Raw genomic sequence first — 55785 nt, forward strand, 5'->3', positions numbered from 1 at the left:
ACCGGATCGGCCGACCCCGCCGCCGCCTCCGCCGGGTCGGCCGGCCCCGCCGCCGCTCCCGGGACCGGCTCCGGCGGCTTCGGGACGGGTGCCGCCGCGCTGGTGGCCGCCGGGGTCCTGGTGGCCGTCCTCGGCGGGGCCACGCTGCTGCTGCGTCGGCGTCGCGAGACCCACTGACCGGCAGCACCCCGGCCCCGACACCCCGGCAGCGGCGACGCCGACGACGGTGAACCGGTACGAGCCCTGCACGGGATGCCCGTCGGCGGAGACGATCCGGTAGGCGACGGTGTAGGTGCCCTCGCCCAGCGTCTCGTCGACCGTCACCGTGCCCTTCGTCCCGTCGACGGTGGGCGCACCGGTGGGGACCTTCCGCCGGTCGGCGTCGGTCAGCGCGATGGTGGTGAAGGCCGGGTCGAGCCGCTGTGCGAACTCCAGCGTGACCCGCGTCGGCGGCGTCGTCAGGCGCTCGCCGTCGGCGGGGCTGGCGGCCCGCAGCGTGTTGTGCGCGGCGGCGGGGGCGGCCGGTACGAGCAGCAGCGCGGCGGTGGTCAGCGCGGCGGCGACGAGGGCCGCGGCGGTCGGGCGGCGGAACCTGGTGTGCATGTCTGGTGCTTCTCCTGATCGGTGGTGGTCGGCCGGGCAACTGAGGGCCGAGGCGGTGCCGAGCCGGACGGATGGGTTCCGGTCAGGCCGCACGGCGGTCGGAGGCGTGCGCGGAGCCGGGGTACGGCGACGGGAGCAGCCGCAGGCCCGGCGACTCCGTGGGCTCGTCGACGGGCAGGCTCCAGCGGGGTTCGTCCGGACGGCTGCGCCGGGTCGGGCCGTCGGGGCGCAGCCCTCGGCGGGACAGGGCGACGACGATGACGTAGCCCGCGAGCAGGAAGCCGTGGCTGACCAGCCGGGCGGTGTCCACCCGCCCGGTCAGCAGGTCGTTGACCGACAGCAGCGCGAGCATGCCGACGAAGGCGCTCAACGTCGGCACCAGCCCGGTCGGTCGTGTGCGGCGGGCCGCGACGAACAGGAAACCCGCGCCCACGGCGACGTTCCACGCCGCCGACTCGTGCCACAGGTGCCCCGCCATCAGCCCGCCGGCCGCCGCGTGCGCGTGTGCGCTCGCCGCGCCGCGTCCGACCTGCGCCAGGCCCAGCACGAGTTGCAGCGCCCCGACCAGACCCAGGACCGCCCGCAGGGTGAGCACGACCCGCTCCCGCCGGCGGCGCGGGGCCGGCGTGGGCAACGTGCCGAGGATGACGTCGGTGAGGTCGGCACCGGAGACGGCCACCGAGAGCCGGGCCCGGCGGGTCACCGCCGTGGCCTGGTCGTACCACGCCCGGCAGCCGCCGCAGCCGGTCAGGTGGGCCGCCACCGCCGTCCGCTCGGCGGCGGTCTCCTCCCCGTCCAACTGCGCCGACAGCACCTCGCGCCACTGCTCGCACCCCATGTACCGGTAGTCGCCCCGGACGCGTCGTTGGTTCCCGCGCAGTGTGGTGGATCGTCGCCTTCCCGCAGGTCAGCGCGGGGAGTGCCGCTCAGCCGGTGACGTTGCCGCCCCGGCGCGCGTCCGGCCCGGACCAGCTGCGCACGGCGGCGACCAGATCCTCCCGGGCCCGGGCCACCCGGGAACGGATGGTGCCCACCGGACAGCCGCACACCTGCGCCGCCTCGGCGTAGGACAGGCCGAGGACCTGGGTGGCGACGAACGCCTCCCGCCGGTCCCTGGGCAGCGCCGCGATGAGGCGTTCGAGCACGACCCGCCGGTCGAAGCCGCTGTGCGTCGGGTCGGGGACGTCGTACCCGTCCGGCATCGGCACCGTGCGCGGCCGTGACGTCACGGTGCGGACGTGGTCCGCCGCGACCCGGCGGGCGATGGTGAGCAGCCACGTCCGCGTCGAGGAGCGTCCGGCGTACGACGGCAACGACCGCATCGCCCGCAGGAAGGTCTCCTGGGTCAGGTCGTCGGCCTCGCGGGGTGCCACCATCGCGGCGAGGAAGCGCCGGACCTGCTGCTGCGTCGCCCGGACGAAGCAGGCGGCGGCGGTCGGGTCACCCCGGCCGGCGGCCAGCGCCCACGCGGTCAGCTCCGCGTCGTCGGCCATCCGGCACCTCCGTGTCGGGCGGCCGGAGGGCGGGTGCCCGGCGACAAGCACGACAGGTCGTAGTAGTGACTGGCCGGTAGCGTACCGCAGGCGGCCGGGTGCCGGCCGACCCTCGGCGCCGCCCCGCCCGGGTGCCCGGTGCCCGGCACCGGCGGCTGTCTAGCATGGTTGGCCCCCACCCCGACCGTCGAAGCAGGCAACCCATGACCGCTACGGTTTTCGAGAACGCCCTGATCCACACGCTCGACCCCGCCCGTCCACACGCCGAGGCCATGCTGGTGCGCGGCGAGCGGATCGTCGCCGTCGGAAGCCTCGACGAGTGCCGCGACCGGGCCGGCGGCGGGGCGCGCCGGGTCGACCTCGGCGGGATGACGGTGCTGCCCGGGCTGATCGACAGCCACCTCCACTCGGCGCTCTACGTACGCGGCCTGGAGCAGGTGGACCTGCGTGGCACGACCAGCCTCGACGAGGCGTTGACGCGGATCGGGCGGCACGCCGCCACCCTGGCGCCCGACGCCTGGCTCTTCGGCGGGCGCTGGGACAGCCACAAGTGGGACCGGCCGGTGCAGCCGACCCGGGCCGACCTGGACCGCGTCTGCCCGGACCGGCCCGCCGTGCTGCCCAGCATCGACGGGCACACCACCTGGGTCAACACCGCCGCCCTCCGGCGGCTCGGCATCGACGCCGACACCCCCGACCCGGTCGGCGGGCAGATCGCCCGCGACGAACGCGGCGAGCCGACCGGCATCCTGCGGGAGGCGGCGGGGGACGCGGCCTACGACGTCCTGCGCTCCTCGCTCGCCGGTGATCTGGTCGCGCAGTTGCGCACCCACCTGCCCCGGCTGCTCTCCGTCGGCCTGACCAGCATCCACGACCTTGACGGGCAGGACTGCCGGGCCGCCTACGAGACCCTGTACGCCCGGGGCGAGCTGCCGTTGCGGGTGCACAAGTCGATCCCGTCGACCGCGTTGGACGAGGTGATCGACCTCGGCTGGGCGACCGGCGACGGGAACCGCTGGCTGAGCACCGGCCCGGTCAAGATCTTCACCGACGGGGCGCTCGGCTCGCACACCTGCCTGATGACCGAGCCGTACGACGGGGAGCCGCACAACCACGGCATCGCGGTCACCCCGGCGGAGGAGTTCGAGCGGCTGGTGGCGAAGGCGGCCGGGGCGGGCATCGCCGTCGCGGCGCACGCCATCGGCGACGCCGCGAACCAGATGGTGCTGCGGGCGTACGCCAACTGGCAGGAGTCGGCGCGGACCGACCCGACCGTCGCCAAGGCGGTACGGCGGCTGCGGCACCGGATCGAACACACCCAGCACCTGCGGCCGGCGGACGTGCCGCTGCTCGCCCGGCTGGGCGTGACCGCCTCGATGCAGCCCACCCACTGCACCAGCGACATCCCCCTGACCAGCAGGATGCTCGCCGGCCGGGACCTCGCCTCGTACGCCTGGCGGAGCCTGCTGGACGCCGGGGCGACGGTGGCGTTCGGCTCGGACGCCCCGGTGGAGGACCCGGACCCGTTCTTCGGCATCCACGCCGCGGTGACCCGGCAGCAGCCCGACGGCACCCCGCCCGGCGGCGTGGACCCGCACGAGCGGGTCAGTCTCGACACGGCGCTGCGCTGCTTCACCGAGGCCGGCGCGTACGCCTCCTACGAGGAGCACCTGAAGGGGCGGCTGACCCCCGGCATGCTCGCGGACTTCATCGCGCTGCCCACCGACCCGTACCAGGTCGAGCCGGCGGACCTGCGCGACCTCACGGTGGCGCTCACCGTGGTCGGCGGAGTCGTGCGCTGGCAGCGCTGACCGCCGCCCGCTGAGCGCAGCGTCGGCCCTGCTCACCAGGGTGGCAAGGGTGTCCGGGGGGTGGGCGATCGCCTCCTGATCATGATAGGGAGGAGGTACGCGAGGAACAGGGGGCGGCCATGCGGTTCGAACGTACGGTGATGGCCGGGATCGGTGTCTGCCAGCGCTTCACGACCGCGAAGGGCCAGCGGGCCGCCGTCATCTCGCACGTCAACGGCCAGCGTGACCTGGTCGTCTACCACCCGAAGGACCCGGACACCGCGCTGCACACCCTGGTGCTGACCAGGAGCGAGGCGCAGGCCGTGGCGACCGTGCTGGACGAGGCGGTGACGGTGGACCACGTCGCCGAGCTGGAGCGACGGCTGCCCGGGGTCTCCGTCGTGCGGATACCCGTCAGCGCGGGCTCGCCGGCCGACGGGCGGCCCCTCGCCGACACCGGCCTGGCCGGGCAGCCGCTGGCGCTGCTCGCGGTCGTCCGTGACGGCGCGGTCGTGCCGACCCCCGGCGACGGGTACGTCCTGCACGTCGGTGACGAGGTCGTGGTCGCGGGCGCCGAGGCCGCCACGTCGGCCGCCGCCGACCTCCTCGCGGGGGGCTGACGAGCGGGGCGCCGCGGCGTCCGGGCCCGCCCCACCGCCCGGCCGGTATCGGCCGAGATGCGGATTCGCTCCTTACCGGTTAGGGTTGGCTGACCGGCTGTCGAGCTCTGGGGAGGGTATGTGCTGGTTCTGGTGGCGGTCCACGCACTCGCAGCCGTGATCGCCCCGGGACTGATACGTATCTGGGGGCGACGGGCCCTCTACCTGGTGGCCCTGGCCCCCGCGGCGACCCTGGTCTGGGCGCTGACCCGGACCGGAACGGTCCGCTCCGGCAGCCCGGTCGTCGAGACGGTGACTTGGGTTCCCCAGCTCGGCCTGGAGGTCGCCCTGCGCATGGGCACCCTGGCCTGGCTGATGGCGGTGCTCGTCGGCGGGGTCGGGGCGCTCGTGCTCGCGTACAGCGCCCGCTACTTCCGCTCCGACGACCCGGGCCTGGGCCGCTTCGCGGCGGTCTTCGTCGCCTTCGCCGGGGCGATGCTCGGCCTCGTGGTCTCCGACGACCTGCTGCTGCTGTACGTCTTCTGGGAGCTGACGACCGTCCTCTCCTACCTGCTGATCGGCAGCGACCCGACCCGGCGGGCCAGCCGGCGGGCCGCCATGCAGGCACTGCTGGTGACCACCCTGGGCGGCCTGGCGATGCTCGCCGGGTTCGTCATGCTCGGCCAGCACGCCGGCACCTACCGCTGGTCGGAGATCGCCACCGACCTGCCCGGCGGCGGCTACCTGGCCGGGGCCCTGGTGCTGATCCTGCTCGGCGCGCTGAGCAAGTCGGCCATCTTCCCCTTCAGCTTCTGGCTGCCCGGCGCGATGGCCGCGCCCACCCCGGTCAGCGCCTACCTGCACGCCGCGGCGATGGTCAAGGCCGGCGTCTTCCTCGTCGCGCTGATGGGACCGGCCGTGGCCGGGGTCACGCCGTGGCGGCCGGTGCTGCTCGTCGGCGGGCTGATCACCATGTTCCTCGGCGGCTGGGCGGCGCTGCGGCAGGACGACCTGAAGCTGCTGCTCGCCTACGGCACGGTCAGCCAGCTCGGCCTGCTGATGGTGGTCCTCGGCGCCGGCACCCGCGACACCGCGCTGGCCGGCGTGGCGATGGTGCTGGCCCACGCGCTGTTCAAGTCCACCCTGTTCCTCGTCGTCGGCGTCGTCGACCACGTCGCCGGCACCCGCGACCTGCGCGAACTCAGCGGCCTCGGGCGGCGGGCGCCCGCGCTCGCGGCGGTGGCCGTCCTCGCGGCGGCCTCCATGGCCGGCCTCCCGCCGCTGGCCGGATTCGTCGCCAAGGAGGCGGCGGTCGAGGCGTTCCTGCACGGCGGCACCGCCGACCTGGCGGTGCTCGCCGGCGTGGTGCTCGGCTCGGCGCTGACCGTGGCGTACACGCTGCGCTTCGTCTGGGGCGCCTTCGCCACCAAAGGCGACGTCCCCACCACCGAGGCCCGGCCCGTCCGGTGGCCCTTCCTCGCACCGGCCGTCGTGCTCGCCGTCGCCGGTCTGGCGGCGGGCCTCTTCGCGCCCGCCGTCGACGAGGTCCTCGCCCCGTACGCCGACCTGTACCCGAGCGCCGAGCCCGGCTACCACCTCGCGCTGTGGCACGGGCCGACCCCGGCGCTGGGCCTGTCGGCGCTGGCGGTCGCCGCCGGCGTCGGGCTGTTCCTCCTGCGGCACCGGGGGCGGCTGGGCCCGGCGGCCCGGCTGCCCTTCGACGGGGCCGCGGTCTACGACCGGCTCATCGGCGGGGTGGACCGGCTGGCGGTGGAGCTGACCGGCGCCACCCAGCGCGGCTCCCTGCCGTTCTACCTCGGCGTCATCCTGCTGGTGATGATCACCTTGCCGGGTGGGGCGCTGCTGGCCGGGCTGCCCTGGCCGCAGCGGTTCCAACTGTGGGACACCCCGTTGCAGGCCGTCGCCGCCGCGGTGGTGATCGTGGCCGCCGTGGCCGCCGCCCGCGCCCGGCGCCGACTGACCGCGATGATCCTCGTCGGCGTCGCCGGCTACGGCACCGCGCTGCTGTTCATCCTGCACGGCGCCCCGGACCTGGCCCTGACCCAGTTCCTGGTGGAGACCGTCACGATCGTCATGTTCGTGCTGGTCCTGCGCCATCTCCCGGCCAGGTTCTCCGAGCGGCCCATCCGGGCCAGCCGGCGCGGTCGCGTCGCGCTCGGCGTCGCCGTGGGCGTGGTCACCGCCGGCATGGCGTACGTCGCGGCGGGAGCGCGGGTGGCCACCCCGATCTCCGTCGACTTCCCCGACGAGGCCGTCTCCTACGGCGGCGGCAAGAACATCGTCAACGTGACCCTGGTGGACATCCGGGCCTGGGACACCATGGGCGAGATCGCCGTCCTGGTGGTGGCCGCCACGGGCGTGGCCAGCCTCATCTTCCGCCACTCCCGGGACCTCGACCTGCGCCGGGGCATCCCCGGCGCCGGCCCCCCCCCCCCCCCCCCCCCCCGGCCGCACCGAGTCGGCGCGGCCGCGCTGGCTCACCACCGGCGCCACCACCCGACAGCAGTCGGTCATCCTCCAGGTCGTCACCCGGCTGCTGTTCCACGCCATCGTGCTCTTCTCGATCTACCTGCTCTTCTCCGGGCACAACGCCCCCGGCGGCGGCTTCGCCGCCGGACTGGTCGCCGGGCTCGCGCTGGCCGTGCGCTACCTGGCCGGCGGGCGTACCGAGCTCAACGGGGCCGCCCCGGTCGACGCCGGCGCGGTGCTCGGCGCCGGGCTGTTCGTCGCGGTCGGCACGGGCGTCGCCGCGATGCTGCTGGGCGGCGAGTTCCTCCAGAGCGCCCTGCTGGACCTGCACGTGCCGGTCCTCGGTCACGTCCACTTCGTCACGTCGGTCTTCTTCGACGTCGGCGTCTACCTCATCGTGGTCGGCCTGGTCCTGGACATCCTGCGCAGCCTGGGCGCGGAGATGGACCGCCAGCAGGAGACCGACCAATCCGAGACCGAACAGGCCCACGACCGGACGAAGGAGCTGGTGTGAACCCGAACCTGACCTACGTCCTCGTGGTCGGCGTCCTCTTCGCCGCCGGGGTGACGCTGCTGCTGGAACGCAGCCTCACCCGGGTGCTGATGGGCGTCATCCTGCTCGGCAACGGCGCCAACCTGCTGCTGCTCACCGGCGGCAGGGCCGGCGGGCCGCCGATCGTCGGCACCACCGCCGAGGGGGACATGAGCGACCCGCTGCCCCAGGCCATGGTGCTGACGGCGATCGTCATCACCCTCGGCATGACCGCGTTCCTGCTCGCCCTGGCGTACCGCAGCTGGCACCTCAACGGGCACGACGAGGTGCAGGACGACGTCGAGGACCGCCGCATCATGGAGCTGGCCGACCGGGACGAGGGACCGGGCACCGACGACCCCGACACCGGTGACGGCGAGAGCGAACCGGCCACCGCGCCCGACGACGACCGGGCGGCGAGCCCGGCCGGGAACGCGGGGAGGGGCCGATGACCTGGCTCGTACCCCTGCCGGTGGTGATGCCGCTGCTCGGCGCGGCCCTGACGCTGCTGCTCGTCGGCCGGCCCCGCGCCCAGCGGTGGGTCAGCCTCACCGTCCTCACCGCCACCGTCGTCGTGGCGGCCGCGCTGCTGCTCCGCTCCTCCGTCGACGGCCCGCTGGTCATCGAGGTCGGCGGCTGGGTCGCGCCGCTGGGCATCGTCCTGGTCGCCGACCAGCTCGCCGCGCTGATGCTCGTCGTCTCCGCCGCCGTCACCCTCTGCGTGCTGGTCTACTCGATCGGGCAGGGCACGGCCGACGGCAACGAGGAGACCCCGCTGTCGGTCTACCACCCGACCTACCTCGTGCTGACCGCCGGCGTGTGCAACGCGTTCCTCTCCGGCGACCTGTTCAACCTGTACGTCGGCTTCGAGATCCTGCTGGTGGCCAGCTACGTGCTGCTGACCCTGGGCAGCACGGAGACCCGGATCCGGGCCGGCACCACGTACGTCGTGGTCAGCCTGCTGTCGTCGCTGATCTTCCTGGTCGCGATCGGCCTGGTCTACGCGGCGACCGGCACGCTCAACCTGGCCCAGCTCGTCGACCGGCTCGACGCGCTGCCGGACGACCTGCGGCTGGTCCTGCAGGGGATGCTGCTGCTCGCCTTCGGCATCAAGGCGGCCGTGTTCCCGCTGTCGGCCTGGCTGCCGGACAGCTACCCGACCGCCCCGGCCCCGGTCACCGCGGTCTTCGCCGGCCTGCTCACCAAGGTCGGCGTGTACGCGGTCATCCGCACCGAGACGCTGCTGTTCCCCGGCGGCCGCACCGCGGACCTGCTGCTGGTGGTGGCGGCCCTGACCATGGTGGTGGGCATCCTCGGCGCGGTCGCCCAGTCCGACGTCAAACGGCTGCTGTCGTTCACCCTCATCAGCCACATCGGTTACATGCTCTTCGGCGTCGGGCTGAGCAGCTCCCTCGGGCTCTCCGCGGCGATCTTCTACGTGGTGCACCACATCACCATCCAGACGACCCTGTTCCTCGCCGCCGGCCTGGTCGAACGCCGTGGCGGGAGCACCGCCCTGGACCGGCTCGGCGGGCTGGCCCGACTGTCGCCGCTGCTGGCCGTGCTGTTCTTCGTACCCGCGCTCAACCTCGCCGGCATCCCACCGTTCTCCGGCTTCCTCGGCAAGCTCGGCCTCGTCCAGGCGGGCGTGGACGACGGCGGCCCGCTGGCCTGGACGCTCGTCGCCGGCGGGCTGCTCACCAGCCTGCTCACCCTCTACGCCATCGCCCGCGTGTGGAACCTGGCCTTCTGGCGTGCCCCGCACCCGGACATGCCCGACGTCGGCGACACCGCCCACGCCGGCCGCACCGGGCAACCGCACCGGGAACGGGACCCCGAGGCGTCGGGCGCCGTGCTGCCCCGGCTGATGATCGGCTCGACCGCCGCGCTGGTGGCGCTCGGCCTGGCGCTGGCGGTGGTGGCCGGGCCGCTGTTCGACATCAGCACCGACGCGGCCGACGACCTGCTGCGCCGGACCCCGTACGTCGAGGCCGTGTTTCCGGACGGTGCCCCGTGACCAGTGACCCGACCACCCCCAACCCACCGGCGAACCCGCCGCTGACCCGTACGGCCCGCCGACGCAACCGGATCGTCGCCGTGACCGGGCTGACCGGCGTCTGGGTGCTGCTGTGGGGCACCCTCTCCTGGGCCAACCTGATAAGTGGGCTGGTGCTCTCCGTCGTGCTGCTGGCCGTCTTCCCGCTGCCGCCGGTGACCTTCGCCGGGCGGATCCGGCCGGTGCCGCTCGCGCGGTTCTGGGTGCGTTTCCTGCGGGACCTCGTGGTCGCCTCCGCCCAGATCGCCTGGCTGGCGGTGCGGTTCGGGCACCCCCCGCTCAGCGCGATCATCGCCGTACCGCTGCGGGTCAACACCGACCTCAACCTCACGCTGACCGCCGAGGCGCTGTCCCTGGTGCCCGGCAGCCTCATCATCGAGGCCGACCGGACGACCGGCACCCTCTACGTGCACGTCATCGGCGTCCGCAGCCGAGAGGAGGTCGAGCGGTTCCGGCAGGGCGTGCTGGATCTCGAAGCGCGGATCGTCGCCGCCATCGGTTCGCCGGACGAGCTGCGCCGCGTGACGCAACCCCACCCCGCCGGCCCACCGGAGCCGGCCCACCCGGAAGGGGCACCCAGATGACCGTCGTCGCCGTGACCGTCGCCGTGCTGCTCGCCGTGGCCGTCGGCCTGACCCTCGTCCGCATCATCCGCGGACCGTCCATCCTCGACCGCGCCGTCGCCACCGACGTCCTGCTCGCCGTCGTCGTCGCCGCCATCGCCACCGAGGCCGCCTACAGCCGCGACGCCACCGCGCTGCCCGTGCTGGTCGTCCTCGCCATCCTCGGGTTCGTCGGCTCGGTCAGCGTCGCCCGCTTCGCCGCCCGGAGGAACGACAGGTGACGCTCGACGCGGTACTCGACGTCACCGCCGCGGTCTGCCTGATCTCCGGCGCACTGCTCTGCGTCGCCGCCGGGGCGGCACTGCTGCGCTTCCCCGACCTGCTCGCCCGGATGCACGCGGCGGCCAAGCCCCAGGTGCTCGGCCTGCTGCTCGTGCTGCTCGGCTGCGCGCTGCGCCTGCGCACCGGCGTGGACATCACCACCCTCGTCCTCGTCGGCGCCTTCCAGCTCGCCACCGCGCCCGTCGCGGCGCACATGGTGGGCCGGGCCGGCTACCCGCACGACGAGATCCGCCGCGACCTGCTGATCACCGACGAACTCGCGCCCCACCTGGACCGGATCAGCTCCGGCCGGTCCTGACCGGCGCCCGCGGGGGCGGGTCGGACGGACGTACGGTCGCCTGCGCGCGGCGGGCCGCACCGGGCGGCGGCCCTCTGGCAACCTGCTGGGGGGCCGTCGACCAGAACGACGGTGCCGTTACCGAAGCCGGCAGCGACGTGGACCACTGGAGGCTGGACGATGGACGGAGCACCGGCGCAGTACGCCGACGCGTGGGGCACGGACCGCACGCGCCAGAACGCCGCCTACACGGCCCTGATGGAGGCGACGAGCGAGCCGGTGCCCTGGGCCGACGACGTCTGGGACGACCTCGTGGGCCACCTGGGCGACGCCGACAACCACAACCGGGCCATCGCCGCGCAGCTCCTCTGCAACCTCGCCGCACGCCACCCGTCGGAGCGGATCCTGCGCGATCTGGACGCGCTGGTGGCGGTCAGCAGGGACGAGCGGTTCGTCACCGCCCGCCACGCCCTCCGGTCGCTGTGGAAGATCGGCCTGGCCGGGGAGAGCCAGCGCCACGCCGTCGTGGCGGCCCTGGCCCGGCGGTACCGGGAAGCCGCCGACGAGAAGAACGGCACCCTGGTGCGCAGCGACATCGTCGAAGGGCTGCGGCACCTCCACGACGCCGTCGGCGATCCGGCCGTCGAGCGGACGGCACGGGAGTTGATCGACGCGGAGGCCGACCCGAAGTACCAGCGAAAGTACCGCGGGCACTGGCGGTGACGCGGCGTCCACGCGCGCAGACCGTCGAGGCGGGGGCGCGGAACCCAGCTCCGTGACCGGGGGGGCGCGCCCGGCCGCGAGGACGCCGGCCCGCGTCGCGACGCCCTGGCTCAGCTCGTCGCGAGCGCGCCGCCGAGGGCTCGGCGACCCGACCCGACCCGCTCCTACCGGGTGGACCACCTCGAACGTGCCCGTACGGCGACGTGCCAGCCGCGAGCATGGGCGGCATGGGGCTTCGGGACGGTCAGGGGCGGAACCTGCTGGAACGGCGCGAGGACGTGCGGCAGGCGAACTTCCTGGAGCTGTTCGTCGACCTGGTGCTGGTGTTCGCCCTGTCCGGCGTGGTGAACCGGGTCGAGCGGGACATCACCAGCGACGATCCACTCGTCCGGTGGCGTTCCCTGGTGTACCTGCTGGTGCTGGCGCTGCCGCTGATCTGGGTGTGGATCACCACCGCGCACATCACCAGCTGGTTCGACCCACGCCGTGGCAAGATCCAGTTGGTGGTGCTGGCCAGCGCGTTCGGTCTGCTGGTCATGGCCTCGTCGCTGCCCTACGCGTTCGGGGGCCGCGGCCTGGCCTTCGTGCTGCCGTACGTGATCCTGCACTGCGCCCGGCCGCTGATCCTCCTGCCCCTGCTGCGCGGGCACGTCCTGCGCGGACTCTACGTCCGGTCGGTGCTGTGGTGCGCGGTCGGCGCGATGCTCTGGTTCGCGGGCGCGGCGGTCAGCGGCTGGCTCCGCGCCGCCCTGTGGGGCGTCGCCGTGACCGTGGACATCGTCGCCGCCCAGCTGCGCTGGCCGGTGCCCGGCATGGCCCGGCCCCCCGTCAGCGCCTGGGCGGTGCACAGCGGCCACCACCTGCCGCACCGCTACCAGCAGCTCCTCATGATCGCGCTCGGCGAGACCGTGCTCGTCGTGGGCATCACCCTCACCGACCTGCCGGTCACCCCGGCGACGTCGGCGGCGCTCGTGGTGGCGTACCTCTCCACGGTGCTGCTGTGGCGGATCTACTTCTACCGCTCCGGGCAGGTCCTCGCCGACGCCGTCGCGGGCGCCGGTGACCGCCCGGCCGCCGGCCGGGCCACCGGCATCGCCCACGTCGTCATGGTGATCGGGATCGTCGCCACCGCCGTCGGCTACGAGCTCGTGCTCGAACACCCGGGTGGCCGGCCGGAACCGGCGTGGCTCGCGGTGATCCTCGGCGGGCCGGCGCTGTTCCTCTACGGCCGCATCCGCCTGGAACGCCTCGTGTTCGACCGGCTGTCGATCCGGCGGGTCGTGGCCATCGCGATCCTGGCCGCCACAGCCGTACCTCTCTTCTTCGCCCCACCGCTGGCCGCCTCGGCCGTGGCGGCGCTGACGCTGCTGGGCGTCGCCCTCGCCGACGCCAGCCACGCCGCCGGTCGCCCGCCGGAGGCGCCGTCACCGGCGCACTGACCGGAGCCTGTTGCCCGGCACCCCACCGGAGCCTGTCTGCGGCGCCCTCGCCGCCGAACGGGGCTGCGGTCGACGCCTCCGTAAGCATCGATAAATTTGCATGTCTTGGTTGGTCTCGTGTATGAAGTCTGCAAGCACGTCTGGGTGCTGGTTCCTGGGGAGGAGCGACGATGAAACATGCCCTACGCCGCCTGCGAACGACGGCGGTCGCACTCGGCGCCTGCACGCTCGGGCTGAGTCTGATGTCGATACCCGCCGCCGAGGCGTCCGCGGTCCAACCTCTCGCACCGCAGTCCCAGCGGGCACCCGAGGCGGACCAGTTCCAGGCGGAGGGTGTCACCACCGTCGGTGAGCTCCGCACCGTCGAGGGCGCGCTCTCCGCCGCCGGTGACGGCCGGACGCAGATCATCCGGCACCCCGGCGCGTCGTACGTCAAGGTGCACTTCAGCTCGCTGCGACTGGCCCACGGCGACTACGTCACGGTGTCGAGCCCCGACGGCCGGGAGAGCTACCGGTACGACCGCTACCTGAACCGGGCGACCGGCTCGGACTACACCACCGACGGGCAGCCGGGCTTCTGGGCGATGTCGGTTGACGGCGACACGGCGGTGGTGACGCTGCACAGCAGCCGTGCCTCCCGCGGCAACGTCGCGACCATCGACCGGTTCTGGCGCGGCTACGACCGCACCGAGATCGCGCAGCACAACCTCTCCACGCAGTCCGTCTGCAGCACCGACGCCCGCCGCGACGTGGTCTGCTACCAGAACAGCCACCCCACGGAGTACGCGCGCGGCAGGGCGGTGGCGCGGCTGCTGATCAGCGGCGGTGGCATGTGCACCACCTGGCGGGTCGGCAACACCAACCGCATGCTGACCAACAAGCACTGCTTCTCCACGCAGTCCGCCGTGAGCGGCAGCGAGATGCAGTTCAACTACCAGTGCGCCACCTGCGGCGGCAACAACCCCGGCGCCGGCACCAAGGTGAGCGGCGCGACCCTCTACAAGGTGAGCAGCGGCGGGTCCGGCGAGCTGGACTACACCCTGTACTCGGTGAACAACTTCACCACCATCCAGAGCTTCGGCACGCTGTACCTGGCGACGACCGCCACCAGCACCGGCACGCGGATGTACATCCCGGGCCACGGCGACGGCAGCCCGAAGCGACTGTCGATCTTCGAGGACACCCAGAACGGCGCGACGTGCACCGTCAGGAACGCGAACTACAACAGCTGGAACATCAGCTACAGCTGTGACACCTCCGGCGGCAACTCGGGCTCGCCCGTGCTGAACGCCAGCCACCGGGTGATCGCCCTGCACCACCTCGGCGGTTGCCCGTCGAACCAGGGCGCGAAGGCGCACCTGATCTACAACGAGATCGCCAGCCTGATCGACAACAACGGCTGACGACGGCGGACAACGGCGGGCCGCCGGGGCGCGATCACGCGCTCCGGCGCCCCTTCGGCATCCTGCACCTGTGCAACCACAGGCAACGCTGGTGTGGGTGGTCGTGCGTTGATGTGCTGAGCTCGTGCCGTGGGTGGCGACATGGAGAGCATCGCTCTGCCATTGAGCGCCGCTCCGGTACGGGCCATTCGCGCCGACCCCGTGCTGCGGGAGTTGGCGGGCGAGCAGCCGCCGTTCTGCGGGCCGGGGGCCGGCGAGACCCTGCCGGCCATCAGCCGGGAGCTTCTCGCCGTGCTGCCGGCCGGAGCCGGCTGGGTCCACAGCTTCGGTGACCGCTCGTTCGAGCAGGCCGAGTACCTGCTCGACCCGACGGGCTACCGCGCGACTCGCACGTGGGGGAGCGCGAGCGCTCGATGGCCCACCGCATCGTCCACGGCGACGAGGCCTTCGCCGGGCACGCCACCGGTGGGCAGGCCGCCTGCCGGATCATCATCCTCGAGGACCAACTCGAGGAAGCTCTGCGGCAGAACCAGAACCGGCCACACGGGGCAGGGCAACGCGACTGTTTGGACCACCGACAGGTGAGGTCGCCGGCCGGCGGCGAGCCGGCTGGCCGGCCCGCCAGTGCGAACCACCTCGTGGCAGTCCGTACTCCTGCTCGTCGGACCTCTTCCCGTCCCGGCCGCCAGCCGGGTTGCGGTGCGAGACCGGGGTCCGAGGCGCGGCTCATCGGTCGGCCGCCGTGCTCGGGCGCCGCGGATGGCGGGCGGCGCCCTGCGGGCAGCGGCCGGTCATCGGCTCGCTGACGGTCGTGTGTCGGTGAGGCGCTTGGTGATGCGGAGCAGCACGTGGTCCGGTGGCCCGGCGACGAAGGCGGCCGTGTCGGCGAGCGCGGCGATCAAGGGCAGTCCACGGCCGCCGACCGTGAGCGGGGCGGGGAGTCCGACGTCGAGTCCCGCGCCGTCGGGGGTGCTGCCGCGATTGGCGACCTCGAGCAGGCAGGCATCGTCGTCGATGACGATGGTGATGTCGACGACGCTGTCGGGACGGCCGTGCAGCACCGCGTTGGCGCAGGACTCGGTGATCAGTACGGCGAGGTGGCCACGGGCGTCCTCGGTGGCGTCGGTGAGGCTCAGCAGAGTGGTGAGCACGTGGCGGGCTCGGGTCACCGACGACGGTTGACGGGGGAGTGAGAGGGCCATGCTCACCCGCACTGCGTAGCTCCTCCCGGCCGGCACCTGACCCGTCGGACCACTGCGTCACCCTGCGGCGCGATGCTCCGGTGGTGTCAGCCCTACCCGGGGTTGCTGAGGTGAAACGGCCAGGATGTCGGCTCCACGGACGTCGGCCGACGGCGGTCCGCCCGTCGGCAGCATATGGTAAGCGGGGATCATCCGTGTGGGGAGGTTGTCGTGGATCTGCTCTTGTCGGCCCGGCCGGGCCGCGGTTGCACCGTGCTCGAGGTGCGCGGCGAGCTCGACATGGCGACAACCCCCCAGCTGCGCGAGGGCCTGCAACAGTTGGTCGACGCCGGTGACCGTCAGGTGGTGGTGGACCTGGCCGAGGTGGGATTCATGGACTCCAGCGGACTGGGCGCGCTGGTGGTGATGTTCAAGGCGTTGCGTGACGTCGGCGGTCGGCTGAGCCTCGCCGCGGTGCAGCCGGCCGTGCGCAGCGTCCTGACGGTCACGTCGGTGAGCCGAGTGATCCATGTCTATGACAGCGTGCAGGCGGCTGAAGCCGATGTGCCGTCCACGGACCACGCGACAGGCCAGTAGCCAGTCGGGCAGGCGGTCCTGGCGCGCTTCTCGGTGACCTCCACCAGTCGGTCGCATGGCCGCAGCGCGATCTTGCCGGCGCAGTCACCGGCACCGGGCAGCGGCCGGCGCCGGATCTCCCCGGACAGGGCGACCGGAGTCCTGCCGCGTCACCGTCGGCGCCGCACGCGTCCTTACCGTGGGTAACCACTGGCGCGGGCGACGTCGGCGCCGGCGGTGCTGCTCCGGAGGCCATTGGTGCCGAACCAGTCGACGATGAGCAGGGTGGCGTCGTCGGCCAGGGCCGGCCCGGCGGTCGCCAGCACCGCGTCGGACAGCGCGCGGACCGCCTCGCGGGGGTGGAGATCGGCGATGGCGAGCAGGGCGGCGGGCAGGTCGAGGTCGGCGGCGTTGCGTTCGCGCATGCCGTCGGTGACGATGACCAGCCGGTCGCCGGGTCGCAGAGGAATCTCGCCGCTGCGGTAGCGCTGGTCGGGGAACATGCCCAGCGGGAAGTTGGCGGGCAGGTCGAGCGGCGTTGCCCGGCCGTCGCGGACCAGTAGCGGCGGGACGTGTCCGGCGTTGAGCAGCTCGCAGCGCCCGGTGGCGAGGTGGATGCGGCCCAGCACGGCGGTCACGTACGCGCCGCGTACGTTGGCGTGTTCGTCGACGGCCCGGTTGGCCTCCTCGGCCTGCGCGGTCAGGCTCGCGCCCCGGCGGCGGCTGTTGCGCAGGCTGCCCACACCGAGGGTGGCGGTCAGCGCACTGGCCACGCCGTGGCCCATCGCGTCGGTGACGCTGAGGTGCAACAGGTCTCGGGCCAGGCTGTAGTCGAAGGTGTCCCCGCCGACGCTGGCGGCCGGCTCCAGCCAGCCGGAGAGGGCGAACGCGCCGGCTTCGCAGGTGAACGCGGCGGGCAACAGGCGGCGTTGGATCTCGGCGGAGAGGGCGAACGGAGTGGTGCGCTGCCCCCACTCGAACAGGTCGGTGTGCCGGCGGTTGGCGATGACCACGAACGCCAGCGCGTGCCCGGTGCGGCCGAGCTGGGCGAGAACGTCGCTGTCCGGCTCGTCGGGCAGGTCGATCTCGAGCAGCCCGATGGCTTCGCCGCGTTCGGTGACGGGCGCCAGTACCGTCCACCGGCCATGGCGGGAAAGTACCTGGGTGGTCTGCCGGCGCAGTGTCTGCTCGTAGGGTCCGCCGTCGAAGGGGAGGACTTCCGCGACCTCCTCACCCTGACGCCGGCCGGGACCGTCGCCGCCTGGTTCGTGGGTCAGCCGGACCAACGCCCGGCCGCTGAGGTCGGCGATCAGCAGCGAGACGCTGAGCGCGTTCAATGCGGCGGCGATGGCGCCGGTGACGGCCTGGACCGCCTCGACCGGGGCGGCGTCCTCGGCCGACTGCAGCATCCCGGCCAGCACGGCCTGCTCGCTGTCCTTCACCCGACGAGCATAGGCATCCCGCCTACCCGGACGCCTGCTGAGTCCGTCGGGGCGGCCACGGCCAGGGCGTCGCCGGCCGTGCCGCACCGCTACGTCAGGCCGCCCGGCACCGAGTGCCACCACCCGTGCGCCGCTCTCGTAGCGGCTGCCACCCTGCCACCGAGGCCGCAGCCAGATCCAGTGCCCGCTTTCTCGCATCAGCGGACACCTGGTGGGGACCGCAGCCGTAGGCATCAGGGGTGGATCACCGTCTCCACAGGCCGACGCAGCAACCCCGCGGACCAAGCGCCCCACCGGCGTGCTCGGCAGACCTCGCCGTGGTCGCCATGTGGGGGACGGGCGGCCGCATCGACCACCTCGGCGACGAACAGCAAAGCTTCGGCGTACCTTGGCGGCGCCGACACATCCACCTGCGTCACCCCCCGCTTGCGGTGACACGATGCCACAACCACGCGACTCACCGTGTCCGCTCCAGACGGCATTCGAGCTCTACGGGCGGGAGACGGCCCTACTCTCCCTACGTGATGGAACTACCCCTGGACTCCGCGTTCGCGGGGGAGGGAACCTCATGATCTCCGATGATGTGCGCGGTGTGCTCTCCAGCGGATGCCAACCCGGGTGAACCGGTGTCAGCGTGGGTCACTGCGGCCGACCGTCGGTCGCAACCTGGGGTTCGTGCGCTCGGAGTGGGGTCCTGGGCTGGGCGAACGGGGGTGCGGCGAACGTGGGTGAACGTGGGCCACTCCCTGCCACCCAGGTGAACCCGCAGGTCGCTAGACTAGGCCCTCGCGCCCTCGTAGCTCAGGGGATAGAGCATCGGTTTCCTAAACCGTGTGTCGCAGGTTCGAATCCTGCCGGGGGCACCTCGAAGATCAGCAAAAACGCCATCTGACCTGCGGATACGCTCCTGCGTCGATCGGTCGACCTGTGCAGCCGGATGCCACCCGGAGCCGCCGTTTGCAGCCCTCCGTGCAAAATACGTGCAATGATCTTGGACGCTTGAACGCGGCTGTTCGTGCAGGTCAGCACCCTGCCAGGGGTAAGCGGTCGCAGGACCGGCAGAGATGGTTCACTCGCCCTTTTGATCATCAGCGACCCACCAGAAGCCGGAGTTGCGGTACCTCCCGGCTCACCATGACCGGCGCCGAGCAGTGCCGACAGGATCCGGACGAAGGCCGGACGAGGTTGGTCTGGGTGTGGAACTCGCCCGGCTTCTCTGTCTCAGGGCAGTAGTAGCCCAAGTGGAGCCGAACCCAAGGTGCTCGGGTGAGGGCAACGCCAGGCTCATTTCGCTTGGCGTCGTGGAACGGCGCCCACCAGTAGTCGACCACCGCACGCAGGCTGGTCTGGTCACGTTCTTCGCTGTGGTCGAAGGCCGCGATGCGGCCGGCGGAGTAATGCTCACCGAACTCGTCATCACCTGAGCAGACTGCTCGATCCGCTCCCACCTCAAAGAGCGTGGTGCGGCCGGTGCGTTGGCAGACGAAGCAGTCCAGGCTCAGTTCAAGTCGGCGGCGCCAGTGGAGGTTATGGGAGGACGAGGGAAGGACGAGGGCGGTCGTGACTTCAACGGATCGGAGCACGGCGCGATCCTGGCACGGGCTGTGGACGTACATCAGCTCAGCGCCGCGTCAATGCGCTCGTTCATCCGGCTGCGGTCCCCGTCGAGGCACTTCGCGTACACCTTGAGTAGCACGTCGACCGAGTGCCCGGCCCGCTGAGCGACCTCGGGCGCCGGCAGCCCGGCGTTGAGCCAGAGCGACACCCCGGCGTGCCGCAGGTCGTAGGGTCGCCCGGCCAAGGGTGAGGCGGCCCGGTCCGGGGTCAGGCTCAGCTTTCGCGCCTCTTCCCAGACCCGGGAGTACGTCGATGAGGCAATCACGTTGCCCCGGTCGCTGCGGAACAGCCGCCCGTCGGCGCCGACGCCGAACCGGTCGATGTGCGCCCGAAGGATCGCCACCAGCTCCGGCGGGATCGGCACCTCCCGCGCTTCCGTGTCGCCCCGGTGCTTGAGTCCCCGGTCGTCGTGCACCTCTCCACTGTCGGTGTAGCGCTTCCCGGCCGCAGGCCGTGACTTCTCCACCGTCAGCAGACCCCAGCCGGTTGCCGGAAGATGGCAGTCCCGCTCCCGCAGGCCCAGCGCCTCACTCGGCCGCAGCGCCGCGAAGTAGAGGCAGGCGTAGAAGGCGACCAGGCGCTCACCGCGCCGGCCGTTCTTCCCGCGCTGGCCGACGTACGTCACCCCGGTCAGCAGCTCGCGCGCCTGGCGGATGTTGACCACAACGCGGCGGTCCACCTCCCCAGCCACCTTCCGCCGCGACGACCGGACCCGCAGCTTGTCGACCGGGTTGAAGTCCAACAGCTCCAACTCCACGGCGTACTGAAGGACGTTGTAGAAGACCGAGCGCCGCCGCCTGGTCGTCGACGCCGCCGCCGGCCGCCCGTCCAACGTCAGCCCCAGGGTGTCCAGCGCCGGACGCACCACCGCGGCTTCCGCCAGCGCCGACAACGGCACGGACGCCTTGCCGAGCCACCGCAGTGCCGCAGCGATCTCCGCCGGCCGGTCAAGTTGCCGAGACGCGGGCGGAAACTCCCACTCCCGCAACGCCCGCCGCAGCAACGCCGGATCCGGCCGCCCGGCCAGGTCCCGCACCAGCACAGCCGTCACGGTCGCCAGCGCGTCCGTCGTACTCTCCCGCGACTTGGCCGCCGCGCCCGGCCACTTCATGTCGACGTACCGGCGGACGAAGCCAAGCCAGCTCACCGACTCCACCGGCACCATCAACGACTCAGGCAACCCGGAGTCAGCGTCGAACGCCTCACCCCGGTTCGCCGCCTGCATCAGGTCCGACCGGAAGTTGTCCGCCAGCGCCCGGGTGCCGAACGTCCGGGACTTCGGCCCCCTGCCCACCACCCAGCGGACGGTGTACGACTTCTTGCGACCCCCCAGGGCGTTGACCTGAATGCCGCGTATCCGCACCTCGCGGGACTTCACGCCGCCTCCCGGTGCTGCTCCAGCCACGACCGCAGGTCGCGCCGCTCGATGCGCAGCTCACCATTGGGCAGCTTGATGCACTCCGGGGCGATGCCCAGCTCACGCCAGCGGTAGAAGGTACGCCGCGACACGCCATTGAGCACGGCGAGGACCTCCGGAACGGTCAACAGCTCACTTTCCATGAGGGGTTCTTTCCTTCGGATCAACAGCAGGGGAGAGGGGAGCAGCGGTTGCCGAAACGGCGGCGGCTGTTCGTATCCGGGCGGTGTCGAGGTCTGCGCGCCAGCGGATGCGGGCGGATATCGCGCGCAGAAGCCGGTGTTCCAGGGGCGGCATGTCGGGGTCTTCGGGTCGGGCGAGTTCGAACCGGTACCGCTTCGAGCCGTCCGCGTCGTCGGTCGCCTGGTCGTGCTCTTCGATGTCGGCCATGCCGCCGGCGAGGATGGCGCGCACCCAGGACCGGTTGTCGGCGCGGTGGTCGGCGAGGGTCTTGCCGGACCATTGCCGGGAGACGAGGACGCGCCGGCCGGTGAAGCCGAGGGTGGAGCGTTGGTGGACCTTCCCGGTGCAGCGGCCGGGGGTCAAGCCCGCCTTGACCCCGTCGGGCTGGACGCCGTACAGCAGCCAGTTTGCGCAGGTCGGCGAGCACGGCAGGACAGCGAGTTCCGCGTGGAGCCGGTCGAAGTGCGCCTTCTGCGCGTCGGAGCGCGGCTTGGCCTGGTCGGTCAGGTCCTTGGTGACGTATTTCGTCACGTACCGGATCGACCGCTCCGCATCCTTGGTGCCCTGCTCGATACCCCGGGCATCGATACGCCCAAGCCGGGCGACGTAGGCGGGGCGGCTGTCGGGTTCTTCCAGGGCGTCGAGGGCTTCACCCCAGGTGGGCAACGGCTCCCGGGTCTTAGGGTCGACGTACGCCTGCTGGTCGACGTCCCAGACCGGCGGCTTGTCGACCGGGTAGGCCAGCTCGTCGAAGGGCGGCCACCACACCTGGTGGTAGGTGGCCGCCGCGATCTGCTTGAGCAGCCGCCGGGGAAGGGTGCCGCGGATGGCGAAGTGCGCGTGTGGAGCGAGGCGGCGTTGCAGCTCGACCGCCCCCGCGTACTGGACGTTCCAGCCGGCGGCGCGGCGGACGTTCTGCCACCACCGGTCGAGGACCCGCGCGAAGTGGATCGCATCGAGGGCCGCGCGCCGGTAGTCATAGCTGGCGGGGTCGACGGGGGTGCCGAGCACGTCGTCATACGGGCCGTGCCGTTGGCCGCACTCGCAGGGGGCGACGTAGGCGCCGCGCCGTAGGTGGGAGTGCACCGGCCCGTGTGAGCCAAGCGTCAAAGTGATGAGCATCGACGGCCGGTGCGTCTTCCCGGCCTTCCCGGAGTAGGCGCGGCCGACCGTACGCGGGTCGACGGGCAGGCGGGGCAGATCCGGAGAGTCCTGCCGCCGCCTGGTCGACCGCTTCCGCCGGGGCCGCTCGTCGCGCTCCTTGGGGGTGAGGTGTCCGCGCAGGCTGGTTTCGGCGAGCGCTTCGTCCAGCTCCGCGATCGCGGCGTCAATCTCGGCCAGTTGGGCAACCCGCTCGTCAGGGGTCATCGGCTGGTACTGCACGGCTTCGCGCTCGAACTCCAGGTGTGCCCGGACCCGTACCAGGGCGAGCACGTCTTCACCCGGTTGATCGGGGCGGATGGCGGGTTCGTCGGCGAGGTGCCAGCCCTCGCGGATCTGTTGGATGCGCAGCCGCCGGCCCCGCTCCGCGCATGGCTTGCACTTGACCGCCAGGGTCGCCCCGCAGGGCACCTCCACCACCTCGGTCAGGCCGGTGGCAGTGTCGGTGCGCCGCATGGCGAGGGGGCGAACACAGACGCCGTTCTGTTCGGCGAGTTGCTTGAGCGCGTCCTTGGCCAGGGGCTTACGCATCCGGTCCGCCCGCGACCCCGGCCGGGGCTGCTCGACGGGAGTCGTGGGGATGAGTTCGAGTTGGCTCACCGGTCACGCTCCCCACCGAAGACGCTGCCGTTGCGGGGCGCGAATGCCGCCGCTGGCACGGGCACCAGTCCCGGCCGCCGCTCCACCGGCACCACGGGAACCGAGCGGAGATCCCCGGGGCGGGGCTGCTCGTTGGTGGCCTCCACGGCGACGGTCACCGCTTGGTCCTCGTCGACGAGGACAACGGACGGCCGTTCCTCAGTCGGGTCGTAGCCGGGCGGCACGTCGCCCCAGCCGTCGGTGTCTACCGGCTTGTCGACGGGCACCACCGCCGGGGCGGGGGTGGTGGAGAAGACGAGCTTGGACAGACCGAGGAACGCCAGCGCCGGCACGGCCGACAGCAGCCACCCGGACACCCCCGGCTTGGCCACGGCAAGCTGCGCCGACAGCGACAGAGCGACGGCGCAGACGAGCAGGAACATCGGGTACCCGACCGACCCGCCGGTGCGGCGGCGCCGCCGGATCGTCAGCAACGCCGCCAGGGGCAGCAGTTCGGAGATGGCGGCGTTGGCCCAACCGAACCAGTCCCCCGTACCGGCGGGCGAGTTGGCCATGGTCCAGTCGTGCACGTGGGTGAATGACGCCGCCCCCGCCAGCCCGCCCACGGTCAGGACGATGAGGACCAGGACGACGCCTTCCACCCGGTCTGCGTTCGCGTTGGCCTTCACTTGGTCACCTCCTGCTCGTCGGTGGTGTCGTCGCAGAGCCGCCGGTAGTCACGGCCCAGCTCGCGGATGTCGTGGTCAGTGAGGTAGGAGAAGCGGACCCGGACGGGTTCGCGAACGCCGTCGAGGACGACGAACCCGACGCCGGGAGCCGATTCGGGGATGCGGTCGCACAGCGCTCCCCGGTCGCGGGCGCCGTCGCCGAGAACCATGTCCACCTGCTCCGGCTCGGTCAGCCGCAGCCCGATGCGAGTCGGGAACAGATCCCGAAATGGCAGCACGTCCTTACGGGGATCTTGAAGTGCGGCGACCACGTGCACGCCGACCGCGCGCCCCTGGCTGAGGAGGAGGCCGAGGGCTTCCTTGATCCGGTCGCGGACCTTCCGATCGGTGATGTACGCCGTCAGCGCCGCCAGCTCGTCGACGAGCAACACGATGAGCGGCTCATCCGGCGTCGGCGTGTGCTGGCGGGCGATCCCGCGCAGGCGGGCCGCCCGCAGGCGCATCCGCTTGACGGCTTCTTCGAGGACGCCGGCCATGCTGTCGGGGTCGTCGTAGGAGAAGCGGGCGAACAGCGGCACCCCGGCCGCCAACTCCATCCCGCCCTTCGGGTCGAACGCCCACAGCTCCACCAACCCCGACCGCACACCGCCGGTCAGGGCGCGGATCAGCGACCACAGCACCGAGCCCTTGCCCGAGCCCGTCGCCCCCGCGATCAGCACGTGCGAGCCGGCCAAGCGCAGCCCATAGAGCTGCCCGTCCTCACGCATACCGAGCGCCAGCCCGCCCAGCTCCGGCACCACCGGTACCGGCAGCGGACCGACGACGGCCGCGAGCGGGTCACGACGCAGGAACCGCAGCACGACCTGATCCGGCCGCTCCGTCGACTGGGCCTGCCCCTGACGAAGGCGAAAGGCGTAGGCGAGGCGTTCCGCGGCCTGCCCCCAGTCGTCCGGGATCTGCCCCGGCAGCATCCGGACGGTCAACTCGTCGCTGTACCGGTCGCAGCGCACCCGCAGCAGTTGCGGCACGTACCGGTCACCGGCGAACGCCGTCGCCAGCCCACACGTCGCCATCACCGACGCCCACCGCCGCCGGTAGACCACCAGAGCGCGGACCCGGCTCACGTTCGGATACCAGCCGAAGCGCAGCCACGACGACGGGTGCCACCGCCACCAGGCCGCACAGCCGACGGCGACCGCCAGGACGACGCCGGCCAGTACCCGCCCGCCGTATTCGGCCCGCACCCACAGAGCGGCGACGGTGGGGGTGGTGAGCCACCAGTACCGCACCGCCAGCGCGGTGAGGCGGAACAGGCCGCGGGCCAGCCACCAGAACACCAGCAGCCAACCCGGGACCTGCCACGCCGGCAGGCGCACGTTCATCGGCGCCACCGGGATCTTGTCGCCCGGAATGATGTTGATCAGAGGCACAGGTCACCACCCCTGCCAGGATGGGCCAGGGTCGAAATGCACGAGCGGCAGGACATGCGACGCAGGTCGAAGCGGCGCGGCTTAACCCACTGCTCGCAGCGGGGGCAGCGGATCGCGCACGCCCGCGCCGAAGCCGGCGGCAACCGCAGCACGGACCGGAGGGCCGCCTCCGCCTCCCGGTAGGCGTGCCGCAGGCCGACCAGGCGGGTACGGGACATCAGGACCACCACCCCGACGAGCAGCGGCCCTCAGGGCAGTTCAGGGCAGGGGGAACTACGGTGGGCATCACGCCCTCCTTCACACGTGAGGGATGGGGAGAGCGCGGGACGGGCCGGGACTCTTGGCGGGGAAACGACCCGCCCCGCGCGCCAAACAACGACCGCTCAGGCCGCCACCGAACCCGGCATGCTCGACGCCGGACGGATCGCGGTGGCCCGCAGCGAGTACGCCATGCGGGAGCGGCAGTCACCCGACGAGCGGCCCGGCTTGCACCGCTGCGAATCCACGTACGGGGTGAGGGTCAGGCCCTCGAACTCCACCGCCGGCGGGTAACCCGGAACCGTTGACGGCGGCGGCACCGGCTGCTGCGGCGCGACCACCTTCACCTTCACCTCGGTCGACCGACCGAACTTCCCGGCCTCCGGGTCCAGGTCCATCACCCGCACCACCCAGACCCGCTCCCCGGTCTCCTTGTCCCGCGCCTGGTTGTCCGCCTCACCCCGCCGCTCAAAATCGATCTGCGGCGACACACCAAGGCAGAGCGCCCCGGCAGGGAACACGTACTCGGACGGGACGGGCACCTTCAACGTCATCGGAACCACGTAGACAGCCTCCTAGCCTCACTAGTCGTCTACCTGACAACAGGTTGAGCTAACAAGCTACGCCAGCTTGTAAGTACAAGCAAGGGCGGGGTCCAACATGGACGGCCGAGTCCCAGCAGCCATCCGTTGCCGGCAGTATTGTTCGAGCGACGAGCAGAGACGATGGTGGCCCAGCCGTGCGCCAGGAGCCCTCGCCGACAGAAGGGGCGCCCTTGTTAGCGACTTCAACTCAAGAAGCCCTTCGTGATTATTGGGAGCGGAGCCGGGGGGTTGATCGTTACGGGGAGCGATCCTTAGCAAGAGACCTCTCTCGGGCGATCAATCAGGCTTTTGCCGACGATCTATCCGCTGCTGGCATTGAGTCATCATCGATCTGGCCCGAAGCAAAGGGGGTGCCCGCCTCCTATCGGACCACTCCTCAACGCTGGGATTTGGTCGTTGCAGAAGACGAACTCCCGCTCGCACTGATAGAAATTCAAATTCTCGCTGGTTCAAGTTTTCAGGTGAACGTCAATAACAGGCTTGACAGCTTGGTTGCTGCGGCGACCAACGTCGCTCGCACCTTCGATGGTCCAGATCGTGCCCCATACAGGCCTTGGGTGGGGGTCGTCTTCGTCCTCGAAGAAAACGAGCGCAACTCGGTTCCGCTCGCAAGACGCGCCGAACGCAATCCGTTCACATTGACTACCGATGCACAACCCGCATCCCGGATAGAGTTGGTGGGATCGGCATTCCGTCGAATGTTGGCTGATCGGCTGGTGGGTGGGGTTTGCTATCTAGCCTTCGATACGAGAAATGGACAAACGCGGGAGCCCTTCCCGGACCAAACCTTTGAAAGCTTCGTAAGTAGCCTAAAGTCTTATTCGGATCGGGCTGGCGAGATCCGGGCTGAACAAGGTCTGAGTGCGGCTGAACTCGGCAGAGTCTTGTCCGAGTCGGGTCAGGTCGAGGAGGTCATGTCGGGGCTGACATCGACTACTGCCGGGCTGTCGGCCGCCGAGTCTGCCGTAATTCGTGAGCGTCGCCGAATCGTGGCAGAGCTACAAGAGCTTGCAAGCGATCCGCACAGCAACGAAAGAAAAATGCAAGCGGCCATGGGTAAGAGATATTGGCTTTTCGGTGGACAGTACATTGGGGTAGCAGATAGGCGAACGCTGGTGCAACTCGACCAGTACGACATTCCGCTAATTTGCGCCGATGGCAGCCTGCAAGTGGTTGAACTCAAGGGTCCGGAAAGCAAACTTGTGCGACAGCATCGAAACCATCTGATTGTTGCCGATCAGGTGCATGAGGCAGTAAGTCAATGCCTCAACTACCTTCGCTCCCTAGACGAAATGGGAGCAGGCTATCGAACGCTCTATCGGAATGAACTGGGTGTCGACTACGACTTGCGCCGAGCTCGTGGATTAGTCGTGATAGGACATCCCAACCGCGCCCATGGTAGTGGCATCTCTCGCGAGCAAATTGACCAGGCGATCCGCTCCTATAATGCTCACTTGAGCCGAATTCAAGTGGTAACTTACGCTGACCTTCTCGACTCCGCAGAGCGCGCCTTACGATTTGAATCCGAACGACCCAATGGTGCGCACGGCCCGGAGAGTGCCGACGAGGTGACGGGTCAACTCAACGCGTAGATGTCCTCAATTTCGTGGCGGCTGCCCGGCATCACCAGCACCGAGGTCATGATCGGGTCGCCCGACGCCTGGTGGACGGTGATGACGACGCTCATCACCGACTCGTCGGCCGGCACCTCCAGGGCCTCAGCCTCGATGTCGCTCACCCGGCGGGCGGTCATTCGCTCGGTGGCGTAGTCGGGTCGTAGGCCCTTGTGGCGGGCGATGAGGTCGAGCAGGCCGCCAGCGATCGGGTCAGGCTTGGTGATGTCGGTGCCGACCGCGATGTCCACTGGCACGAAGGTGGCGACCAGGTCCACCGGCCCCGCCTCCGAGACGGTCCGGCGGCGCCGCTCGTAGACCGGCGTACCCTCCGGGATCTTCAACTCCGCCGCGATCCGCGGTGACGCGAGCACCGGACCGACGTGCAGGATCTCCGCCTCCCCGGTCTCGTCCAGCTCGACCGCGTCACGAGCGTAGTCGGGCGAGGTGCGGCCGGAGGCGGGCCGGCCGCGTACGAAGCTGCCCTTGCCCTGCTGCGATTCGATCCAGCCGTCCTGCTTGAGGATGCCCAGCGCCTTGAGCACCGTCGGGCGGGACACCCCGAACTCCGTGCAGAGCTGGTTCTCCGACGGCAGTGCCGCACCGGGGGCGTAGTCGCCGTCCTCGATGCGCTTCCGCAGCGTGTTCAACACGCGCAGGTATTTCGGCGTCGGTATCTCGTACGCCATCGCGGGCCACCCCACCTAGGAACGCTGCATGAATCTCAGCAGCTTATGAGTTGTTTGCATGACAGGACAAGCAAGGTCAGCCGTTCGACGTCACATGCTCCACCGCTGCGGCCAGCCATCCCGACCACGACGATGGCGCTCCCACCGACTCTGGACGAGTCGCGCCCGGCCACCGACGCGGCAGGCACCCGTACCGGCCGAACACCCGCAACGCTGCCTGGCGCTGCGGGCACGGACCCTCCTCGCCGCAGGTGGCGCAGCGTCCGTTCGCGCTCGACGGGGTATGCTGGTCAAGCTGCGCCTGTGCCGCCCGGAGCTGGTCGCACACCGCACTGGACAGGTAGGTGCTCACCGGGCCGCCCCATCCGGCGGGAGCTTGCTCGCGCGTACCAGGATCTGCGCCTGCCGACCATGACGACCAGACGGACCGAGCCTAAATCCCTCGACCCAGATCCACTCATCCTGCGGCGGACGGTTGGCCACCAGCCGAACCCCGGTCACCCACAACGTCACCGGCCCGTCCGACGGCAGGAGACGATCTGCTGCATCGATCGTCAGCACCGCGCCGAGTCGTACCCGAACGTCAAACACCGCGTCTCCTCATCACCGGCGCCACGTTGCGAGGCGGCGCGCTGTCGGTAGTGCGTCGCTGGATCTGAAGGCCGGCGATCTGCGCGAAGACCTCACGCCGCGCCAGCGCCTTACCGGTGGCCAGGTCGATGGCGTAGCCGGTCAGCCACACCCAGCCGTAGTAGGTCGGCTTGTCGCAGACCGACGTCACCCGTAGCCACAGTGCGCGATCGCCGCCGAACTGCACCGACGCCCGGCTGTCGATCAGCACCAGGTCACCCGGCGCCGGCACGCCCGGCCGGGACGGCGCCGGCTTGCGGGGCACCGGGGTGGGCGGGCCATTCACGGGCCGTCGTTCGGGTCGCGGCCCCACACCAGCACCCACCCCGGGCCAGCCTCAGCAGGTCGCCGAGCGACCGGAACCCGCGCAGTCCAGGCAGGACCGCCGGGCCAGGGACCGAGTCCGCTCCGACCCGCGCCCCATCCCCCGGATGGCGGTGCGGGCAAGGGTGTACTTCCAGCCCGCGCCCGAGCAGGATTGGCAGTTGCTAAATACGTTCAGCCCCGTCATGTAGACAGGTTGTGGCACAAACCGCCCAGCGACCCGGAAAATCCTTCCGGGGTCGCAGCCGACCGAGGGGAGACAGTGAACCGGTGCGCGGGACGACCAACACCCTGACCATCGGCGAACGCGTCGGCTGGTACCGGCGACGGCGCGGCCTATCTCAGGAAGTTCTGGCCGGGCTGATCGGCCGTACCTCCGACTGGCTGGGCAAGATCGAGAACAACCGGATCGAGCTGGACCGGCTCTCCGTCATCAAATCCCTGGCCGAAGTCCTGGACGTCTCTCTCGGAGACCTGCTCGGCGAACCCTCGCTGCTCGACTGGACCGCCGACAGCGGCACCGAAACCGTGCCCGCCCTGCGAGCCGCCCTGATGAACTACCGCGCACTCGGCCCGTTCGGCGGCAGCCCGGATGCAGAGCCACCGAGCGTCGCCGTGCTCAAGAAAGAGGTGGGAACCCTCTGGGACGCCTACCAGGACTCACGATTCGGGTACGTCACCGGCCGCCTGCCCGACCTGCTGCACCGCGCCCAAGCCGCCGCCGACCACCACGACGGCGACGACCAAGACCAGGCCCGCCGCCTGCTCGGTCTGGCGTACCAGCTCGCAGCTACCCAGCTCACCAAGCTTGGGGAAAGCGATCTCGCCTGGATTGCCGCCGACCGCGGCTTGGCCGCCGTCCGCCCCACCGGCGACCCGCTCGTCACCGGCTCTCTGTTCCGCTCGGTCGGCCATGCCCTGCACGCCACTGGCCGCTATGCCGAAGCCGTACGCCTCACCGAGGACGCCGCCGGCTACCTTGAGCACCACCTGAAGGAAGCCACGCCAGCGCTGCTCTCCGTCTACGGAACCCTGTTCCTGTCCGGCTCGATGGCCGCCGCCCGATCCAACGACGCCGCCACCACCCGCACCTTCCTCGACGCCGCCGACCACGCTGCCGGCCAGCTCGGAGCCGACGCCAACCACCTCTGGACCGCGTTCGGCCCGACCAACGTCGCCATCCACCGCGTCGCCACCGCCTCCGAGCTGGGCAACCTGCAAGTCGCCATCGACCTCGGACCGCGCGTCGACACCACCGGTCTACCGATGGAACGCCGCGTACGGCACGCCCTCGAAGTCGCCCGCGCCTACAGCTCGTGGAACCGCGTCGACGACGCCCAGGCCGTGCTGCTCGATGCCGAGCAGATGGCACCCGAGCAGGTCCGGCACCACTTCCTCAGCCGACAACTCGCCCTGACCTGGATTCGCCGACAGCGCGGCAAGCCCTCCGCTGAGTTGGTCGGCTTGGCCCGCCGGCTCAAGGTGCTTGACTGAACCCAGCCCATCTAGGCTGCCCTGGTGACGGCCAACGAGATGCCACCCATGGCTACCCCACGCGTCGCCGCAGGCGCCCTCTTCTTCGACAACGAAGGCCGCATACTCCTCGTACGCCCCAGCTACAAGAAGCACTGGGACATCCCCGGCGGCTACGTCGAACCCGGTGAGTCACCCCGAGCTGCATGCGTACGCGAGGTTCGAGAGGAACTTGGCCTCACACCCGCGCTCGGCCCCATGCTCGTCGTTGACTGGGCACCGGCCGAGAACGAAGGGGACAAGCTCCTCTTCATCTTCGACGCTGGATCTTTGACTGCCGAGCAGGAACAGGCCATCCACTTCGCGGACGGAGAACTCACCGAGTGGCGCTACGTGGCAGCAGATGACCTTGAGCGTCACGGACCGTCTCGACTTACCCGCAGACTGCGCACAGCTATCGCAGCGCGCACCAGCAGCAACGCAACCTATGCGGAGCACGGCGACGCCCTCTAGCCCGGAGTTTCGATACGGGTTCAAGGCGGCCCTGAACGGGCCGCACGCGCCGCCGCCTGGGCGCGCGCCGGCCGCTGCCGCTGTCGCTCTGCGGCCGTCACGCCTAACGCCTGGCGGCTGGCGCGGAGAGCGGGGAAGCCCGGAGGGCCGCCGCAGAACGACAGAGCGTTGCCGGGTGAGGGTGAGCCGGCAGCCGGCCGGGCCGCGCGGACACGAGCCTGCGCGGCGTAAGGAAGCGCACGCCGGCCGCGTCGGCGAGCTGGCGGCGGTCGCAGGGTTGCGGCTACTGCGCCTCCGGCGGGGGCGCCCCGGCTCCAGGATGGCCGGGGCTGCGCCGGCGGGTCGCGGTCCGTGGGTGGTTGCGGTGGGCCCTCCCGTCTGCCATCGACCCGGGCAAGCCGAGCAGACCGCCGCCCGATCCGCCAGCGTCCGAACGTGCGTCAAGGTCCGCTTGGCATGGCGGGCCGGGCGGCGGCCCGCTCCCCAGAAGGGCGGGTCGATGGCATACGGGATGGAAGAGCGGCGCCCCTATTATCGCAATGCGTATGTCGTTGCCTTTGCGCCAATCAGTCCCTTCGCACCTGGACCCCGCACCACGCCGGTTTCGGTAGCGATATCTTGGTTTAGCGCCAACAGTTGGGCTAGGACGTCATCTTCCGTGTTGAATCCGTACGCTTGAAGAACAGCCCGGTCGAGTTCAGCATGGAAGTCGCGTAGCTTACTTCGCCCTGGCGACCGTAGAACGTCGTACTGCGCCGCCAGCGTTTGGCCCCGATCGAGGTAGCTCTGGCGAAGCTCGATTAGTTCTTTAACGAGGCCGCTAATCGATTGAACATCTGTGCTCGTGGGGGTCTGCGGCCATGGAAACGAGTCCCATACCGTCGTAGAGGTATACCGCAGGTCCCCCCTGAGGGTTGAGCAACAAGGGAACCCCTGTCACTGCTTGATGTCGCTACGACAGGCAGCGAGTGCTGCCACGCTGGCCACGACTAGTTTGGCGCGTTCCCGGTTCCAGTGGAAAGTGGCGGCATCCGGGTCGGCATGCGCAGCGGGGCTGGCCAGGGAGAAGAGGGCGTGTTCGAGCAACGCCACCCGCTCGGAGAGCGTGCGGGATTCCGGGGTGATCTCGGCAATCTCCCTTATTGCCTTCTTGCCTCGGTCTGGAGTGCCGAAGACTGCATCCAGAGCCTCGATCGCGCGGCGCGCTTCGGTGACGCCTTGCGTCACGTCACCGTTCGCGACCAGCCGTATCGCCTCTCTGAGGTGTGTGGCGACGGCATGAGCGTCGGGGTCGAGGGCGGGCAGGGGCGCAACCACTGCAAGTGATGCGTAGGCGTTGATGCCAGCCAGCATCTCGGACCACTGGCCCGAGGTGAAGTACACGCTGTGATTGGAATGAGCCTTCGGCCAGCCAGTGATGACGGGCTCAGGCGCAGGTGCCCGACGGAGCCACCAGGAAGCTCGACGCGGTGGTTCGAATGATCTCGCCGGCAGTCCTGACGTCAGCAGGGCATCAACCTCAAGCTCGATGTTGAAGCCGCCTCCGTTCTTCGCGCGCCTCTGCTCGATGATTGCCACCTGGTCGTCAGTCAGCGCCAGGACCAGCGTCTCCGAGGACGGCTTGTCGTAGACCGTGATAGGGCTCTCCGTTGCCCACTGGCCCAGGTACTCGCGGCTGCCCGTCGTGAGCCAGGCACTTCCGCCAAGCGCTATGGGGGTACCGGCCGGCAAGGTGCCCCTGGCGTCGATCTTTAGCGCCAGAGTCAGTCGATGGACGCCCGCGCCCCCTTGAAGGAATCGCCGCTCGTCGAAGCTCAACCACAGCGACACGTCATGCATTGAGTCGAAGGTTAAGGTCACGTTGTAGCCCACGACTGGGCATCATCCGCTGTTAGCTGCCGATACACCAGCGAGATTGAGTCGAGCTTAGGGCCAACTACGTCATGACGCTTCCAGGCGTGAACAGCCGCCCGAGGTCGCGGGATGTGAGCCGACCCTGTCGGACGGATCGCACAGAGTCCCGCGATCACGCAGCGACCAGCAGCGATGCAGCGACGAGGCCGCAAGAGCGTTGCTCCGGGTCGATGCCGCACGCCGACGGACGGCAGCGCGGACCTGCACTCCAGTGGAAGCCGCTACCAGTCGGCAGCGGTTAACAACAGCGCGTCCGCATCCCCCCAGCGGGGGTCGGCCCGGCGCTCCGGCGGAACGGCTGTCGACAGCAACGGTGATAGCAACCGCGCCGGCCGGCAGCACCCTAACGAGCGCTGGCATGGACGAAGCTCCGAGCGTGCAGCCGCTCCCGGACGTTGGTGGACACGATGCACAGAGCTTGTAAGCGAGGTATCGGCCAGGCCGGGATGACGATAACCTGCCCGCATGGGCTCAGCCGCTGTTGCGAGGCAGGCGCTACCAGCGGCGGCAACGACTGCGCGGAGGCGGGGCCGGACGCTCCATGGCCACGGGCCCTCCAGACGCCGGATCTAGCCTTCATGAGCTCAGCTCTGCCAAGATTGAGGAGTGAGCTACGCCGATCCGGGCGCCGCTGAAGTGATTGACCGCGCAACCATCCGGATGCCCTACCTGCCTGACAGCGTCCTGAACCGCCTCGAAAGGCTGGCTGGCGCGTGTCCGGTCGTGGAGCCAGACAGCCCGGTGCGAGCCCGCCGAGCAGTTGAGCGACTCGGCCGCCAGTTCCATAGAGAGAGCGGGTTCGATTTTCAGCCGTACTCGGCGGAGGACCCCGAGGGCCAGGTGGCGGTTCTCGTCCCATCAAGGGATCGGGCGCTCGGAGGTGGCGAGCTGCTGGCTGGGGCAGTCGGCGTTGAACCGGCAGCTAGGTATTCCGACTTGCCGGCGCCGGTACCGGCCGTGCTGTGGATCTACCTGCATCCGTACGAGCGGGGTAGGCGGCTCATTGAGCGAATGTGGCCAGCAGTCGTCAGCAGGTGGCCAGGAATCTGGCTGCCAGGACCGTTCACGAAGAGCGGCCGAGCGCTGGCCAACAGGCTGGTGAGTAGCGGCCTACAAGCGCCAGAGCTCGTACCGGGCCTCCAGCCGCCGACATGAAATCCGGGGGGCCAACGCCGAAGCCCCCGCAGATTGCGGGCCGGATGGTTGCCTGGCGGTGCGAATCAGTACGGTAAGGGGCTCAGGACGCCAAGGGGTTCGGCGAACGCGAGTAATACCGATGCAACGCCTTGAGCTGACCGACCCAAAACTCCATCTTCGCAGTGCTCGATGGGTTTCGCCCGAGTAGCCCCAACTGCGTCGCGAGTGCGTAGAAGCCAGGGCCTGCATCGTTGGCGTCGAGGTACCGCACTAGTGCCGAGATCATCAGACCCGTAGTGGGATAGTTCCGCTCCACGACCAGCCCAAGTAGGCGTCCTATCGCGGCTCGCTCGTCTTCACGGTCAAAGTCAAAACCTGGGATCCCTGTTCGATGCACCAACGTGGCGTTGAGCTCCGTGTAGGTAGTGACGTCCCCGATTCGCGCCCGCTCAATGAGGAAGTCCAGCCCAGCCACGGTCAGGCGTTCCCAGGTCTCGTCGTCTCGGCCATACAGCGACATAGCACCGCCTCCACGGTGGAGGCTATCCCGTGAGCGGGATCCTCGGCATCCCTTGCTTGGCCGCCGCGCAGTCGGGCGTAGAGGCCCTCAACAGTCCCGTCAGGACTGGCCGTTGTCTAGCGAGAGGCGGATGCCGGAGGCGAAGCGGCAGCGGCCGCAAGCCGAGCAGCCAAAGGAGCAGCCAAACCAGCGATCAGCAGTGGACGCTGCCGTACCGAGGCAGCACTCAGGGCACGAGGCCGACGCGGTCTAGCAGGAACCGGGGACCGACTCGTAATGCGTAGATCACGGCAGCCTCCACGTTGCGGGGCCTGCCGTCGTCTGATCTGCCGCAGGAACACCTGCCGGATTGTCGCCCGGACGGTTGCCGAAACAGTCTCTTTAGGATCAAGGGGCCGCGCAAGCGCGGCCCCTTGATCCTAAAGCGCGGCCCGCCCGCCGCGGTCGGCCTGCTGGCGGCCTCCGGCCGGCATCGGCCGGCGCGGCGGGCTGCATCTCCTGGCTGGACTGGAAGGGCGGAACCGGTCGCGCTTCGTGGGTGACGAGGTACCGGGACATGCCGTCCGTAGCATCGACCCGGTGGTTTCCCAGATGGATGCAAACGACGGTGATATCGGCTCGGCCCTGCCGGTGCCGGCTGCGGGTTCCCGCGATGCGTTTCGCGTGAGGTTCGTCCCGACTAGCCAGGACGGCCGGTTCGGTGAGTTCCAGCTCTACGTGGGTGGCGTCCCGATCGGGGATGGCAGCACAACTGCCTGGTACCCGCACTACATGGATTTCTGCCGCCTGTGCAGCTTGGCGGAGCAGCCTGGCATACGGGAACGGGGGCCGTTGCACCTTGGCGACACCTTCGACCACCTGAACATGTACGTGGAGATGACCGAGATCGACGTAGTGTTCACCTTCACCACCCGCCCTCGCTTGGAGTGGGGTGAGCCACCGCCATGGGCGCCACCGGTGGGCGTATGGATGCGGCTGAGCGTTCCCCGTTTGGAGTTCATCAGCATCTGGCGTCAGGCCGAGCCGCAGTTCCGCTCTCTCACGGCAGGACGGTAGCCGGGACTTCGTCAGTACGTCGGGCTTCCCTCAGAGCGCAGCGAACAATGATCACCGGGCGAGTCGTCCTCATCCGGGCATCGAGACGGTTATCAGCGTGGCGGTCCTTCTTGCCGTGACGATCGCGGGGTGGCCGGCCACCGTCTTGGCCGGGGCGATCGGCTGCCGCGCCGCTTCGCGGCTTGCCACCGAGTACCTGGGGCCAGGCGCACGGAGAGCCGCCGACACGGCAAGCCGCCCCCGGCCTCCGGGCCGGGGGCGGTAAGCCGTACGCCGCCGGGCAGCCGCGCGCCCACTGCGCAGCCGTGCCTTGGTGCGGGTGGCCCATGACGACGTTGGTCGGCAGCCGCTGCTACTCCGCAAGCTCCGGATGGTGCCCGTGGTCGAAGGCTCTTCGCTCGGCTTCGGTGAGGAGTCCGTCTACCTCTGCTTCGTTCCGCTCCACGAAGTCGGTATAGGCCCCTAGGGTCAAGATCATGGCGAAAGTCTTGGTGCGAACCGAGAAGTCTCCGATCGCAACATCCTCACCCATCTCGAAGCGGATGAGGGCCTCGGTCTCCGGCCAAGGCAGTTCCGGGCCGAATGCGCGCCGCATGGCAGATACGAGGAGGTCAACGTCTTTGAGGCCGTGGTTGGGCTCGAAGAGTCGGGCCACCGCGATTTGGAAGGCGGCGATCATGACATGGGCGGAGCCGAGCGAGCTGAACTCTGGGAACCTTGCCGTGAGTGGTTCACGCTCCGACGAGTGGCGCAGCATGCTCTCCCGTAGGAACCTGCCCATGAGCGTGCGGGGCAACTGGGGCGGGATTGGTGGCTCCACCGGCTGGGACTTGCGGTACCTGCGCCTGGCCAAGGCTAGTGTCTCCCCTCCTCATTCCGTCGATCAAGTCTGGCAGCAGAGGGCAGGCATGGCGTGAGCCATCATCGCGAGGCCGTCATGAACCATCCATGGGCCAGTGACTGTGGCGGGCAGCGGTCATGTGCGGGCACGGAGGGCAGCTGCCCGGCCGCAGACGTCGCCGGAATCAGGGCTTGGTTGAGCGCGCTCTTCCAAACTGGGGGTTGCCGAAAGACGACCGCACGCACGCCTTCCGTCGCCCGCCGGGAGAGACTTGTCCGGTGACGACCGTCGAGCCACCGGATGTAGTGACAGAGAAGGCCGTCTTGCAACTCCTGCACCTGGCCTTCCTGGAGATCCGGTTCCACACGGCTCCGGTGGACGACGACCAGTCGCTGGAGACCTTGCTGAAGCGGCGTGAGCAGATCAACGAACTTGCCGACCTCTGCCATGGGCTACCCGGCTGTATCGCCCCGGAGCGACGGCATCTGCTGGGCGACAACTTGCGGTACCTGTGGCGCACCTCCTCTGCCCGGAAGCAGCGCTGGATGCGTTCTTGCTGGGATCATCTCGGCTACGACCACCGATGGCTCACGGACTCGGATGCACCTCGTCGGGCGGACGCAGCAGTCGAAGACGCCGGACCGGGGGCCGTGCAGAGTACGTGCAACGATCTTGACTCGTCCGGCAGATGACCGACGCGGACGTCCAGGTCAAGGGCATGCTCACCAACCCGCCGCAGTCGCCTTCCTAAACCGTGTGTCGCAGGTTCGAATCCTGCCGGGGGCACTCGAAGATCAGCCAAAACGCCATCCTAGCTGGCAATATGCATTGCTTTCGATTGGTTGGGTATGCAGCCGTAGGCCACCGGAAGCGACCATTTGTCGCAGGTCGCGGAATATACGCGGAACGACCCGCCAAGGTGGGCGGTGGCGCCTGGCCGGGGGCGGCGCGGACAGGACACCGGCTTCCCGGTGACGACCGGGCGGTCGCCCCGGCCGTACGGCGGCCTGCCCGGCCTGGTCCCGGCCGGCCGTGGCGTCAGTCCTGGCCCCAGACCAGGCAGAACGGGTGCCCCGCCGGGTCGGCGTAGACCCGGAAACCGCTGCTGCGGCCCCCGCCGCCCCGCAGCAGGGTGGCGCCCAGCCGGAGCACCTCCTGCTCGGCCTCCTGGATGTCGTCCACCTCCACGTCGAGGTGCGCCTGCTGCGGCCGGGTCGGATCCGGCCACTGTGGTGGCTGGAAGTCGTCGACGCTCTGGAAGCAGAGGCGGGGGTGCCCGTCCGGGCCCTTCAACGTCACCCAGTGTCCGTCGCTGTCGGCCCACTCCAGGCCGGTCAGCTCGACGTAGAACTCCGCCAACTTCTCGGCGTCCGGGCAGTCCAGCACCACCGAGTGCAGTCGACCGATCATCTGACCTCTCCCGTCATCGTCGTGGCGCGATGACCGGTGCCCCCGGTCACCGTGCCAGTGAAGGTACTCGCCGAAGGTGGTGACGTGACCGAGGGCGCGCAATGGTGGCCCGGTCTTGGGGGACACCCGGAGCGGCAGCGCCACCAGACGCTCCGGCCGGCCGGTCCCGCCGGCCGGCTCGGTGCTCGGGTGCCACGGGTGGCGCCGACCGTCTGATCCGAGGCCGGTATTGACCTCAAGCTCGGTTGAGGATGTCGGATGGTGGCATGCGTGCGATCCGACTTCACGAGTTCGGTCCCCCCGGCAACCTGGTGCTCGACGACCTGCCCGACCTGACACCCGACCCGTGCCAGGTCCGGATCGCCGTGTCGGCCAGCGGCGTGCACCTGCTCGACACGACCCTGCGGCGGGGCGAGGCCGGCGGTCCGTTCGCGCTGCCCGACCTGCCCACCGTCCCCGGCCGGGAGGTCGCCGGCGTCGTGGACGAGCTGGGCGAGGGCGTGGACGAGTCGTGGCGCGGCAAGCGGGTCGTCGCGCACCTGGGCATGGTGCCGGGCGGGTACGCCGAACAGGCGGTCACCGCCGTCGGGTCGCTGTACGTCGTACCGCCGGAGCTGACCGACGCCGAGGCGGTGGCCGCGGTCGGCACGGGCCGGACGGTCCTCGGGATCCTCGACCTGGAACCACCGACGGCGGACGACGTCGTCTTCGTGCCGTCGGCGGCCGGCGGGGTCGGTTGGCTGCTGGCGCAGGCCGCGCGGACGACCGGCGCCACCGTGGTGGCGGCGGCACGCGGCGCCGACCGGACGGCGAAGCTGCGCGAGCTGGGCGCGGACGTCGTGGTGGACTACGGCAGCCCGGACTGGGCCGACCGGGTGCGGGAGCGGGTCGGCGGCCTGAGCCTGGTGTACGACGGGGTGGGCGGCGCGGTGGGCCGGGCCGCCCTGGAGCTGACGAGGCCGGGCGGCCGGTTCATGATGTTCGGCTGGTCGGCGGGGGAGGCGACCCGGATCAACACCGGCGACGTCATCGGCCGGGGCTTGACCGTGGGCTGGCTGGGGCAGCGGATGCGGGCCCTGCCCGGCGGCATCCCGGCGCTGGCCGGCCGGTCGCTGGAGCTGGCCGGGCGGGGCTGGTGGCGGCCGCTGGTCTCGACCTATCCGCTGGCCGACGCCGCCACCGCGCACGTCGACCTGGAGGGACGCCGGGCGCTGGGCAAGGTCGTGCTGACCGTGGCGCGCTGACGCCGGGGCGGCGCGCCGAAGGCCTCAGTGGAGCGGTCGGCGGGCCACCAGGTACGCCTGCGGCGTGCGCTCCTGGTGGAAGGGGTACGTCTCCGGCTCGCGCACGAACCTGGCGCGGACGTCCAGCCCGGCCTCGGTCAGCAGTTCGGCGACCCGCTCCGGTCGGCGACGCCGGAAGTTGAGCGAGATCGGCTGGCCGTACCCCTCGGTCAGGTGCAGTGACTCGTCGCCGACCTGGAACGCCAGGACCAGGTGACCGCCGGGCGCCAACGCGCGGCGGAAATCGGCGAAGGCGGCCGGGAGCAGGTCGTCCGGGACGTGGATGGTCGAGTACCAGGCCACGATGCCGCCGAGGGCGGCGTCGGGCAGTTCCAGGTCGGGCATCGCGCCCACCTCGAAGCGCAGCTCGGGGTGGGCCCGGCGGGCGATCTCGACCATCCGCGGGGAGAGGTCGATGCCGAAGGCGTCCAGCCCGAGCCCGTGCAGGTACCCGGTGAGCCGGCCGGGGCCGCAGCCGACGTCGGCGACGGGCCCGTTCCCGGTGGCGCGCACGAGGTCGGCGAAGCCGGTGAGGACCGCCCGGTCCCACGGCATGCTGACCAGCGCGTCCTGGAGCTGCTCGGCGTAGTCGGCGGCGATGACGTCGTAGGACGCCCGGGTGTCACGCAGATGGTCCGTTCCACTCACGTCCCGGCACGTTACCGGCCCCCGGCGCCTGCAGGGGCGGAGCCGACCAGCCGACGGATGTAACGAGATTCGGGTGCAAGACGCTGCGCCCCGCGCTCCGCGCGGAATCCCATCGGCGGGAATAGGCTCGGCCCATCGACGGCCGGCACCAGCGGCGGCCATCGCGTACCTGGGGTCGGACGCGGATCGAGGGGGCGCGTCCGGCGCCGGTTCCGCTCATCGCTTCCATTCCGGAGGACCCTGTGCGTCGTACCGCACTCTTCGCCACCCTGACGGCCGCGGTGCTCGCCGCGACCGTCGCCGGCGCCACGCCGGCGTCCGCGATCAACACCTACAACGCCCACCCCGCCCCGGAGCGCACCGAGGTCGGCGCCCTCATCGTGCAGTGGGACCGCGACGGCGACCCCGGCACGCCGGACGTCGTCGACTGGTACTGCTCCGGCACCATGATCGACCGCGACGTCTTCCTGACCGCGTCGCACTGCACCACCGACTGGGCGCCGGGCGCCCGGTTCTACGTCTCGCTCGCCCAGGACGTGGAGGGCGCGCTGGCCGACGCCAAGGCCGCCGGTCTTGGCCCCGCGCAGGTGGCCGCCGCCGTCGGCGTCGAGGGCACGCCGCACGTCCACCCCGACTACCCGGGCAACTCGGCCGACTCGCACGACATCTCGGTGGTCACCCTCGACGCCGGGCAGGCCGCCGAACTGGACCGGCGCTGGGACTTCACCCCGGCCACCCTGCCGACCGCCGGCCAGCTCGCCGCGCTCGGCCCGCGCGCGCTCGACCAGGCCCGCTGGGAGGTCGTGGGGTACGGCACGGCCGAGGCCCAGCGTGAGCCGGGCGGGCACGTCCACCCGGGCGGCGGCGTGCGGATGAAGGCGGAGGTCGGCTTCAACGCGCTCAACGCCACCTGGGTGCGGCTCGCCATGAACGAGAGCCGGGACTACGGCGGCGCCTGCTACGGCGACTCCGGCGGCCCGAACTTCCTCACCGCCGGCGGGCAGCGCCTCCTCGCCTCCACCACCATCACCGGTGACGCGCCCTGCTACGCCACCAACGTCACCTACCGGCTGGACAGCGACAGCGCCCGGGACTTCCTGGACGATTTCGTCGACCTGCCCTGACGGCGGGAACGCGACGGCGGCCGGCGGGACCATCGCCGGCCGCCGTCCCGCGTCACCGGGCCGGACCGCCCCCGTCGCGGCCCGGCCCCGTCAGCTCCCCGGGAGCTGCTCGGCCTTCGTGACCACCCGGTCGATCAGGCCGTACTCGCGGGCCTCCTCGGCGGTGAACCACCGGTCGCGGTCCCAGTCCCGCTGGATCTCATCCAGGCTGCGCCCGCTGTGCCGGGCGATCAGCTCCTGCATGGTCCGCTTCACGTGCAGCATGTTCTCCGCCTGGATGGTGATGTCCGCGGCGGTGCCGCCCATCCCGCCGGACGGCTGGTGCATCATGATCCGCGAGTGGGGCAGCGCGTAACGCTTGCCGGCCGTGCCCGCGCAGAGCAGGAACTGCCCCATCGAGCCGGCGAAGCCGAGCGCCACCGTGGCCACGTCGTTGCGGACGAAGCGCATCGTGTCGTAGACCGCCATGCCCGCGCTCACCGAGCCGCCCGGCGAGTTGATGTAGAGCACGATGTCCCGCTCCGGGTCCTCGGCGGCGAGCAGCAGCATCTGGGCGCAGATCTGGTTCGCCGAGGCGTCGGTCACCTCCGTGCCGAGGAAGATGATCCGCTCCCTCAGCAGCCGATCGAACACCTGGTCGCCGAAGGAGGGCTGCCCACCGTCCAACATCCGCACGTCGAGACCGATCATCGAGTCCGCCCTTTCGGCAGTGCCGGCGGGCGACCGGAGGACGCCCGGGGGACCGGCGCCTCCAGCCTGCGCGGAACGGGGCGCGCGGAGCCAACGATTCTGCCGGCGGCAGATCAGCCGACGGCAGAATCGGCCGGCCTAGACGACGGTCAATGTGCGCGCGCCCGCCCGGGCCCGCCCGCAGGCCAGCGCGACGCGGGTACGCGGGCCGGGGTGGCCGCCCGCTGCGGAGGCGGACCGCCCGACCCGGAGGGTCGGACCGCCCGTGCGCGGCCCCAGGTGGAGCAGCGGGCCGCCGGTCCTGGGACCGACCCGCAATGCCGGGGCGGCGGCGTCGGGGCGGCCGACCTCCGCCCGCTCCAGCCGGGCCAGGCCGGCCCGGGGCGCGGCCGGGATGCGCGGCTCGACCCGGCGCAGGTCGTCGCGCGCCTCCTCCAACAGGTCTGACAGGTGGATGCCGAGCGCCCGGCAGATCGCCGCGAGCACCTCCGAGGAGGCCTCCTTGCGACCGCGTTCGACCTCGGACAGGTAGGGCACGGACACTCCGGCGGCCTCGGCCACCTCGCGCAGCGTGCGGCCCTGCCGCAGCCGCAAGCGGCGCAGCACCCCGCCGATCACTCGTCGCAGCAACGACATGCGGGCCTCGCTCTCGGGCTCGTCGTCCGGGGGACACCCCCATCATGCCCGCTGTCGGCCGCGCCGGGTGGCCCGTCCGGCCGCGCGTCGTCGTACCCCGGGTCGACGACCCCGCCGTGCGAGATCCGCGCAGGCCGCTATGTTGTGGTCGTGCAGGCGACGACAGGGCCGGGGCGGGCCCTCACGTGATCCACTTTCCCGCGCAGCGACGGGGCCCCCTGAGCGCGCTGAGTCTCCGGCTGGCCGCCGCCATCGGGCTGGTCTTCGCCACCGTCGCCGTGGTCTACCTCGACCGGGACGGCTACCGCGACGTCAACGAGGACGCGCTGACCCTCCTCGACTGCTTCTACTACGCGGTGGTCACCCTCTCGACCACCGGCTACGGGGACATCACCCCGGTCAGCCAGACCGCCCGGCTGATCAACGTCGTCTACATCACGCCGGCCCGGGTGATCTTCCTGATCATCCTGGTCGGCACCACCCTGGAAGTGCTGACCGAGCAGTACCGCACCGGGCGTCGCCTGTCGCGGTGGAGGAGAGCCGTGAAGGACCACGTCATCATCTGCGGCTACGGCACGAAGGGCCGCAGCGCGGTCTCCGCCCTGTTGGAGAACGGGCTGGACAAGTCCCGGATCGTGGTGGTGGAGCGCAGCGGTCCGGCGCTGCGGCAGGCCACCTCGGCCGGCCTGGTGGCGATCGAGGGCTCGGCGACCCGCTCGTCGGTGCTCAACGAGGCGCACGTACGCAACGCCAAGGCGGTGATCATCGCGACCGACAGCGACGACGCCTCGGTCCTGGTGGCGCTGACCGTCCGGCAGCTCACCGCCGGGCAGGTGCGGATCATCGCCGCCGCCCGGGAGGCGGAGAACGCCCCGCTGCTCAAGCAGAGCGGCGCCCACCACGTGATCGTCTCCTCGGCCACCGCCGGCCGGCTGCTGGGCCTGTCCACCTCGGCCCCGCCGCTGATCGACGTGGTGGAGGACCTGCTCACCCCCGGGCAGGGCATGGCGTTGGCGATGCGCTCCGCCGAGCGCTCCGAGGTGGGCCGCTCCCCCCGCGAGCTGGAGTCGCTGGTCATCGCCCTGGTCCGGCGGGGCAAGGTGGTCACCCTGGCAGACAAGGCCGGCGCGGTGATCGAGACCGGCGACATGCTGGTGCACGTGCGCGACGACCGGCCCCAGACGACCGCCACGCACTGACCCCCGCCCGCGACGCAGGGCCCGTCACCGGTCGGTGACGGGCCCTGTCGCGTCGTCGGGTGCCGCGCGGACCCCGGCCCGCCGCGGGGACCGACCGGGTCGGCGACGGTCGCTCAGAGGATGGTCCAGGTGTCCCCGCTGGCGAGGAGGCCGGCGAGCTGCTGCTCCGGGGTCTCGGTGACCTTGGCCTTCGCCTCGGCGAGCTGCCCCTGCACCACGCTGTCGTACGACGGCCGGTCCACCGAGCGGAACACGCCGATCGGGGTGTTCCGCAGGTCCAGGCCGGGCAGCCGGGACAGCGCGAAGGCGTACGCCGGGTCGGTGACCGTCGCGTCGTGCACGACGATCTCCCCCGGGCTGACCGACGCGGTCTCCCGGACCTCCAGGCCGAACCCGCCGGGCGGGTGCACGACGCAGAACTGCCCGTCCTTGCCGAACGTGATCGGCTGCCCGTGCTCCAGCCGGATCAGGAAGTCGTCGCGGGTGGCCGGCTCCTTGAGCTGGTCGAACGCGCCGTCGTTGAAGATGTTGCAGTTCTGGTAGATCTCCACGAACGCCGAGCCCTGGTGCTCCGCAGCGGCCCGCAGCACCGACTGGAGGTGCTTGCGGTCGGAGTCGATGGTGCGGCCCACGAAGGTGGCCTCGGCCCCGAGGGCGAGCGACAGCGGGTTGAACGGCGCGTCGGCCGAGCCGGCCGGCGTCGACTTCGTGACCTTCCCGACCTCGGAGGTCGGCGAGTACTGCCCCTTGGTCAGGCCGTAGATCCGGTTGTTGAACAGCAGGATCTTCAGGTTGACGTTGCGGCGCAGCGCGTGGATCAGGTGGTTGCCGCCGATGGAGAGCGCGTCGCCGTCACCGGTGACCACCCAGACCGACAGGTCGGGCCGGGAGGCCGACAGGCCGGTGGCGATCGCCGGGGCGCGGCCGTGGATCGAGTGCATCCCGTAGGTGTTCATGTAGTACGGGAAGCGGGAGGAGCAGCCGATGCCGGAGACGAAGACGATCCGCTCGCGCGGGATGTTCAGCTCCGGCATGAACTGCTGGATCGCGGCGAGGATCGCGTAGTCGCCGCAGCCGGGGCACCAGCGCACCTCCTGGTCGGACTTGAAGTCCTTGGCGGTGAGCTTGAGGGCGACGGGCTCAGACATTCTTCAGGACCTCTTCCAGCATCGTCTCCAGCTCGGCGGCGGTGAACGGCAGGCCGCGGACCTGGTTGTAGCCGATCGCGTCGACCAGGTACTTCGCCCGGACCACGTGGGCGAGCTGGCCGAGGTTCATCTCGGGGATGACCACGCGGTCGTAGGAGCGCAGCACCGCGCCGAGGTTGGCCGGCATCGGGGCGAGGTGCCGCAGGTGCGCCTGCGCGATGGCGTGGCCGCGCTGGCGCAGGCCCCGGCACGCCGCGCCGATCGGCCCGTACGTGGAGCCCCAGCCGAGCACCAGCACCCGGGCGTCGCCGTCCGGGTCCTCGACCTCGACGTCCGGCACCGGGATCGTCTCGATCCGGGCCGCCCGGGTGCGCACCATGAAGTCGTGGTTCGCCGGGTCGTACGAGATGTCGCCCGTCTTGTCGGCCTTCTCCAGGCCGCCGATGCGGTGCTCCAGCCCGGCGGTGCCCGGGACGGCCCACGGCCGGGCCAGGGTCTGCGGGTCGCGCAGGTAGGGCAGGAACGTGGTGCCGTCGTCGCCGTTGGGCTTCGTGGCGAACTCGACCCGCAGGTCGGGCAGCGACTCGACGTCGGGCAGCAGCCACGGCTCGGAGCCGTTGGCGACGTAGTTGTCGGAGAGCAGGATGACCGGCGTGCGGTAGGTCAGCGCGATCCGGGCCGCCTCGATGGCCGCGTGGAAGCAGTCCGCCGGCGACTTCGGCGCGATCACCGCGACCGGGGCCTCGCCGTGGCGGCCGTAGAGCGCCATGTTGAGGTCGGCCTGCTCGGTCTTGGTGGGCATGCCCGTGGAGGGACCGGCCCGCTGCACGTCGACGATCACCAGCGGCAGCTCCAGCGCCACCGCGAGGGAGATCGTCTCGCTCTTGAGCGCCACGCCCGGGCCGCTGGTGGTGGTGACGCCGAGCGAGCCGCCGTACGACGCGCCCAGCGCCGCGCCGACCGCGGCGATCTCGTCCTCGGCCTGCATGGTGAGCACGCCGAAGCGCTTGTGCTTGCTCAGCTCGTGCAGGATGTCCGAGGCCGGGGTGATCGGGTAGGCGCCCAGGAAGACCGGCAGCCCGGAGCGGACGCCGGCGGCCACCAGGCCGAGCGAGAGGGCCGCGTTGCCGGTGATGTTGCGGTAGGTGCCCGGCCGCATCTTCGCCGGCTTCACCTCGTAGCGGACCGCGAAGTCCTCGGTGGTCTCGCCGAAGTTCCAGCCGGCCCGGAACGCCGCGACGTTGGCCGCGACCAGCTCGGGGCGGGCCGCGAACTTGCGCTCCAGGAAGCGCAGCGTCGACTCGTACGGCCGGTTGTACATCCAGGAGAGCAGGCCGAGGGCGAACATGTTCTTCGCCCGCTCGGCGTCCTTCTTGGACACCGCCTGCTCGGCGAGCGCGCCGACCGTCATCGAGGTCAGCGCCACCGGGTGCACCACGTAGCCGGCGAGCGAGTCGTCCTCGAGCGGGTTCGACTGGTAGCCGACCTTGGCCAGGTTGCGCTTGGTGAACTCGTCGGTGTTGACGATGATGTCCGCGCCCCGCGGCAGGTCGGCGAGGTTCGCCTTGAGCGCCGCCGGGTTCATCGCCACCAGCACGTTCGGCGAGTCGCCGGGGGTCAGGATGTCGTAGTCGGCGAAGTGCACCTGGAAGCTCGACACGCCCGGCAGGGTGCCGGCGGGAGCCCGGATCTCCGCCGGGAAGTTCGGCAACGTGGAGATGTCGTTGCCCAGCTGCGCGGTCTCCGAGGTGAACCGGTCGCCGGTGAGCTGCATGCCGTCGCCGGAGTCACCGGCGAACCGGATGACCACCCGGTCCAGTTGACGGATCTGCTTGGTCACGCCTGCACCTCGCTTCGCTGGGCGCGGTCGCGCGGGCGGCTGAACTTGATGGTGACCTCGCCTTGCCCGGCCACGTGACCTCCTTGACGCACCGCTGTACCAGACCCGCCGAGGCGGGCCCGGTCCGCTGTAGTTACCTCACCTGAGAGCCTACGTCGAATCGCCGCCCCAACCTTCTCGGAGGCCGCCCTGTGGGATGCGATACAGCGAGATTCCACCCCGATTTGAGGTGTTTCCATCCGGCCGCCGTAATCCAGATCACCGGTCGCGGGGGTGGGCGGGCCGCCGGTCCGGGTGGACCGGCGGCGCGGGGCCGCCCGGGTCACTCCGTCGACGCCGCGGACGGCCCGGTCACCGGGGCGGTCATCCGACGCCGCAGCGAGGTGGTCGCCAGCGCGAGGGCGAACACCACCAGCAGCATGGAGATCACGATCAGGAGGATCGCCGTCCGCCGTACCGAGCCGCCTCCGCCGCCGTCGCTGACGGCCGGGGCCTCGGCGGCCAGTACGCCCTGCGACCCGGTCGGCGCGGGCGGCGAGGCCACCGGCGTCGCCAGCGCGGCGGCCGAGGTGATCCGGAAGCTCATCTGCACCTGTCGGGTCGGGCCGCTGCGCGGGTCGAGCTGCCCGAGCACCGCGCCGGCCAGCGGGGCCTGCCGCTGGGCCTCGGGGGTCGCGGACACTGGCAGCCGCAGCTGCGCGGTCCGGCCGGCGGCGAGGGTGCCCAACGCGCAGCGCGTACGGGCGGGGCTGACGGTGGTGCAGCCGGACGGGGGCGTCGGCACGGTCACCCCGGCGGGCAGGACCACCTCGATGCGGCCCTCGGCGTCCACCCGGCCGGTGTTGCCCAGGCGCACCTCGAGTCCGCTCGAGCCGCCGCTGATGTCGAAGGAGACCGCGTCGGCGGCCAGCCTGATCCCCGGCACCGGCGGACCGGGCGGGAAGAGCACCGCGAACCCCTCGTTGTCGCTCACCACGCCGGGCACGCCGGGCGCGGTCGCGGTGACCCGGACGGAGCCGCTGAGCGGCATCCGCTTCCAGGCGTCGCCGTCGACCCGTACGCGGAGCAGGGTGCTGAACCGGGCGCCGGGCGCGCTCGCCCACTCGCCGCAGCGGTGCTCTCCGCCGCCGGCCGGGGCGCAGCCCCCGGTGCCGGCGTCGCTCAGCCCGGCCGGGAGCGTGTAGGCCAGCCGGATCCGGGCGGGCGTGGCGCCGGTGTTCGTGACGGTCACCCGCAGCGTGGTCACCGTGCTCGGCGCGTTCCAGTAGGCGGCGGTCAGGGTGACGTCGTCGGTCGTGACGCTGACCCCGGCCGCTGGCGCCGGCGGGGTGGAGGCGGGCGCGGAGGGCCGCACGGGCGGCACCGACGGCGCCGGCGCCGGGGGCGGTGCGGCGGTGGTCGGCGCGGCGGTGGTCGGCGCCGGCTGCTCCGGGGCCGTCGTCGTCGGGGCCGGCTCGGTCGTCGCGACCGGTGGCGTGGTCTCCGGCGGCGGGGCCGTGGTCGAGGGCGCCTCGGTGGGCACCGGTTCCGTCTCCGTCGGATCCGCCGTGGGCGTGTCCCCGCCCGGCTCCCCGGCCGGCTCGGTCGCGGGGGAGGCGACGCGGGCGGCGGTCGGGGCGGCGGTGGCCCAGCCCGGCCCCGCGGTGACGGTCAGCCCGACCGCGAGGCCGATCGCCAGCAGGGGCAGGGCGCGTCGGTCACGCGCCCGCCGGCCGGGCCGTACGTCCACGCGAGCCATCTGTCCTCCGGTGACGATGAGTGAGATACCCATATTCGACAAATGTTGCTAGAGGGCACTAGTCCCGCCGGGAAACAAATCCGTAACGGGTTCGACCCGGGCGGCGACGAGGAGCGGTAGGCTCGGCGACCGTGACCAGGTTACCTGGGCTCGTACGCGACGCTCGGGCTGCTGCTGCTCGCCAGCGTCCTCTTCTTCGTTACGGCGTTCTCGGCCAACCGGGTGTTACGTCCTGCCCGTCCGGCCGATCCCTTCGGCAAGCGCACCAGCTACGAGTGCGGCCTCGACCCCGTCGGCGCCGACTGGGCGCAGATGCAGATCCGTTACTACGTGTACGCGTATCTCTACGTGCTGTTCGCCGTCGAGTCGGTGTTCCTCTTCCCCTGGGCGGTCGTCTTCGACCGGCCGGGATTCGGGATGGTCACGGTCGTGGAGATGGCCGTCTTCGTGGCGGTGCTGGCGCTCGGCATCCTCTACGCCTGGCGGAAGAACATCCTGCGCTGGTCCTGACCGCCATGGGCGGCCCACGGTCGCCCCACCGTCCCCGCCCGGCCGCGGTCAGGCGAGGCCGCGCCGGGCCAGCGTCGGCGGGCGGTCGCCCCGGATCGAGGCGACCATGTCGAGCACCCGCCGGGTGGGACGGACCTGGTGCGCGCGGAACACCCGGGCGCCCAGCCAGGCCGAGACGGCGGTGGCCGCCAGCGTCCCCTCCAGCCGCTCGGCCACCGGCAGATCCAGCGTCTCGCCGATGAAGTCCTTGTTCGACAGGGCCACCAGCAGCGGCCAGCCGGTGCCGGAGAGCTCGCCGAGCCGGCGGGTGATCTCCAACGAGTGGCGGGTGTTCTTGCCGAAGTCGTGCGCCGGGTCGATCAGGATCCCGTCGGCGCGTACGCCCAGCGCGACCGCGCGGTCGGCGAGCCCGGTCACCGTCGTGAGCACGTCGGCGACCACGTCGGCGAAGGCCGCGCGGTGCGGGCGGGTCCGGGGCGCCAGGCCGCCGGCGTGCGAACAGACCAGGCCGGCGCCGGTGCGCGCCGCCACCTGGGCCAGTGCCGGGTCGGCGCCGGACCAGGTGTCGTTGAGCAGGTCGGCGCCCGCCGCCACCGCCTCCACCGCCACCTCGGCCCGCCAGGTGTCGATCGAGATCACCACGTCGGGGAAGGCGGCCCGGACGGCGGCGATGGTCGCCACCGTGCGGCGGATCTCCTCGGCCACGTCGACCTCGGCGCCCGGACCGGCCTTGACCCCGCCGATGTCGATGATCTCGGCACCCTCCTCCACCGCCCGCTCCACGGCGCGCAGCGCGCTGTCCTGGGCGAAGGTCGCGCCCCGGTCGTAGAACGAGTCCGGCGTGCGGTTGACGATCGCCATCACCACCAGCTCGTCCGGGCCGAACGTGCGCCCACCGAGCCGAAGCGCCCCGGCCATGCCGCCTCCTGAAGGTCCGCCGCCGACCCGTGCCCGCCGTCGGCCGGTCACGACGCTAGCCGGTCCGCCCGGGTCGGGCCCCGCCGGTCCGCCGTCACCGCCTCCCGCCCCGGCGCCTCGGGCGGAAGTACTTCGACGCGGATCCGGGACGCGGCGGGTCGTGGGGTCGCTCGGGGCGGTTCGACATGCCACGATCTGTGCATGGGTCAGGTTCTGCTCCTGCTGGTCGTGGCGTTGACCGTCGCGGCGGTCGTGTTCGGGGTGACGGTGCTGGTCTCCGGCCGGGATCCCGGCCTGGCGCCGGCCGAGCCGGACGGACGGGCCGTGCCGTTGCCGGCGGCCCGCCCGCTGCGCGAGTCCGACGTGGGCGAGGTCCGGTTCGACACCGCGCTGCGGGGCTACCGCATGGACCAGGTCGACCACGCGATGCGCCGGGCCGCCTACGACATCGGCTACAAGTCCGAGCTGATCGGCGTGCTGGAGGCGGAGGTCGCCGCGCTGCGCGAGGGGCGCACGGCGGACGCCGACGCCCTGCGCCGGGCCCGGGAGCGGGCGGCCGCCGCCGAGCCGTCGCCGGAGGCCCGGGGGACGGTGCCGGTCGGGGCCGACCGGCCAGGCGCGCCGGGGGAGACCGACGTGGTCGTCGAGCCGGTCCCCGCGTTCGCGGGACCGACCGCCGACTCGGACGACGGGGCTGCAGACCCGGCCGGAGCCAGTGGCGAGAGCACCGCGGACCGGAGCGGGGCGGGCGACGACGGCACGACGCGGCCGGCGGGCGACGCGACCAGTCCCGGCCCGGTGGTCGGGTCGGAGTCGAAGTGACCGGGCCGGAACCCGGCGACGACCTGCGCGACGTGGCGCAGCCCGGCGCGGGCGAGGTCACCGCCACGGTGATCGTCGACGCGCCGGCCGAGCGGGTCTTCGCGGCGCTGACCGCCTGGGAGCGGCAGTCGGACTGGATCCCCTTCACCACCGTCCGGGTGGTCGAGGGCGACGGCGGCGAGGGCAGCCTGGTCGAGGCGGTCACGGCGCTCGGCCCCGCCGTGCTGCGCGACGAGATGCGGGTGGTCCGGGTGGACGCGCCCTACGAGGTGGGCGTCGTGCACTGCGGGAAGCTGCTGCGCGGCCCCGGCGTGCTCCGCTGCACGCCGCTGGAGCGGAACCGCACCCAGGTGGTCTGGCACGAGTGGTTCCACCTGCCGGTGGGCCCGGCCGGTCGGGTGGCCTGGCCGGTGCTCTGGCCCGGGTCGAAGTTCAGCCTGACCCAGGCGCTGAAGAGGTTCGGCCGGCTGGTGGAGCAGGGCCGGCTGCCCTGAGCCGGGCTTCGCCTGATCGACCCTGACCGGGTTCGCTCGATCGACCCGACGTCGCTGACATCGGGCGGTCGGCGCGGCCGGGAGGCCCCGACGTCGTCGACTCCGGTCGGACCAGGCCCGGCCACCCGGGCGCGACGCGGGGCCGGAGGCCGCAGGCCTGTCGGGGCGGTGCCCTAGCGTGGACGCGTGACTGACCTGGTGATCGGCGCCGACGGGCTGCCACGATGCGGCTGGGGGCACAGCACCCCCGACTACGCCGCCTACCACGACACCGAGTGGGGCCGGCCCCTGCGCGGCGACGACGCGCTCTACGAGCGGCTCACGCTGGAGGCGTTCCAGTCGGGGCTGTCCTGGCTGACCATCCTCCGCAAGCGGCCCGCGTTCCGGCTGGCCTTCGACGAGTTCCGGATCGACGCGGTGGCCGGCTACGGCGACGCCGACGTCGCCCGGCTGCTCGGCGACGCCGGCATCGTCCGCAACCGCGCCAAGATCGAGGCGGCCATCGCCAACGCCCGGGCGGCGCTGGAGCTTCCGGAGGGGCTCTCCGCGCTGCTCTGGTCCTTCGCCCCGCCGCCCCGGCCGGCCCGGCCCACGTCGTTCGCGGAGGTGCCGGCGCTGACCGCCGAGTCCACCGCGATGGCCAAGGCGCTCAAGAAGCGGGGCTTCCGCTTCGTCGGCCCGACCACGGCCTACGCGCTGATGCAGGCCACCGGGATGGTCGACGACCACCTTGCGGGCTGCCACGTCGTGGCGGCGCACGCGGCGTGATGGGATGGAGGCCATGACGACCGACACCGCGCACCGGGTGGACGCGGCGCGCCCCGCCGACGGCACGGGCGCCTGGGCGGTGCTGCTGCCGACTGGGCGCTACGAGGCCGAGCGGCTCGTCCACCACGACACGCTCGAGCTGACCGGTCTGGCCGACGTCGCCGGGCCCCGTCCCGGCGACCGGGTGGCGGTACTGGCCGACGCGCCGCCCCGGCTGGTGGCGCTGGGCCGGGTCGCCGCGGCCAGCGGCCAGGAGCGGGAGGACCCGGACGACCCGCAGTCCGAGCGGGCCGAGGCGCCGCTGGTGGTGGCGTACACCCGGCGGGCCTTCGACGAGCCGGTGCCGGCCGAGACGCTGGCGCTCGACGGGCCGCTGACCGCACTGGACCCGACGGCCTTCCGGGAGTTGGCCGCCCGGCTCGGCCCGCCGCCGCAGCGGCGCTCCTGGCTGGTCAGCCTGGACCTGCCGATCGAGGCCGCGTCGCCCGCCGAGGCGGTCCGCCTGTTCTGGGCCTACGTGCAGGAGCTGGGTCCCCGCGAGCTGCCCGCCTTCGTCTCGCCCTCCGGCGACGAGCTGGCCATGCAGGCGTTCGTGCTCGGCGCGGAGGCGAACCAGGATCCGGAGGAGGAGGACTGACCGACCCCGGGTGACGTCTCCGCGACGACGCTCGGGCCGCCGCTGCCGGTGCTCCGCGCGCGGCCCGGCCGGCGTCCCGCCGCCGGCGCGGCCCACCGCCCGGTCCGGCCGGCGTCCCGCCGCAGGCGCGGCCCACCGCCCGCGGAATGCCGGGGCGGGCCGGCCGGGCAGGCGTCAGCGGCCCTCGAAGACCGGCTTCTGCTTGTTGACGAAGGCCAGGGTGCCGGCGCGGTGGTCGGCGGTGCCCCCGCAGATCGCCTGCGCCTGCGCCTCGGCGGCCAGGGCGTCGGCCAGCGTGCCCGCGTCGGCGATGGAGAGCTGCCGCTTGATCGCCCCGTACGCGACGGTCGGGCCGGCCGCCAGCCGGGCGGCCAGCTCCTGCGCGGTCGGCAGCACCTGCTCGTCGTCCTCCACCAGGCGGTTCAGCAGCCCGAGCTGGCAGGCGTCCGCCGCGCGCACCGGCTCGGCCAGCATCAGCAGCTCGATGGCCTTGGCGTGCCCGACCAGTCGGGGCAGCGTCCAGGAGGCGCCGGTGTCGGCGGCGAGCCCGACCTTGGCGAACGCCATCAGGAAGCTGGTCGACGGCCCGCCGATGCGGATGTCGGCCAGGAAGGCCAGCGAGGCACCCGCCCCGGCGGCCATCCCCCGCACGGCCGCGACCACCGGCTTGGGCAGGTTCGCCAGCCGGGCGGCGATCGGGTTGTAGTGCGCCCGGACGGTGTCCAGCGGGTTGCCGTCGGTGGACTCCAGGGTCTGCACGTGCTCGCGCAGGTCCTGCCCGGCGCTGAACGACCGACCCGCGCCCGCGAGCACCACCGCGCGGCAGGACCGGTCGGTCTCCAACTCGGCCAGCGTCTCGCGCAGCGCCTCCTTGAGCGCCACGTCGAGCGCGTTCATCGCCGTGGGGCGGTTCAGCGTCAGGGTGACGACGGCGTCGGTGCGGTCGACGAGCAGCGGCTCGGTCACTTCTAACGACCCTTCTGTCGGGCGATGCGGTTGCCGGCGTCGAGGCACTGCTCGACGTACCGGTCGGCGGCCGGCCGCAGCCGGGCCGCGTGCCGGTCGAAGAAACTGGCCGCGGCGGTGCCGGGCCAGCGCTCGGGGAGCAGCGCCGGGGGCAGCTGCGGGTCCCGGAACAGGAAGGTACGCCACGCGTGCACGAGCCGGAACCGGGCGGCGTACGCCTCCTCGTCGAGGCTGCGCACGGTGACGCCGGCCAGCAGTGGCCGCTGCTCGGCGACGAACTGCTCGTACGCCTGGCCGATCTCCGCCAGGTCCCAGGCCCGGCGCACCACGCCCATCGCGCCGGGGGTGCCGGCGGTGTGCGCGGCGGTGAACCGCTCGTAGCGCACGCCCGCCTCGTCGAGCAGCACGTCCACGTCCTCGCCCGGTCGGGTCGCCACCCAGGTGCACTCGTCCAGGGCGCCGTAGCCGAGGAAGGTCAGGTTGGCGGCGAGCCGCTGCCGGTCCCGCCGGGACAGGGGGGCCTCGAGCACCAGCAGGTCGAACCGTCCGTCCCAGGTGATCCGGCCGGTCCGGTAGATCCGCGCCGCCGCCTCGTCCAGCCGGCGGGCGGCTTTCGGTGTGATCGAATATCCCGGCCCGGAGGTCAGCCGGCACGGGTCGAGCCACCCCTGGCGGACCATGCGGGAGACCGCCGTGCGCACGGCGGGCGGGGCGATCCCGAGCGGCGCCAGCAGCCTGACCAGGGCGGCGACGGGTGCCCGGCCGCCCCTCGCCCGGAGGTGGTCGCCGTACAGGTCGAAGAGTGCCGACCGTGCCTGCATGACCGCACATTGTGACAGGCCTTCTCAGGATAAGCTAGATGCTGTTACATCAATGCTGCTTCGGTTTGGGTCCGGCGGTGTTCATCAGGGAAAATCGTTGGTCGACACCCCCGCGTAGGTTGCGGGTGGTCAAGACGAAGTGGCTGTGGGGCAACCCACCGACCCTGGTGTAGGTCTGAGGGGAGACAACATGGCGGCGATGAAGCCGCGGACGGGCGACGGTCCGCTGGAAGTCACCAAGGAGGGCCGGGGCATCGTCATGCGCGTCCCGCTGGAGGGCGGTGGCCGGCTCGTCGTCGAGATGACTCCCGACGAGGCCAACGCGCTCGGTGACGCACTGAAGGCAGCCGCCGGCTGACCGAGGAACGGCCCGCGCGCCCGCGCGGGCCTTTCGTCAACCCCTGAGCCACCGGCCCCGCCGGTGGCTCAGGGTCTTCATTCCCCGCGGAGCCACGCTCCGCGAGCTTCCTGGAGGTACCGCTCCGCGTGCTCGCCATCCGTCTGCTCGCCGAGCCGGACCGGCTCGACATCCTCGTTCTGCCCGTCCGGCCCGGTCCGGGCGACGACGACCCGGCCCGACCGGCCCCGACCGGCGCGGCGCTGCCCGACGACGTGGTCGAGGAGGCCGCCGCCCTGGTGCCGGCGGCACGGCTGACCGGGCGCCCCGGCGAGGTCCAGGCGCAGCTGCGGCCCGGGCTGGAAGCCGGCAGGCTGCTGCTGCTCGGCATCGGCGAGGGCGACGAGGCGGCCTGGCGCAAGGCCGGCGCGGCCCTGGCCCGCGCCGCGAAGGATGAGACACGCGTCACGTTGGCCATGCCGGCGGAGGCCACCCCGGCGGCCGTACGCGGACTGGTCGAGGGGCTGCTGCTGGCCTCGTACCGGTTCCGGCTGACCGACGCCGGCGCCGCTCCCGCCCTGGCGGAGGTCGACGTCGTGGTGGTCGACCCGGACGCGCACGCCGCGGCCGTGGAGGTGGCCCGGACGACGGCCCGGATGACCCGGTTCGCCCGCGACCTCACCAACACCCCCTCGTCGGTCAAGAACCCGCAGTGGTTCGCCGACCAGGTCGCCGCCCTCGCCGCCGACGTGTCGGACCTGCACCTGCGGGTACGCGGCCCGGAGGAGTTGGCGGCGGAGGGCTTCAACGGGATCCTCGCCGTCGGGGGCGGCTCGGCCAGCGGCCCGCGCCTGGTCGAGCTGGACTGGCGGCCGGCCGACGCGCGTACCCACGTGGTGCTGGTCGGCAAGGGGATCACGTTCGACACCGGCGGCATCTCGATCAAGCCGGTGGCGTCGATGAAGCTGATGCGCAAGGACATGGCCGGGGCTGCGGCGGTGGTCGCGGCGACCCTCGGCGCGGCGGCCCTGCGCCTGCCGGTCCGGGTCACCACGCTCGCGCCGCTGGCGGAGAACATGCTCAGCGGCTCGGCGTTCCGCCCCGGCGACGTCATCCGCCACTACGGCGGCACGACCAGCGAGACCACCAACTCCGACGCCGAGGGGCGGCTGGTCCTGGCCGACGCGCTCGCGTACGCCGTCGCCGAGCTGGAGCCCGACCTGCTGGTCGACCTCGCCACCCTCACCGGGGCGAACGCGGTCGCGCTGGGCAAGCGCCACGGCGCTCTCTACAGCGACAACGACGGCCTCGCCGCGGACGTGCTGGCCGCGATCGCCGCCGCCGGCGAGGCCGCCTGGCGGATGCCGCTGCCCAGCGACTACGTCGAGCACCTCGGCAGCGAGCTGGCCGACCTGCACAGCTCGCCGGACCGGGGCGCCGGGTCCGTGATGGCCGCGCTCTACCTGCGGGAGTTCACCGGCGAGCTGCGCGACCGGTGGCTGCACGTGGACATGTCCGCGCCGTCGTGGGCCGACGGCGACGACGCCGAGCTGACCCGGGGCGCGACCGGCTGGGGCGTACGCTCGCTGCTGCGCTGGCTGGGCTCGCTGGGTTGACCGTCCGGCGGCGCCCGCCCCC

At 71.6% G+C, this 55785-nt stretch carries 57 protein-coding genes, 1 tRNA gene and 1 pseudogene; 30 read left to right on the forward strand and 29 right to left on the reverse strand.

All coding sequences use genetic code 11. The features are described 5' to 3' along the window. From ACSNN9_RS07215 to ACSNN9_RS07225, 3 genes are all read right to left on the reverse strand, one after another. Positions 1-603, reverse strand: a 603-nt coding sequence (locus tag ACSNN9_RS07215) for a copper resistance CopC family protein (RefSeq protein WP_436671984.1), incomplete at its 3' end; no start/stop codon positions are given. Positions 604-685: 82 nt separating this feature from the next. After that, positions 686-1441 (reverse strand): zf-HC2 domain-containing protein, encoded by a 756-nt coding sequence (locus ACSNN9_RS07220; RefSeq protein ID WP_436671986.1) that lies wholly within the window; start codon positions 1439-1441, stop codon positions 686-688. Positions 1442-1529: 88 nt separating this feature from the next. Then, complete coding sequence (locus tag ACSNN9_RS07225) at positions 1530-2096, reverse strand: sigma-70 family RNA polymerase sigma factor (RefSeq protein WP_436671987.1); 567 nt, start codon at positions 2094-2096, stop codon at positions 1530-1532. A 203-nt stretch (positions 2097-2299) separates the two neighbouring features. Here ACSNN9_RS07225 and ACSNN9_RS07230 point away from each other — a divergent pair, with 203 nt between their 5' ends. The 12 genes and pseudogenes from ACSNN9_RS07230 to ACSNN9_RS07285 all read left to right on the forward strand — a co-directional run bounded on the left by ACSNN9_RS07230 (position 2300) and on the right by ACSNN9_RS07285 (position 14310). Beyond that, positions 2300-3907: an amidohydrolase gene (locus ACSNN9_RS07230; protein WP_436671988.1), complete on the forward strand. Its 1608-nt coding sequence runs from the start codon at positions 2300-2302 to the stop codon at positions 3905-3907. 119 nt (positions 3908-4026) lie between these two features. Next, a complete protein-coding gene (locus ACSNN9_RS07235) occupies positions 4027-4506 on the forward strand; it encodes a cation:proton antiporter regulatory subunit (RefSeq protein ID WP_436671989.1) in 480 nt (159 codons plus the stop codon). A 156-nt stretch (positions 4507-4662) separates the two neighbouring features. Continuing rightward, positions 4663-6837 (forward strand): annotated as a pseudogene (locus ACSNN9_RS07240) (Na+/H+ antiporter subunit A); the annotation flags it as partial. 220 nt (positions 6838-7057) lie between these two features. Next, positions 7058-7489 (forward strand): MnhB domain-containing protein, encoded by a 432-nt coding sequence (locus ACSNN9_RS07245; protein WP_436672066.1) that lies wholly within the window; start codon positions 7058-7060, stop codon positions 7487-7489. 50 nt (positions 7490-7539) lie between these two features. Next, entirely contained in the window at positions 7540-7959 is a 420-nt protein-coding gene (locus ACSNN9_RS07250; RefSeq protein WP_436672068.1) for a Na(+)/H(+) antiporter subunit C, read from the forward strand. Further along, complete coding sequence (locus ACSNN9_RS07255) at positions 7956-9524, forward strand: Na+/H+ antiporter subunit D (protein ID WP_436671991.1); 1569 nt, start codon at positions 7956-7958, stop codon at positions 9522-9524. Before ACSNN9_RS07250 ends, ACSNN9_RS07255 begins: the two co-directional genes overlap by 4 nt. Continuing rightward, positions 9521-10147 carry a Na+/H+ antiporter subunit E gene (locus ACSNN9_RS07260; RefSeq protein ID WP_436671992.1) on the forward strand — a complete coding sequence of 209 codons (627 nt, stop codon included), beginning with the start codon at positions 9521-9523 and terminating at the stop codon, positions 10145-10147. Before ACSNN9_RS07255 ends, ACSNN9_RS07260 begins: the two co-directional genes overlap by 4 nt. Continuing rightward, positions 10144-10407 (forward strand): monovalent cation/H+ antiporter complex subunit F, encoded by a 264-nt coding sequence (locus ACSNN9_RS07265; protein ID WP_436671993.1) that lies wholly within the window; start codon positions 10144-10146, stop codon positions 10405-10407. Before ACSNN9_RS07260 ends, ACSNN9_RS07265 begins: the two co-directional genes overlap by 4 nt. Further along, the gene (gene mnhG / locus ACSNN9_RS07270; RefSeq protein ID WP_436671995.1) at positions 10404-10766 is read left to right on the forward strand and encodes a monovalent cation/H(+) antiporter subunit G; all 363 of its coding nucleotides are present in this window, start codon (positions 10404-10406) and stop codon (positions 10764-10766) included. Before ACSNN9_RS07265 ends, mnhG begins: the two co-directional genes overlap by 4 nt. A gap of 159 nt (positions 10767-10925) precedes the next feature. Then, positions 10926-11468 carry a hypothetical protein gene (locus ACSNN9_RS07275; protein ID WP_436671997.1) on the forward strand — a complete coding sequence of 181 codons (543 nt, stop codon included), beginning with the start codon at positions 10926-10928 and terminating at the stop codon, positions 11466-11468. 227 nt (positions 11469-11695) lie between these two features. Beyond that, positions 11696-12907, forward strand: a complete 1212-nt coding sequence (locus ACSNN9_RS07280) for a low temperature requirement protein A (protein ID WP_436671999.1) — start codon at positions 11696-11698, stop codon at positions 12905-12907. Positions 12908-13149: 242 nt separating this feature from the next. After that, positions 13150-14310, forward strand: coding sequence for a trypsin-like serine peptidase (locus tag ACSNN9_RS07285; protein WP_436672000.1), 1161 nt, complete (start codon positions 13150-13152; stop codon positions 14308-14310). A gap of 791 nt (positions 14311-15101) precedes the next feature. Here the strand turns inward: ACSNN9_RS07285 and ACSNN9_RS07290 are convergent. Beyond that, positions 15102-15512 (reverse strand): ATP-binding protein, encoded by a 411-nt coding sequence (locus ACSNN9_RS07290; RefSeq protein ID WP_436672070.1) that lies wholly within the window; start codon positions 15510-15512, stop codon positions 15102-15104. A gap of 210 nt (positions 15513-15722) precedes the next feature. Between ACSNN9_RS07290 and ACSNN9_RS07295 the strand changes: the two genes are divergently transcribed. After that, complete coding sequence (locus ACSNN9_RS07295; RefSeq protein ID WP_436672002.1) at positions 15723-16088, forward strand: STAS domain-containing protein; 366 nt, start codon at positions 15723-15725, stop codon at positions 16086-16088. A 173-nt stretch (positions 16089-16261) separates the two neighbouring features. Here the strand turns inward: ACSNN9_RS07295 and ACSNN9_RS07300 are convergent, their stop codons facing one another. Further along, on the reverse strand, positions 16262-17509 hold the full coding sequence (locus tag ACSNN9_RS07300) for a PP2C family protein-serine/threonine phosphatase (protein WP_436672003.1): 1248 nt from the start codon (positions 17507-17509) through the stop codon (positions 16262-16264). Between the two features lie 790 nt (positions 17510-18299). On the opposite strand from ACSNN9_RS07300, the gene ACSNN9_RS07305 reads away from it, so the two are divergent. After that, positions 18300-18372 (forward strand) — tRNA-Arg (locus tag ACSNN9_RS07305). A gap of 225 nt (positions 18373-18597) precedes the next feature. On the opposite strand, the gene ACSNN9_RS07310 is transcribed toward ACSNN9_RS07305, so the two are convergent. The 8 genes from ACSNN9_RS07310 to ACSNN9_RS07345 form a co-directional block, all read right to left on the reverse strand. Continuing rightward, positions 18598-19092, reverse strand: coding sequence for a hypothetical protein (locus tag ACSNN9_RS07310; RefSeq protein WP_436672005.1), 495 nt, complete (start codon positions 19090-19092; stop codon positions 18598-18600). A 32-nt stretch (positions 19093-19124) separates the two neighbouring features. Next, positions 19125-20504: a tyrosine-type recombinase/integrase gene (locus ACSNN9_RS07315; RefSeq protein WP_436672006.1), complete on the reverse strand. Its 1380-nt coding sequence runs from the start codon at positions 20502-20504 to the stop codon at positions 19125-19127. Then, positions 20501-20686: a helix-turn-helix transcriptional regulator gene (locus tag ACSNN9_RS07320; protein WP_334604778.1), complete on the reverse strand. Its 186-nt coding sequence runs from the start codon at positions 20684-20686 to the stop codon at positions 20501-20503. The genes ACSNN9_RS07315 and ACSNN9_RS07320 overlap by 4 nt, the downstream gene beginning before the upstream one ends. Continuing rightward, on the reverse strand, positions 20676-22487 hold the full coding sequence (locus tag ACSNN9_RS07325) for a replication initiator (RefSeq protein ID WP_436672008.1): 1812 nt from the start codon (positions 22485-22487) through the stop codon (positions 20676-20678). The genes ACSNN9_RS07320 and ACSNN9_RS07325 overlap by 11 nt, the downstream gene beginning before the upstream one ends. Next, positions 22484-23155 carry a DUF2637 domain-containing protein gene (locus ACSNN9_RS07330; protein WP_436672010.1) on the reverse strand — a complete coding sequence of 224 codons (672 nt, stop codon included), beginning with the start codon at positions 23153-23155 and terminating at the stop codon, positions 22484-22486. The genes ACSNN9_RS07325 and ACSNN9_RS07330 overlap by 4 nt, the downstream gene beginning before the upstream one ends. After that, positions 23152-24585: an FtsK/SpoIIIE domain-containing protein gene (locus ACSNN9_RS07335; protein ID WP_436672013.1), complete on the reverse strand. Its 1434-nt coding sequence runs from the start codon at positions 24583-24585 to the stop codon at positions 23152-23154. Before ACSNN9_RS07335 ends, ACSNN9_RS07330 begins: the two co-directional genes overlap by 4 nt. Then, positions 24576-24803 (reverse strand): hypothetical protein, encoded by a 228-nt coding sequence (locus ACSNN9_RS07340; protein WP_436672014.1) that lies wholly within the window; start codon positions 24801-24803, stop codon positions 24576-24578. The genes ACSNN9_RS07335 and ACSNN9_RS07340 overlap by 10 nt, the downstream gene beginning before the upstream one ends. Before the next feature lie 165 nt (positions 24804-24968). After that, positions 24969-25397: a hypothetical protein gene (locus ACSNN9_RS07345; protein WP_436672015.1), complete on the reverse strand. Its 429-nt coding sequence runs from the start codon at positions 25395-25397 to the stop codon at positions 24969-24971. Between the two features lie 185 nt (positions 25398-25582). Here ACSNN9_RS07345 and ACSNN9_RS07350 point away from each other — a divergent pair, with 185 nt between their 5' ends. Further along, positions 25583-27040, forward strand: coding sequence for a Shedu anti-phage system protein SduA domain-containing protein (locus ACSNN9_RS07350; RefSeq protein WP_436672017.1), 1458 nt, complete (start codon positions 25583-25585; stop codon positions 27038-27040). On the opposite strand, the gene ACSNN9_RS07355 is transcribed toward ACSNN9_RS07350, so the two are convergent. The 3 genes from ACSNN9_RS07355 to ACSNN9_RS07365 form a co-directional block, all read right to left on the reverse strand. Continuing rightward, complete coding sequence (locus ACSNN9_RS07355) at positions 27025-27750, reverse strand: GntR family transcriptional regulator (RefSeq protein WP_436672019.1); 726 nt, start codon at positions 27748-27750, stop codon at positions 27025-27027. The two genes, ACSNN9_RS07350 and ACSNN9_RS07355, sit on opposite strands and share 16 nt — an antisense overlap. A 348-nt stretch (positions 27751-28098) precedes the next feature. After that, positions 28099-28341, reverse strand: coding sequence for a hypothetical protein (locus ACSNN9_RS07360; RefSeq protein WP_101413796.1), 243 nt, complete (start codon positions 28339-28341; stop codon positions 28099-28101). Continuing rightward, the gene (locus ACSNN9_RS07365; RefSeq protein WP_436672021.1) at positions 28334-28591 is read right to left on the reverse strand and encodes a hypothetical protein; all 258 of its coding nucleotides are present in this window, start codon (positions 28589-28591) and stop codon (positions 28334-28336) included. The genes ACSNN9_RS07360 and ACSNN9_RS07365 overlap by 8 nt, the downstream gene beginning before the upstream one ends. Positions 28592-28974: 383 nt before the next feature. Here ACSNN9_RS07365 and ACSNN9_RS07370 point away from each other — a divergent pair, with 383 nt between their 5' ends. Continuing rightward, positions 28975-30198: a helix-turn-helix domain-containing protein gene (locus tag ACSNN9_RS07370; RefSeq protein ID WP_436672022.1), complete on the forward strand. Its 1224-nt coding sequence runs from the start codon at positions 28975-28977 to the stop codon at positions 30196-30198. Between the two features lie 24 nt (positions 30199-30222). Beyond that, entirely contained in the window at positions 30223-30690 is a 468-nt protein-coding gene (locus ACSNN9_RS07375) for an NUDIX domain-containing protein (RefSeq protein WP_436672024.1), read from the forward strand. A 531-nt stretch (positions 30691-31221) separates the two neighbouring features. Here ACSNN9_RS07375 and ACSNN9_RS07380 read toward each other — a convergent pair. Continuing rightward, positions 31222-31590, reverse strand: coding sequence for a type IIL restriction-modification enzyme MmeI (locus ACSNN9_RS07380; protein WP_436672072.1), 369 nt, complete (start codon positions 31588-31590; stop codon positions 31222-31224). A 36-nt stretch (positions 31591-31626) separates the two neighbouring features. After that, positions 31627-32562 carry a hypothetical protein gene (locus ACSNN9_RS07385; protein ID WP_436672026.1) on the reverse strand — a complete coding sequence of 312 codons (936 nt, stop codon included), beginning with the start codon at positions 32560-32562 and terminating at the stop codon, positions 31627-31629. A 648-nt stretch (positions 32563-33210) separates the two neighbouring features. On the opposite strand from ACSNN9_RS07385, the gene ACSNN9_RS07390 reads away from it, so the two are divergent. Together ACSNN9_RS07390 and ACSNN9_RS07395 are read left to right on the forward strand one after the other, a co-directional pair. Beyond that, positions 33211-33759 carry a hypothetical protein gene (locus tag ACSNN9_RS07390; RefSeq protein WP_436672027.1) on the forward strand — a complete coding sequence of 183 codons (549 nt, stop codon included), beginning with the start codon at positions 33211-33213 and terminating at the stop codon, positions 33757-33759. Between the two features lie 1081 nt (positions 33760-34840). Further along, entirely contained in the window at positions 34841-35317 is a 477-nt protein-coding gene (locus ACSNN9_RS07395; protein ID WP_436672028.1) for a hypothetical protein, read from the forward strand. Between the two features lie 352 nt (positions 35318-35669). On the opposite strand, the gene ACSNN9_RS07400 is transcribed toward ACSNN9_RS07395, so the two are convergent. Then, positions 35670-36074: a hypothetical protein gene (locus ACSNN9_RS07400; RefSeq protein WP_436672029.1), complete on the reverse strand. Its 405-nt coding sequence runs from the start codon at positions 36072-36074 to the stop codon at positions 35670-35672. A 362-nt stretch (positions 36075-36436) separates the two neighbouring features. Between ACSNN9_RS07400 and ACSNN9_RS07405 the strand changes: the two genes are divergently transcribed. Then, a complete protein-coding gene (locus ACSNN9_RS07405; protein ID WP_436672030.1) occupies positions 36437-36850 on the forward strand; it encodes a hypothetical protein in 414 nt (137 codons plus the stop codon). 346 nt (positions 36851-37196) lie between these two features. On the opposite strand, the gene ACSNN9_RS07410 is transcribed toward ACSNN9_RS07405, so the two are convergent. After that, complete coding sequence (locus ACSNN9_RS07410; protein WP_436672031.1) at positions 37197-37568, reverse strand: VOC family protein; 372 nt, start codon at positions 37566-37568, stop codon at positions 37197-37199. Positions 37569-37834: 266 nt separating this feature from the next. Here ACSNN9_RS07410 and ACSNN9_RS07415 point away from each other — a divergent pair, with 266 nt between their 5' ends. Next, complete coding sequence (locus ACSNN9_RS07415) at positions 37835-38812, forward strand: zinc-binding dehydrogenase (protein WP_436672032.1); 978 nt, start codon at positions 37835-37837, stop codon at positions 38810-38812. 24 nt (positions 38813-38836) lie between these two features. On the opposite strand, the gene ACSNN9_RS07420 is transcribed toward ACSNN9_RS07415, so the two are convergent. Next, the gene (locus ACSNN9_RS07420; protein ID WP_436672033.1) at positions 38837-39499 is read right to left on the reverse strand and encodes a class I SAM-dependent DNA methyltransferase; all 663 of its coding nucleotides are present in this window, start codon (positions 39497-39499) and stop codon (positions 38837-38839) included. Between the two features lie 242 nt (positions 39500-39741). Between ACSNN9_RS07420 and ACSNN9_RS07425 the strand changes: the two genes are divergently transcribed. Then, a complete protein-coding gene (locus ACSNN9_RS07425) occupies positions 39742-40623 on the forward strand; it encodes a trypsin-like serine protease (RefSeq protein WP_436672035.1) in 882 nt (293 codons plus the stop codon). Between the two features lie 90 nt (positions 40624-40713). Here ACSNN9_RS07425 and ACSNN9_RS07430 read toward each other — a convergent pair whose 3' ends face one another. Further along, positions 40714-41313: a ClpP family protease gene (locus ACSNN9_RS07430; protein WP_357882761.1), complete on the reverse strand. Its 600-nt coding sequence runs from the start codon at positions 41311-41313 to the stop codon at positions 40714-40716. Positions 41314-41451: 138 nt separating this feature from the next. Beyond that, positions 41452-41949 (reverse strand): helix-turn-helix domain-containing protein, encoded by a 498-nt coding sequence (locus tag ACSNN9_RS07435; RefSeq protein ID WP_436672037.1) that lies wholly within the window; start codon positions 41947-41949, stop codon positions 41452-41454. A 185-nt stretch (positions 41950-42134) separates the two neighbouring features. Between ACSNN9_RS07435 and ACSNN9_RS07440 the strand changes: the two genes are divergently transcribed. Next, positions 42135-43148, forward strand: coding sequence for a potassium channel family protein (locus ACSNN9_RS07440; RefSeq protein ID WP_436672038.1), 1014 nt, complete (start codon positions 42135-42137; stop codon positions 43146-43148). Positions 43149-43261: 113 nt separating this feature from the next. On the opposite strand, the gene ACSNN9_RS07445 is transcribed toward ACSNN9_RS07440, so the two are convergent. The 3 genes from ACSNN9_RS07445 to ACSNN9_RS07455 form a co-directional block, all read right to left on the reverse strand. Further along, complete coding sequence (locus ACSNN9_RS07445; protein WP_436672040.1) at positions 43262-44296, reverse strand: 2-oxoacid:ferredoxin oxidoreductase subunit beta; 1035 nt, start codon at positions 44294-44296, stop codon at positions 43262-43264. Beyond that, positions 44289-46136, reverse strand: coding sequence for a 2-oxoacid:acceptor oxidoreductase subunit alpha (locus ACSNN9_RS07450; RefSeq protein ID WP_436672042.1), 1848 nt, complete (start codon positions 46134-46136; stop codon positions 44289-44291). Before ACSNN9_RS07450 ends, ACSNN9_RS07445 begins: the two co-directional genes overlap by 8 nt. Positions 46137-46458: 322 nt before the next feature. Further along, entirely contained in the window at positions 46459-47874 is a 1416-nt protein-coding gene (locus ACSNN9_RS07455; RefSeq protein WP_436672044.1) for a hypothetical protein, read from the reverse strand. Between the two features lie 144 nt (positions 47875-48018). On the opposite strand from ACSNN9_RS07455, the gene ndhC reads away from it, so the two are divergent. Next, positions 48019-48384: an NADH-quinone oxidoreductase subunit A gene (gene ndhC, locus ACSNN9_RS07460; protein WP_436672074.1), complete on the forward strand. Its 366-nt coding sequence runs from the start codon at positions 48019-48021 to the stop codon at positions 48382-48384. 48 nt (positions 48385-48432) lie between these two features. Here ndhC and folP read toward each other — a convergent pair whose 3' ends face one another. After that, a complete protein-coding gene (gene folP / locus ACSNN9_RS07465; protein WP_358090832.1) occupies positions 48433-49302 on the reverse strand; it encodes a dihydropteroate synthase in 870 nt (289 codons plus the stop codon). Between the two features lie 201 nt (positions 49303-49503). Between folP and ACSNN9_RS07470 the strand changes: the two genes are divergently transcribed. From ACSNN9_RS07470 to ACSNN9_RS07485, 4 genes are all read left to right on the forward strand, one after another. After that, positions 49504-50124 (forward strand): DivIVA domain-containing protein, encoded by a 621-nt coding sequence (locus tag ACSNN9_RS07470; RefSeq protein WP_436672046.1) that lies wholly within the window; start codon positions 49504-49506, stop codon positions 50122-50124. Beyond that, positions 50121-50618: an SRPBCC family protein gene (locus ACSNN9_RS07475; protein ID WP_357875581.1), complete on the forward strand. Its 498-nt coding sequence runs from the start codon at positions 50121-50123 to the stop codon at positions 50616-50618. Before ACSNN9_RS07470 ends, ACSNN9_RS07475 begins: the two co-directional genes overlap by 4 nt. Positions 50619-50804: 186 nt before the next feature. Next, entirely contained in the window at positions 50805-51386 is a 582-nt protein-coding gene (locus ACSNN9_RS07480) for a DNA-3-methyladenine glycosylase I (protein WP_358090835.1), read from the forward strand. A gap of 13 nt (positions 51387-51399) precedes the next feature. Further along, positions 51400-52023: a hypothetical protein gene (locus tag ACSNN9_RS07485; RefSeq protein WP_436672048.1), complete on the forward strand. Its 624-nt coding sequence runs from the start codon at positions 51400-51402 to the stop codon at positions 52021-52023. A 174-nt stretch (positions 52024-52197) separates the two neighbouring features. On the opposite strand, the gene ACSNN9_RS07490 is transcribed toward ACSNN9_RS07485, so the two are convergent. Together ACSNN9_RS07490 and ACSNN9_RS07495 are read right to left on the reverse strand one after the other, a co-directional pair. Then, complete coding sequence (locus ACSNN9_RS07490) at positions 52198-52989, reverse strand: enoyl-CoA hydratase-related protein (protein ID WP_358090842.1); 792 nt, start codon at positions 52987-52989, stop codon at positions 52198-52200. 2 nt (positions 52990-52991) lie between these two features. After that, entirely contained in the window at positions 52992-53810 is an 819-nt protein-coding gene (locus ACSNN9_RS07495) for a PaaX family transcriptional regulator (RefSeq protein ID WP_357875589.1), read from the reverse strand. 190 nt (positions 53811-54000) lie between these two features. Between ACSNN9_RS07495 and ACSNN9_RS07500 the strand changes: the two genes are divergently transcribed. Together ACSNN9_RS07500 and ACSNN9_RS07505 are read left to right on the forward strand one after the other, a co-directional pair. Next, complete coding sequence (locus tag ACSNN9_RS07500) at positions 54001-54168, forward strand: DUF3117 domain-containing protein (RefSeq protein WP_007455245.1); 168 nt, start codon at positions 54001-54003, stop codon at positions 54166-54168. A gap of 128 nt (positions 54169-54296) precedes the next feature. Continuing rightward, entirely contained in the window at positions 54297-55763 is a 1467-nt protein-coding gene (locus ACSNN9_RS07505; protein ID WP_436672051.1) for a leucyl aminopeptidase family protein, read from the forward strand. The last annotated feature ends 22 nt before the right edge of the window (positions 55764-55785 follow it).

The sequence above is a fragment of the Micromonospora sp. URMC 107 genome (assembly GCF_051386315.1).
Classification (GTDB): domain Bacteria; phylum Actinomycetota; class Actinomycetes; order Mycobacteriales; family Micromonosporaceae; genus Micromonospora.

Excerpts from the sequence above, each read along its gene's own strand:
- ACSNN9_RS07495 (WP_357875589.1), bottom strand. The coding sequence starts at position 53,810 with ATGCAGGCACGGTCGGCACTCTTCGACCTGTACGGCGACCACCTCCGG.
- ACSNN9_RS07485 (WP_436672048.1), top strand. The coding sequence starts at position 51,400 with ATGACGACCGACACCGCGCACCGGGTGGACGCGGCGCGCCCCGCCGAC.
- ACSNN9_RS07320 (WP_334604778.1), bottom strand. The coding sequence starts at position 20,686 with ATGGAAAGTGAGCTGTTGACCGTTCCGGAGGTCCTCGCCGTGCTCAAT.
- ACSNN9_RS07400 (WP_436672029.1), bottom strand. The coding sequence starts at position 36,074 with ATGCTGCGCCACTCGTCGGAGCGTGAACCACTCACGGCAAGGTTCCCA.
- ACSNN9_RS07265 (WP_436671993.1), top strand. The coding sequence starts at position 10,144 with ATGACCGTCGTCGCCGTGACCGTCGCCGTGCTGCTCGCCGTGGCCGTC.
- ACSNN9_RS07410 (WP_436672031.1), bottom strand. The coding sequence starts at position 37,568 with ATGATCGGTCGACTGCACTCGGTGGTGCTGGACTGCCCGGACGCCGAG.
- ACSNN9_RS07285 (WP_436672000.1), top strand. The coding sequence starts at position 13,150 with ATGTCGATACCCGCCGCCGAGGCGTCCGCGGTCCAACCTCTCGCACCG.
- ACSNN9_RS07455 (WP_436672044.1), bottom strand. The coding sequence starts at position 47,874 with ATGGCTCGCGTGGACGTACGGCCCGGCCGGCGGGCGCGTGACCGACGC.
- folP (WP_358090832.1), bottom strand. The coding sequence starts at position 49,302 with ATGGCCGGGGCGCTTCGGCTCGGTGGGCGCACGTTCGGCCCGGACGAG.
- ACSNN9_RS07235 (WP_436671989.1), top strand. The coding sequence starts at position 4,027 with ATGCGGTTCGAACGTACGGTGATGGCCGGGATCGGTGTCTGCCAGCGC.
- ACSNN9_RS07500 (WP_007455245.1), top strand. The coding sequence starts at position 54,001 with ATGGCGGCGATGAAGCCGCGGACGGGCGACGGTCCGCTGGAAGTCACC.
- ACSNN9_RS07340 (WP_436672014.1), bottom strand. The coding sequence starts at position 24,803 with ATGTCCCGTACCCGCCTGGTCGGCCTGCGGCACGCCTACCGGGAGGCG.
- ACSNN9_RS07430 (WP_357882761.1), bottom strand. The coding sequence starts at position 41,313 with ATGATCGGTCTCGACGTGCGGATGTTGGACGGTGGGCAGCCCTCCTTC.
- ACSNN9_RS07255 (WP_436671991.1), top strand. The coding sequence starts at position 7,956 with ATGACCTGGCTCGTACCCCTGCCGGTGGTGATGCCGCTGCTCGGCGCG.
- ACSNN9_RS07435 (WP_436672037.1), bottom strand. The coding sequence starts at position 41,949 with ATGTCGTTGCTGCGACGAGTGATCGGCGGGGTGCTGCGCCGCTTGCGG.
- ACSNN9_RS07225 (WP_436671987.1), bottom strand. The coding sequence starts at position 2,096 with ATGGCCGACGACGCGGAGCTGACCGCGTGGGCGCTGGCCGCCGGCCGG.
- ACSNN9_RS07355 (WP_436672019.1), bottom strand. The coding sequence starts at position 27,750 with ATGGCGTACGAGATACCGACGCCGAAATACCTGCGCGTGTTGAACACG.
- ACSNN9_RS07220 (WP_436671986.1), bottom strand. The coding sequence starts at position 1,441 with ATGGGGTGCGAGCAGTGGCGCGAGGTGCTGTCGGCGCAGTTGGACGGG.
- ACSNN9_RS07470 (WP_436672046.1), top strand. The coding sequence starts at position 49,504 with ATGGGTCAGGTTCTGCTCCTGCTGGTCGTGGCGTTGACCGTCGCGGCG.
- ACSNN9_RS07345 (WP_436672015.1), bottom strand. The coding sequence starts at position 25,397 with ATGACGTTGAAGGTGCCCGTCCCGTCCGAGTACGTGTTCCCTGCCGGG.
- ACSNN9_RS07280 (WP_436671999.1), top strand. The coding sequence starts at position 11,696 with ATGGGGCTTCGGGACGGTCAGGGGCGGAACCTGCTGGAACGGCGCGAG.
- ACSNN9_RS07290 (WP_436672070.1), bottom strand. The coding sequence starts at position 15,512 with ATGGCCCTCTCACTCCCCCGTCAACCGTCGTCGGTGACCCGAGCCCGC.
- ACSNN9_RS07445 (WP_436672040.1), bottom strand. The coding sequence starts at position 44,296 with ATGTCTGAGCCCGTCGCCCTCAAGCTCACCGCCAAGGACTTCAAGTCC.
- ACSNN9_RS07230 (WP_436671988.1), top strand. The coding sequence starts at position 2,300 with ATGACCGCTACGGTTTTCGAGAACGCCCTGATCCACACGCTCGACCCC.
- ACSNN9_RS07415 (WP_436672032.1), top strand. The coding sequence starts at position 37,835 with ATGCGTGCGATCCGACTTCACGAGTTCGGTCCCCCCGGCAACCTGGTG.
- ACSNN9_RS07275 (WP_436671997.1), top strand. The coding sequence starts at position 10,926 with ATGGACGGAGCACCGGCGCAGTACGCCGACGCGTGGGGCACGGACCGC.